Raw genomic sequence first — 44,047 nt, forward strand, 5'->3', positions numbered from 1 at the left:
GCTGGTCAAGTTGATCATCTCCCCGGGACTGGCCCTGCAGCGGCTCACCACCGGCGAGCCGGACGACAGCCAGATCGAGGTGGCGATCAAGTCGATGGAGGTGGCGCTGGAGCTGAACGGCGGCCACAAGGACGACCGGCTGGTGGTGTAGATCCCTTCCGCCGCGAGCAGGAGTGACGAAAATTCGGCCCTATGGGGCTTTTGAGGTTTTATAAAATGTCCATGTTTGAAAAGATAGCCGAGCTGGAAAGACGTTTCGAGGAGCTGGAATCGCTCCTGTCGGACCCCGAGGTGCTGGGGAACCAGACAGAGTTCAGAAAGCTCTCCAAGGAGCATTCCGGCCTTGCCGAGCTGGTTGCCGCCTACCGGGAATACAAGAAGATACTTTCCGACATCGACGACAACAAGGAACTCCTGAAGGAGCCGGACCAGGAGATGCGCGAGATGGCGCAGGCCGAGCTTTTGTCCCTGGAGGCGCGGCGCGAGGTACTCGAAGGCGAGATCAAGTTGCTGCTCCTTCCCAAGGACCCCAACGACGACAAGAACGTCGTGCTCGAGATCCGCGCCGGAACCGGCGGGGACGAGTCCGCCCTCTTCGCCGGGGACCTGTTCCGCATGTACTCCCGTTTCGCCGAGACCAACCGTTGGCGCGTCGAGATCATCTCCGCCTCCGAGTCGGAGAAGGGTGGCTTCAAGGAGGTGATCGCGCTGGTCGAGGGGACCGGGGTCTTCGCCAAGCTGAAGTACGAGTCGGGAACCCACCGCGTGCAGCGCGTCCCCGAGACCGAGGCGCAGGGGCGGATCCACACCAGTGCCTGCACCGTCGCGGTCATGCCCGAGGCGGAGGACGTCGACATCGACATCAACCCTGCCGACCTGAAGATCGACGTCTACCGTTCCTCCGGCGCCGGCGGGCAGCACGTCAACACCACCGACTCCGCGGTCAGGATCACCCATATCCCTACCGGGACAGTGGTCGCTTGCCAGGAAGAGCGCAGCCAGATCAAGAACCGTGCGAAAGCCATGAAAGTATTGAAGTCCAGGATCCTGGACAACATCCTCATGGAGCAGAACGCGAAGCTTGCCGCCGACCGCAAGAGCCAGGTGGGGAGTGGGGACCGCAGCGAGCGCATCAGGACCTACAACTTCCCTCAGGGGAGGATGACCGACCACAGGATCGGCCTGACCCTGTACCGTCTGGACGCCATCATGGCCGGCGACATCGCCGAGATCGCCGACTCCCTGCGCCAGCACTACCAGATGGAAGCGCTGCAGGCCCAGAGCGAGGGGATGTAACAGCGCCGTATCAGTTCCAGCGCGTCCACCAGGTCCACAAAGTCCACCAGGTCCATGAGGTCCACAAAACAAGCCATGACCGCCAACGCCGAAAAATGGGACGTCCTCAAGGTTCTTAACTGGACCAAGGGGTACCTCGCCGAAAAGGGTGTAGAGAACCCCCGCCTGGAGGCGGAGTGGATGCTCTGCGAGGCGCTTTCGCTGGACCGGGTGGGGCTCTATCTCAACTTCGACAAGCCTCTTTCCGACGCCGAGCTCGCCCTCTACCGCGGCATGGTGGCCCGGCGCGGCAGGCGCGAACCGCTGCAGTACATCCTCGGTAGCCAGGAGTTCATGGGGCTCGAATTCCGGGTCACCCCCGCCGTCCTCATCCCGCGCCACGACACCGAGGTGCTGGTGACCGAGGCGGTGAAGAGGGGGGAGGCGTGCCGCAGCATCCTCGACATCGGCACCGGGAGCGGCTGCGTCGCCGTTGCCGTCGCCAAGGCGCTCCCTGAGGCCGAGGTCTACACCGTGGACGTTTCCGCAGATGCTATCGAGGTGGCCCGGGGGAACGCGGAGCGAAACGGGGTCTCCGTGCAGTTTTTCCAGGGATCGCTGTTCGAGCCGTTTGCCGGGAAGCGCTTCGATATGTTAGTATCCAACCCGCCCTACATCATTTCGGCCGACCTCGCCACACTGCAGCAGGAGGTGCGCGACTTCGAGCCGGTGGGCGCCCTCGACGGGGGAGGCGACGGGCTCGATTTCTACCGGCGCATCACGGCCGACGCCCCGGCGTACCTCAATCCGGGAGGCTGGCTCTTGTTCGAAGTGGGGGCCGGGCAGGCGGGGGAGGTGCTGGAGCTCTTGACCTCCGGCGGCTTCAGCAACGAAAGGTTCAGCCAGACCGATCCCGCAGGTATTGAGCGGGTGGTAGGCGGCAGGCTCGCGTAACAGTTCCATAGATGCGGCGATCTCGCCCGGAGACGGGGAGACCAACAGAGAAAAGCAAAAGAGGTAACAGTGGAAAAACTGGTAATTAAAGGTGGCAACAAGCTCTCCGGAGAAGTGACCGTAAGCGGATCCAAGAACGCTGCCCTCCCCATATTCATCTCCACCATCCTGGCTCCGGGATGCCACACCATCAGCAACGTTCCCTTCCTGAGGGACATCAACACCACCATCAAAGTGCTGGAGAAGCTGGGGGCGACGGTCGACGGCAGGGGGAACGTGGTAAAGATCGACACCACCAACCTGAACAGCTTCGAGGCGACCTACGACCTCGTGCGCACCATGCGCGCTTCGGTCCTCGTGCTCGGCCCGCTCCTGGCGCGCTTCGGCCAGGCCCGCGTCTCGCTTCCCGGGGGATGCGCCATCGGCGCCCGCCCCATCAACCTGCACCTCAAAGGGCTCGCCGCGCTGGGCGCGGAGATCACCCTGGAGCACGGCTACGTCGAGGCGAAGGCGAAGAAGCTTAAAGGGGCGCGCATCAACTTCGACATCTCCACCGTCGGCGGCACCGAGCAGCTCCTGATGGCTGCGGCCACGGCGCAGGGTGAGACCATCCTGGAGAACGCGGCGCGCGAACCGGAGATCGTCGATCTCGCCGAAATCCTGATCAAGATGGGGGCCGACATCGACGGCGCCGGCACCGACACCATCCGCATCAAAGGGGTCGAGGCGCTCGTTGCCGCCGAGCACGCCGTGATGCCGGACCGCATCGAGGCCGGGACCTTCATGATCGCCTCCGCCATCACCGGCGGCGACATCAAGATCAAGAACATGCGCCTTGACCACCTAGACGCCCTCTCCTTCAAACTGCAGGACGCCGGCGTCGAGATCACCAACAAGGACAACATGGTCCGCGTCAAGGGTCCCAAGAAGATCCGCAACGTGAACATCAAGACGAGGCCCTACCCCGGTTTCCCCACCGACATGCAGGCCCAGTTCATGGCGCTCATGTGCATCGCCGAGGGGGCCAGCGTCATCTCGGAGAACATCTTCGAGAACCGCTTCATGCACGTTTCCGAGCTGCTTCGCTTCGGCGCAGACATCATCTGCGAGGGGAACAGCGCCACGGTGAAGGGGGTCAAGAAGCTCTCCGGGGCTCCGGTCATGGCCACCGACCTGCGCGCATCCGCGTCGCTGATCCTGGCCGCCCTCGCCGCCGACAACACCAGCGAGATCTCCAGGATCTACCATCTCGACCGGGGCTATGAGAGCATCGAGAAGAAGCTCGCCGGCCTCGGCGCCGACATAGCCCGCGTCCCGAACGAAGAAGGCCCCTAGCTGCAACGCTATCCCGGTGGAGCGCTCCCCGCGCCTCCACCGGGCCATTAAACCCATGGTCCACCAGTTCAACCTTGCCATGCTCCCACGGAGTTGTTAAATGCCCGATTTCATCACCATCGCCATCCCCAAAGGCCGCATCCTCCAGGATTCCGTCGCCCTCTTCCAGAAGATCGGTATCGACTGCGAAGAGCTCCTCTCCGACACCCGCAAGCTCGTTTTCGAAAACCAAGAGCAGAAGATGCGCTACATGATCGTGCGCGCGACCGACGTCCCGACCTACGTCGAGTACGGCTGCGCCGATCTCGGCATCGTCGGCAAGGACACCCTGATGGAGGCGGAGAAGGACCTTTACGAGCCGCTCGACCTGAAGTTCGGCTACTGCCGCCTCATGGTGGCCGAACCGGTGGAGCTTTCCAGCAAGGACGACCCGTCCGCCTGGAACAACATCAGGATCGCCACCAAGTACCCCAATGTGACGGAGAAATACTTCGCAGCCAAGGGGATTCAGGTCGAGCTGATCAAGCTCTACGGCTCCATTGAGCTGGCACCGCTGGTAGGGCTTTCCGAGCGCATCGTCGACCTGGTCTCCACCGGCGAGACCCTGAAGCAAAACGGCCTGGCGGAGATCGAAACCATCGCCGAGATCACCTGCCGCCTCATCGTGAACCGCGCCAGCATGAAGACCAAGCACGAGAGAATATCCAAGATCATCGAGGGGCTGGAACAGCACATCTAGCGAGGTGCCGGGTGGAAAAAGAGCTGACCGAGGCGTTGCAGGATCTACGCAAGCAGCTGCAGGAGGCGGGGGCGGACGTAGTCGAGGGTGACCCGGCGAACCGGGACCGGCGCCTGACGGAGATCACCGAGCAGTTGAAGGGGCTTGCCGCGGTCTTAGCCCGGCTGGAGGAATCGCTGGCGGCCGCGTCCCTGGCCGCGCGCGCCCAGAAGAGCCAGGAGCTAGACCCGGAGATCCGGGCGATGTTAGAGAAGAACGATTGAATTCAATGCCATGATTCGCGAGGTCTAAAAATGCAGTTCCTCGACATTAGGGAAGCAGGTTTTCAGGCTAAATTCGACGCCATAGTTGAGCGCGGCGAGGAGTCCGGGCGCGAGGTCGAGGAGGTCGTCCTCGGCATCATCGCCGACGTCAGAAGCCGCGGCGACGAGGCGCTCCTGGAATACACCAGGCGCTTCGACATGCTTTCGTGCGACGCCGCCGGGCTCGAGGTGACGCCGGAGGAATTGGACAAGGCCATCGCCCAGGTGGACCCGAAAGACCTGGGGGCGCTCAAGCTCGCGGTGGAGCGGGTGGCCCGCTTCCACGAGAAGCAGAAGCAGCAGAGCTGGATCTCCACCGAGGAGAGCGACATCATGGTGGGGCAGAAGGTGACTCCGCTCGCCAAGGTCGGCATCTACGTCCCCGGCGGCAAGGCCTGCTACCCCTCCAGCGTGGTGATGAACGCAGTCCCCGCCAAGGTCGCGGGAGTACGCGAGATCGTCATGGTGGTGCCGGCCCCGGGCGGCGAGATGAACCCGCACGTATTGGCTGCGGCGAAACTCTCCGGCGTGGACCGCGTCTTCCGCATCGGCGGCGCCCAGGCGATAGCGGCGCTGGCCTACGGCACGGCCACCGTCCCCAAAGTCGACAAGATCACCGGCCCCGGCAACATCTATGTAGCCACCGCCAAGAAGCTCGTCTTCGGCCAGGTCGGCATCGACATGATCGCGGGGCCGAGCGAGATCCTGGTCATCAACGACGGCAGCGGCAACCCCGTCCATGTGGCGGCGGACCTCCTCTCCCAGGCGGAGCACGACGAGCTTGCCTCCTCGGTGCTGATCACCACCGACCGCAGCTTCGGCGAGCAGGTGGCGGCCGAGGTGGAGCGCCAGCTGAACGAGCTTTCGCGCCAGCCCATCGCGCGCAAATCCTGGGAATCCTTCGGCGTCATCATCGTGGCCGGGAACCTGGAGGAGGCGATCGCCTTTTCCAACCGGATCGCTCCCGAGCACCTGGAGCTCGCCGTCGAGAACCCCTTCGAGATCCTGCCGCTCATCACCAATGCCGGCGCCATCTTCATGGGGCACTACACCCCGGAAGCGGCTGGCGACTACCTGGCCGGACCCAACCACACCCTGCCCACTGGCGGAACGGCGCGCTTCTTCTCGCCGCTCTCCGTGGACGACTTCGTCAAGAAAAGCTCCATCATCCACTTCACCCGCGGCGGCCTTGAGCGCGTCGGCGAGGATATCGTCAGGATCTCCCGCCTGGAAGGGCTCGACGCCCACGGCAGGTCGGTGAGCCTCAGGTTGAAGAAGTAGCCTGCACTTTGCGTTGATAATTCCAAGGAGGAGACGTCATGGCTAGATCGGCAGCTATCGAAAGGATCACCAAGGAGACGCAGATCAAGCTCTCCCTAGAAATAGACGGCAAGGGGGAGGCGCAGATCTGCACCTCGGTGCCGTTTCTGGATCACATGCTCGACCTTTTTGCCCGGCATGGCCTGTTCGACCTGAAGGTCGAGGCGCACGGCGACATAGACATCGACTTCCACCATACAGTCGAGGACATCGGCATCGTGCTCGGCACCGCCTTCAAGGAGGCCTTGGGTGACAAATGCGGCATCCGCCGCTACGGCAACGCCGTGGTGCCGATGGACGAGGTGCTGGCGAGCGTCGCCACCGACCTCTCCGGCCGTCCTTACCTGGTCTACAACGTCGAGCTCCCCAAGGTGAAGATCGGCGACTTCGACGTGGAACTGGTGCGCGAATTCTTCCAGGGGTTCGTGAACCACTGCGGCGCGAACCTCCACCTGAACCTGATGTATGGCGACAACGTCCACCACATCGTCGAGGCCTGCTTCAAGGCGGCGGCGCGTGCGCTGGACCAGGCGACCCAGCTGGATGCACGGATCGAAGGGGTGATGTCCACGAAGGGGAAGCTGTAGCCTTGGTTCGCCTCCCTCGCCCTCTGGGAGAGGATCGGGGTGAGGGCGGCTCCGTTGGGGAATTCCGTATCTGGGGATGGCCCGGACGGCACTGCCGGCGACATCTTTATAAATAGAGCGAGAACTTATTTGTCTGCGGCAGTGATGCCGGAAGGATTTTTCATATGATCGCGATTATTGACTACGGCATGGGGAACCTGCGCTCCGTGCAGAAGGGGTTCGAGAAGGTCGGCTTCGAGGCCGTCGTTACCGCCGATCCCAAGGTGCTCCTCGATGCCGAGCGGGTGGTCCTGCCGGGTGTGGGCGCTTTCCGTGACTGCATGAGGAACCTGGAAGAGGGTGGGTTCGTCGAGCCGATCCTCAAGGTGATCAAAGAGGGGAAGCCTTTTCTCGGCATCTGCCTCGGTCTGCAGCTTCTCTTCACCGAAAGCGAGGAGTTCGGTAGACACCAGGGGCTGAACGTCATCCCGGGCAAGGTGCTCCGCTTCCCGGAGGGGATGGAGGAGGCCGGCGAGGATCTCAAGGTCCCGCACATGGGGTGGAACCAGTTAAGCGTGAAGCGCCCGTCGCCGCTATTCCAGGGGATCGACGAGGGGACCAACGTCTACTTCGTCCACTCCTACTACGTGAAGCCCGACGACGAGTCGGTCGTGGCGGCGACCACCGGTTACGGCATCGATTTCTGCGCGGCCATCTGGCGCGACAACGTCGTTGCGGCGCAGTTCCACCCGGAGAAGTCCCAGGATAAGGGGCTCGCCATGCTGAAGAACTTCGCGCAGATGAAATAAGGGCGCCCTGCCGCGCTCCCTCACCTCGGCTCTTCCAGAGGGCGAGGGAGAGATCGTGTGGCGACGGCATATATATAAATACGGGCGCGCCGGGAAGGCACGTGCCATGAAATGGATTGGGAGAAGCAATGATCATCATTCCCGCGATAGATTTGAAAAACGGCTGCTGCGTCCGCCTGGAGCAGGGGCTGATGGAGAAGGACACGGTATTCAACGACGACCCCGGCGCGCAGGCCGCCGAATGGCAGCGCCAGGGTGGCGAGATCCTGCACATAGTGGATCTCGACGGCGCTTTCGCCGGCGAGCCCAAGAACTGCAAGGCCATCGAGGCGATCGTCAAATCGGTCACCATCCCGACCCAGTTGGGGGGCGGCATCAGGGACATCGCCACCATCGAGGCCTACCTCTCCTTGGGGATCGGGCGCGTCATCATCGGTACCGCCGCGCAGAGAAACCCCGCTTTCGTGAAGGAGGCGTGCGCCAAGTTCCCCGGCAAGATCGTGGTCGGCATCGATGCCAAAAACGGCATGGTCGCGGTCCAAGGTTGGGCCGAAGTGACCGGGATCACCGCGACGGAGCTGGCCAGGCAGTTCGAGGGTGACGGTGTCTCCGCCATCATCTACACCGACATCAGCCGCGACGGGATGATGCAGGGGCCTAACATTCAGGCGACCAAGGCCCTGGCCGAAGCCATTAAGATCCCGGTGATCGCCTCGGGCGGGCTCTCCTCCTTGCAGGACATCGAGAACCTGATCGCCATCGAGTCTTCGGGTGTCACCGGCGTCATCACCGGTAAGGCCATCTATTCCGGCGCCATCAACCTCGCCGAGGCCATAGCGCTCACTAAAAAACCGAGATAAAGATAAAGATAGAGATTAAGAAGAGCGCGAAGCTTTTATTCGCGGTTTTCCTTCTTTTCCAACTCTTTATCTGTATCTTTATCTGTATCTGGGGTTTCATATGCTGACCAAAAGAATCATCCCCTGCCTCGACGTGAAGGGGGGGCGGGTAGTTAAAGGAGTCCAGTTCCTCGGACTGCGTGACGCCGGTGACCCGGTGGAGATCGCCGAGCTCTACGACCAGCAGGGCGCGGACGAACTGACCTTCCTCGACATCACCGCGTCCTCCGACGACCGCGACATCATCATCGACGTGGTGCGCCGCACCGCCGAGCGCGTCTTCATGCCCCTGACGGTGGGCGGCGGGGTGCGGGTGGTCGAGGATATCAGACGCCTTCTGAACGCCGGCGCGGATAAGGTTTCCATCAACACGGCCGCCGTGCATCGCCCGGAGTTCGTGAGCGAGGCCGCCGAGAAGTTCGGCTCTCAATGCACCGTGGTCGCCATCGACGCACGCAGCAGGGCCGGCGGCGGCTGGGAGGTCTACACCCACGGCGGCAGGAATCCGACCGGTATCGACGCGGTGGAGTGGGCCCAGCGGATGGAGAGCATGGGTGCGGGGGAGATCCTTCTCACCTCCATGGATCGTGACGGCACCAAGGACGGCTACGACCTGCCGCTCACCCGCGCGGTGGTCGACGCGGTGAGCATCCCGGTCATCGCCTCCGGCGGAGTCGGCGGTCTGTCCCATCTCTACGACGGCTTCACCCAGGCCGGCGCCAGCGCCTGTCTTGCCGCCTCCATTTTCCACTACCGCGAGTACACCATCGAAGAGGCGAAGAGCTACCTCCGCGAACGGGGCGTGCCGGTACGACTATAGATCTTTCCAGCAACAGGGAGCAATGCCATGGAAAAGCCCAAGGACGACATCATAGCCGCGGTTTACCGCGTGATCCAGGAACGCAAGGCCAACCCCGACGAATCCTCCTACACCGCGAGCCTCATGGCCAAAGGGGTGGACAAGATCCTGAAGAAGGTGGGCGAGGAGGCGACGGAGGTCGTCATCGCCGGTAAAGGGGGGAAGCGCGAGGAGATCATCTACGAGACGGCCGACCTCATCTTCCACAACCTCGTGCTCCTCGGTTTCTACGATATCGACCCCGAAGAGGTCTATGCCGAACTAAGGCGCCGCTTCGGTATTTCGGGCATCGAAGAGAAGGAATCCAGGGTAGGTTAGCGAATTCTGAAAAACTTAGAAAATTCTTGACAAAAACTGGACGAGTGCTATATTGCTGATTCCTTGAATAGTGTCTGCCGGCCCGTACCCACTAAGTTAGTAAATCCAGAAGAGAAGGGGGGGGAATATGAATGCCGGGAGTAAAGGTAAAAGAAGCTGAACCGTTTGAGCTGGCGCTCAAGAAGTTCAAGAAGCAGTGCGAGAAAGCTGGGATCCTTTCAGAGGTTCGCAAAAGAGAGCACTACGAGAAGCCGAGCATCAAGAAGAAGAAAAAGGCCATTGCAGCGCGCAAGCGTGCTCTGAAAAAACAGCGGAAGATGGTTGACTAGAGGGATTCATGCAACTGCAGGAGAGATTAAACGCGGATCTTAAGGAAGCGATGAAAAGTCGCGATGCATTGCGCCTTTCCACCGTCCGCATGCTGCTCTCCTCGGTGAAGAACCGCGCCATCGAACTCAGACGCGATCTGAGCGATGCGGAAGTCACCGAAACCATAGTTACCCTCTGCAAGCAGCGCAGGGAATCCATACGGCTCTTTAAGGAAGCAGGCAGACAGGAGCTAGTGGATAAAGAGGAGGCGGAGCTTACGCTCCTGACCGGTTACCTCCCCCAGCAGCTGACACGGGAAGAGCTGGTATCCCTTGTGGAGAAAGTCATAGCGGAAACCTCCGCCACGAGCGGAAAGGACATGGGCAGGGTGATGAAAGCCCTGCAACCCCTGGTTTCCGGCCGCGCAGACGGTAAATTGGTGAGCGAAGTTGTAAAGGAAAAACTCGCATGACTGTTGCCCCCGGGAGAGATCCCGGGGGGGATTGCGGGCTTTACGGTGTCATGAGTAGGGGCGAATCTACCGATTCCCCCTTCTTTTGCTTTTTGGCTGCTGACCAGGTGCGTGCATGATCCTTCTCGACATCCTTATCTGGGTGGTATTGCTCTTCTTTGTGGCAAAAGGGTTCTCGAAGGGGCTGGTGCGGGAGGCTTGCTCCCTGCTGGGCCTTGTCACGGGCGGCTGGGCCGCTTTCAGATATTATTCATTTCTCAGCCTCGGGCTCAGGCAGTTCATAAACCTTCCCCCGCAGGTGGCGCAGCCGCTGTCGTTTCTCCTTATCTTCCTGTTGTTGAGCGTCCTCTTCTATTTCCTCGGTCATCTGCTCACCGTCATCTTCAAGGTCATGCTCCTGGGAGGGATCAACCGGATCGGCGGCATCGTATTCGGCTTTCTGCAGGGAGGGTTCGTCCTTTGCGTCGTCCTTTACCTCGCGACCACAAAACCCATGCCAGACAAGTTCAAGGGATGGGTCTCCCGATCCAAGACCGCAAACGCTTTCGCCTCGACCGGGGGCAGCATCGCCGCCGGATGGGAAGGGGCAGTACGCAGGAAATAAGGAATTACAGCAGTGTCGATGATTCCGGATGAAAAGGTCAGGGAGGTGCGCGAGCGGGCTCCCATTCTCCAGGTCATCTCCGATTACATGAGCCTCAGGAAATCGGGGGCGAACTACCAGGGCATCTGCCCTTTCCACGGCGAGAAGACCCCCAGTTTCAACGTGAATCCCGCACGCGGGATCTTTCACTGCTTCGGCTGCGGTGCAGGCGGCAACTCCTTCGATTTCGTGATGCGCATGGAGGGGCTGAGTTTCCCCCAGGCGGTGAAGTTCCTCGCCAAGAAGGTCGGCGTAGAGATCCCCGAGCGCCCCCTTTCGCGCGACGAGAAGCGCAAGATGGACGAGCAGGAGCAGGCCTTTCACATCAACGACATGGCCTGCGAGTACTACCGTCGGGTACTGGAGTCGGACGAGGCGGGTGCTGCCGGGAGAGCATACCTGCAGCAGCGCGGCGTGGACCAGGAAACCGCGGCCACCTACCGCATGGGCTTTGCTCCGGCGGGATGGGACAACCTGGCAAAATTCTTCCAGAGAAAAGGGGTGCCGCTGGAGCAGGCCGAGAAGCTGGGACTTTTGAGGAAAAGGGAGGGAAGGGACGGCTATTACGATACCTTCCGCAACCGGCTTCTCTTCACCATCTCGGACCTCCACGGCCGCGCCATTGGTTTCGGCGGGCGGGTCATGGACGATTCGCTCCCCAAATACATCAACTCCCCGGAGTCGGTGGTGTACCACAAGAGCGAGGTCCTCTTCGGAGTCGATCTCGCCAAGAAAGGGATGCGCGAGCAGGGCAGCGCCATCGTCGTCGAAGGGTACTTCGACCATCTTGCCCTTTACCGGGCCGGTTACACCAACGTGGTCGCCACCTGCGGCACGGCGCTGACGCCGCCGCACGTGAAGCTTCTCAGGCGCTACGCTGAGCGCGCCTACATGCTCTTTGACGGAGACGAGGCAGGACGCAAGGCGACGGTCCGTTCCATGGAACTCTTCCTGGAGGAGGGGTTTCCGGCGCGCGTTGTGGAAGTCCCGTCCGGGGACGACCCGGACACCTTCATCCGGCGCGAGGGAGGTGCGGCTTTTGCGCCCCTGCTGGAGCAGTCTCTTCCCATCTTCGAGTCGTTTTACCTGGGCGTGTTGAAGAGTCTCGACATTCGCGGCGTCGAGGGGAAGGTTGCCTTCGTGAACGAGGTCTCGCCGCGGCTCTCCAAGATATCGGACCCGGTCGAGCGCGGGCTTTACGAGAAGGAGATCTGCCGGGCGGTCGGGATCGACCAGGCGATGCTGCACAAGAAGGTGGGGATACCCGCCGTAGCACCGCGCCCCCAGCAGTCGAAGGCAGCGCCACCGCGCACCGCAGCCACCGAGGAGGTGCTCCTGACGCTGATGGCGAAGTATCCCGAAGTCGTGCTAAGGGTTCGCGACCACGGCGCCGATAAGCTTTTCAACGGCGCACATCTGAGGCTCGCCGAGGCCATGATCGCTGAGGCGGGGCAGGGGGACCTGGACCTCTCCCGCGTGCTGGAGCAGATAGAATCGCCCGAGGAGCGCAGCCGCCTGTTCTCGCTTTTCGTGGAGGATGCGCACCTGGAGGACATGAACGCCGTCAAGGCGTTCGAACAGTGCTGCCAAGCCCTGGAGCGGCATGCTCTGAAGGGGGGCGGCAAGGCCCTGGCGCGAGAGCTTGCCACGGTCGACCCGGATTCTCCCAGATACCTGGAGATACTGGCGGAACTTGAGCGGTTGCGTAATAAAAAATCGAAATTACTATAGTAGGATTCAAAAGCTGTAGTGGAGCGTGGTAAATGGCCAAGAAAAGCATGGACGAAGTGAAGCAGCTCATCGACCTGGGCAAGGAAAAGGGGTTTCTCACCTACGAAGAGGTGAACGACCTGCTTCCCCCCGACATCGTCTCCTCCGATCAGATAGACGACGTCATGAGCATGTTTGGCGATATGGACATCGAGATAGTCGACTCCGCCCAGAAGGTAAAGATCCCGAAGATCAAGATGGATCTGGAAGAAGAGGAAGAGCACGAAGGGAGCGAGGAAGAAGTCGAGTTCGAGCCCGGCACCCTTGGCCGTACCAGCGACCCTGTCCGCATGTACCTGCGCGAGATGGGTTCCGTCTCGCTTCTCACCCGTGAGGGAGAGGTCGAGATCGCCAAGAGGATCGAGGTGGGCGAGCGCGACGTCGCCAGCGTCATCCTGAACACTCCGATCACGGTGAGAGAGGTCGTCTCCCTTGGCGAGCGTCTCAGGAAGCAGCAGATCGGCGCCATCGAGATCTCGAAAGACGTCGAGGAAGAGGTGCTGGAGGAGGGGGAAGAGGATCTTCAGGCCCTTAAAGTGCTCACCATCATCGACGAGATCAAGGAAATCGACCAGCGGATGAGCGAGATCCAGGCTGTTCTCGACAACGAGAAGGCTGCCGCAAAGGAGCGCGATGCCCTGGGCGCCGAGCACGCCGAACTCAAGGTGAAGATGGCGGAGACCCTCAAGTCGCTGCGCCTGAAGGACCGCCACATCGAGAAGATCGCCCAGCGCCTGAAGGAGCTTTCCTGCAAGGTCGACACGGTCATGCAGGAGATCGCCGAGCTGGAGAAGGAAAGCGGCGCCGAGAGAGAGCCTTTCCTTGCTGCCTTCGAAGGTGCTAAGGGCGGTTCCGAGGCGGAGTTCCAGAAGAAGCTGAACATGACGCTGGAGGAAGGTCAGAAGCTCGAGAAGCGCTTCCGCTCCAGCGAAGCGAAGTTGAAGAAGATCGAGCAGGAGTCCGGCTTCAAGGCGAGCGAGCTCGCCAACGCCCTCCTTGCCATCGAAGAAGGGGAGCACAAGGCGAAGCTGGCCAAAAGCGAGCTGGTCGAGGCCAACCTCCGCCTGGTCGTCTCCATCGCCAAGAAGTACACCAACCGCGGCCTGCAGTTCCTGGACCTGATCCAGGAAGGGAACATCGGCCTCATGAAGGCTGTGGACAAATTCGAGTACCAGCGCGGTTACAAGTTCTCGACTTACGCCACTTGGTGGATCCGCCAGGCCATCACCCGCGCCATCGCGGACCAGGCCCGTACCATCAGGATCCCGGTGCACATGATCGAGACCATCAACAAGCTGATCCGTACCAGCCGCCAACTGGTGCAGGAGATCGGCCGCGAGCCTTCCCCCGAAGAGATCGCCGAGCGCATGGCGCTGCCGTTGGACAAGGTGCGCAAGGTTCTCAAAATCGCCAAGGAGCCGATCTCCCTGGAGACCCCGATCGGCGAGGAAGAAGATTCCCATCTTGGGGATTTCATCGAGGACAAGGGTGTGGTCTCCCCCCTGGAAGCGGTGATCAAGGCGAACCTTTCCGAGCAGACCTCCCGGGTGCTCTCCACCCTCACCCCCCGCGAGGAGAAGGTGCTCCGGATGCGCTTCGGCATCGGCGAGAAGAGCGACCATACCCTCGAAGAGGTGGGCCAGGACTTCGAGGTCACGCGTGAAAGGATCCGGCAGATCGAGGCGAAGGCGCTCAGGAAGCTGCGCCACCCCAGCCGGGCTAAGAAGCTGAAAAGCTTCGTAGAGTAAGCATCCAGGGCCGCACCGGATCATCGGCGCGGCCCTTTGTTTTTGTAAAATCAGAGAACGGAACACAGAGGGTGCAGGGGAAACCTCATCCTTCAACGAGGTGAAAAGATGCAGAAAAAGGCGGTAATCCTTTACAGCGGCGGGCTCGATTCGACCACCTGCCTGGCGATAGCGAAGGAGCAGGGTTTCGCACCCTACGCCCTCAGCTTCAGCTACGGGCAACGGCACCAGCAGGAACTGGAGGTGGCGAAGCTGAACGCGCGCCCGATGGGGGCCGTGGATCACCTGCTGGTCGAGTTCGACCTGAGGAAGATGGGGGGGAGTGCGCTTACTTCCGACATCGAGGTCCCCAAGGAGGGAGTCGGGGAGGAGATACCGGTAACCTACGTGCCGGCCCGCAACACGATCTTCCTCTCCTTCGCGCTCGGCTGGGCGGAGACGCTCGACTGCTTCGACATCTTCATCGGCGTCAACGCGCTCGATTACTCGGGCTACCCCGACTGCCGGCCCGAGTTCGTCGCTGCCTATGAGGCCATGGCGAACCTCGCCACCAAGGCCGGGGTCGAGGGTAAAAGGTTGAAGATCCACACCCCGCTGATCAGTCTGACCAAGGCCGAGATCATCCAGAAGGGGCTCTCGCTGGGGGTCGACTACTCCAAGACCCATTCCTGCTACGACCCTGCCGAAGACGGCGCGGCCTGCGGCCGGTGCGATTCCTGCCGTTTGCGGCTCAAAGGGTTTGCAGAAGCCGGGGTGGCCGACCCGGTAAGGTACCAGAAGCTTTAGCGGCACGCCCTCATCCTCTGCCTCCTCCGTGGGCGAGCGGTAACAACCGAGGAAAAAAATGATCAAAGAATATCTGAAGAAGCCATCCCTGAGCGACGTGCAACTCACCCGCGATACCAGGAACATACCGATCGGAAAGGTGGGGGTGAAGGACATCTCCTACCCCATAGTAGTGATGGACAAGAACAAGTCCTTTCAGAACACCATCGCCCGGATCAACATGTACGTGGATCTCCCCCATCACTTCAAGGGGACCCACATGAGCCGGTTCGTGGAGATCCTCAATGAGTATCGCGAGGAGATCGCGCTCGACAAACTGGAGCTCATCCTCTCCACCATGAAGGAGAAACTGGGGGCATCCAACGCGCACCTTGAGATGGAATTCCCCTACTTCGTGGAGAAGACCGCGCCGGTGTCGCGGGCGAAGAGCCTGATGGAATACACCTGCACCTTCAGCGCCTCGCTTTCGGACCGCTTCGACTTCGTGCTTGGGATCAAGGTGCCGGTCACCTCGCTTTGCCCTTGCAGCAAGGAATTGTCCAGCTACGGCGCCCACAACCAGCGCTCCATCATGACAGTCCAGGTTCGCTACAGCGAATTCATCTGGATCGAAGACCTGATCGAAATCATCGAGCAGTGCGGTTCCTCCCCTGTGTATTCTCTGCTAAAACGCGAGGACGAGAAATTCGTCACCGAGCGCGCATACGAGAACCCGCGGTTCGTTGAGGATATGGTGCGCGAGGCGACGGTCCGGCTGCTAAGTATGCATAACGTTACGTGGTTTTCCGTGGAAGCGGAGAACTTCGAGTCCATCCACAAACACTCGGCCTACGCCGCAATCGAGAGAAGCAGGGAGTCATAAAGTTGTCTCAGTCAACCGCTTGACTGTGGAAAACTCTGTTGATAAGCGGCAAAATTGTGGACAAGTCTAGACTTTTCTACTCATTTATCCCTTCTAAGGCCAGAACCTCTAATGAAACGCGCGCTCGCCATCTTCGCCAAAACACCACTTCCCGGTCTGGTCAAGACCCGGTTGTCTCCCCCACTGTCGCTCCAGCAGGGGGCCGAACTCTACCGCTGCATGTTCCTCGATACCATTGCGCGCGTGCGGCCCCTGAACGCCGATACGGTTCTCTTCTACGAAGGTGAGAGCGACTTTTTCCATAAAAGTGCTCCCCACGCCACCCTGATGCGGCAGCATGACGGGGGGCTGGGAACGAGGCTGGAGCAGGCCTTCGATCAGTTGGCGGAACTGGGATACGATTCCCGCGTGGTGATCGGCTCCGACGCGCCGGATCTGCCGTTTGCTTATCTGGAGGATGCTTTCGCCCGGCTGGAGGGAGGAAGCGACACAGTGTTCGGCCCCGCTTCAGACGGGGGGTATTACCTGGTTGGGGTGCGGAGAGGAGCGGGGAGCATCTTTCAAGGGATACCCTGGTCCACAGCGAAGGTCCTTGAGACGAGCTTGAAGCAGGCTCAGGCGTCAGGATTATCCTCCACGCTCCTTGCTCCCTGGTATGACGTGGACTGCTACCAGGACCTGCTGCGTCCTGGGCTCTCAGACCCGCTAAACGGTGCGCCGCTGACAAGAAGTTTCCTCGCCCACCTTTGTCCGGAAACACTGGCGCCGACGGCCGATGCGGTATAATCTCCCGCGTCGACGCGCCCCCTTCCGGCAGCAATTGACGCAGTAACAAAGGCCAGCCATGCCTGCATCCCCCATACAGATTCTCAACGACGTTTTCGGCTTCAAGTCGTTCCGGTCGCCGCAGCAGGAGATCGTGGAAACGGTCCTCTCCGGCAGGGACGCCTTCGTCCTCATGCCGACCGGCGGCGGCAAATCGCTCTGCTACCAGGTACCGGCCCTTTGCTTTCCCGGCACCGCCTTAGTGATCTCCCCCCTCATCTCGCTGATGAAGGACCAGGTCGACGCCCTGCGCGAGAACGGCATCTCCGCCGCGTGCTACAACTCGGCGCTGGGCGAAGCGGAGGCGCGCCGGGTGCTGGCCCAACTGCACGCAGGCGAGCTGAAGCTCCTCTACGTCGCGCCCGAGCGGCTATTGAGCGACGGCTTCCTGGAAAGGATCAAGCCGCTTTCCATCTCCCTCTTCGCCATCGACGAGGCGCACTGCGTCTCGCAGTGGGGGCACGACTTCCGCCCCGAGTACGCCCAGCTTGGCGTCCTGCGCGAGATATTCCCCGAGATACCGATGATCGCGCTTACCGCGACGGCCGACGCCCAGACCAGGGGAGACATACTTTCCCGGCTAGGGCTTCAGGGGGCGACCTGCTACTGCGCCGGTTTCGATCGCCCCAACATCCGTTACAGCGTCATCGACAAGAATAAGCCATTCAGCCAGCTCACCGGCTTTTTGTCCAGCCGCAAGGACGAGGCGGGGATAGTGTATGCCCTGTCCCGGAAACGGGTGGAGGAGGTGGCCAAAAAGCTTTGCGCCGCCGGGATCAAGGCGGCCGCCTATCACGCCGGGCTTCCGGACAAGGAGCGGCACCGGGTCCAGGAGGCCTTCCTCAAGGACGACATCAAGATCGTCGTGGCCACGGTCGCCTTCGGCATGGGGATAGACAAGTCCAACGTGCGCTTCGTGGTGCACTACGACATGCCCAAGAGCATCGAGAGTTACTACCAGGAGACGGGGCGTGCCGGCCGGGACGGGCTCCCTGCCGACGCGCTGCTTTTGTTCGGTTACGGCGACGTCGCCGTGGCCCGCGGGCTCATCGGCAACGGCGGCAACGCGGAGCAAAACCGGATCGAGCTGCACAAGCTCAACTGCATGATCGGGTTCGCCGAGGCCCAGACCTGCCGGCGCCGGGTGCTGCTCGGCTATTTCGGGGACCGGCTGGAGCAGGAGTGCGGCAACTGCGACATCTGTGAGAGCCCGCCGGAGCGCTTCGACGCCACCGAGGATGCCCAGAAGGCGCTCTCCTGCGTCTACCGCGTCGGCCAGCGCTTCGGGATGGGGCACGTCATCGATGTGCTGCGCGGTTCGCAGAACCACCGGATCCAGGAACTGAAACACGACCAGCTTTCCACCTTCGGCATCGGCAAGCAACACTCCCAGGAGTTCTGGGGCAACCTGCTACGCCAATTGATCCACCTGGGGTACCTGGAGCAGGATCTGGCGAATTTCTCGGTGCTGAAACTGACCGAGGGGGCGCGCCCGCTTTTGAGGGGGGAGGTGCGGCTGGAGCTTGCCAAGCCGCGCGATACCAAGGTGGTGGAGAAGAAGTCGGCCGCCAGGAAGCCGAGCTACGACGGCGCGCTGTTCCAGGAGTTGCGGGAGCTCAGGAAGGGGATCGCGGACGAGCAGCAAGTGCCGCCTTTCGTGGTCTTCGCCGACGCGACGCTCGCCGAGATGGCGGCGCAGATGCCCAAGGACAAGTGGGAGTTGCTGAAGATAACCGGGGTGGGGCAGCACAAGATGGCCCGCTACGGCGACGCCTTCCTGCGGGTGATCGGGGAACATCTGGAAAAGCCGGAGGATTAAGCCTAAAACCGTAGGCCACGGAGAACATCAGATTTTCTTCGTGGCCAATGGCGTTTGTTTTTTTATTTGATGACTTCCAGCAGGTACTCTCGTTTGCTCAGGTGCCTGATGACGTCCTGGATGTGCTCGGCACCCCTGGTCTCCAACTCGACCAGCACCTCGGTCTTCCCGATGGGAAGGGACTCGGAGCGGCGGTCATGGGTGATGATGGATATGTTGGCCCGCGCCTCGGCGATCTCGGTGGCGAGCCGTGCCAGCGCGCCGGGGACGTCGTCCAGCTCGATCTTCAGCTTCAAGTAGCGCCCCGCGGCCAAAAGTCCCCGCTCCACGACCACCGCTATCGTCTTCACGTCTATGTTCCCGCCTGATAACAGCGCCACCGTCTTTCCGGAAATCCGCTTTACCTTGCCGTTCAAAAGCGCCGCGAGCCCCACCGCGCCGGCGCCCTCCACCATCAGCTTGTTCCGTTCCATCAGCGAGACGATGGCGAGGGCGATCTCCTCCTCATCCACCAGGACGATTTCGTCCACGTATTCCTTTGCCACGGGAAAGGTGTTGGTTCCGGCGGTCTTGACGGCGATGCCGTCGGCGAGGCTCGCCCGTATCGGCACGGTGACTACCTCTCCTTTGTGCAGCGCCTGGCGCATCGAAGGGGCAGCGGCGGCTTCGACGCCGATGATCCTCACCTGCGGGTGCGTCTCCTTGATGGCGCGGGCTATGCCGGCTATCAGTCCTCCTCCTCCCACGGGGATCAGCACGTTGGCGAGATCCGGGAGATCCTCCAGCAGTTCGAGCCCGATGGTCCCTTGCCCCGCCATCACCAGGGGGTCGTCGAAGGGGTGCACGAAAAGCGCGCCGCTGGCCTCGGCCTGCCTCAGGGCGGCGGCGCACGCCTCGTCGAAATTTTTCCCCTCCAGGACGACTTCAGCCCCGTAGTCCCGGGTGGCGAACACCTTCTGCGGCGGGGTGCTCTCCGGCATGTAGACCATCGCTTTAACCCCGAGGAGGTCGGCGGAGAAGGCGACCCCCTGGGCGTGGTTTCCTGCGGAGGCGGTAATGACGCCGCCGGCCAGTGCCTGGCGCGGCTGCGCGGTCATGAAATTGAGTGCGCCGCGGATCTTGAAGGCGCCGGTGCGCTGCAGGTTCTCGCATTTGAAGTAAAGGGGGAGACCGAGCCGCTCGCTGAAATGTTGAGCGTGGATCAGTTCCGTCCGGCGCACCCTTTTCTTGAGTCTCTGGGCTGCGTCGACGATCAGGTTGTAATCAAGCATTATCTACCGTCCGAGGGGTTAAGGTGTGTGGTCGTGCTGGTGGTGATGCCCCCCCTGGCAAGTGCCGTGGGGGTGGTGGTGCGGATGGGCATGGGCATGAGCCAAAGACGCCGCGCGCGGGCGGTGGCGGAACTGCTTCGCTCCCTCCATGTCGGTGCAACGGCTGGTTTCCAACTGGAGCGTGGTGTGGGAGATGTGGAAGCGCTCGAAAAGCCGCTCCTCGATCCTCCTGAGGATTGGGCCATGCTCGCCTTTGAACGTGGGAATAACCACGATGTGCCCGGACAACGCAAGGATATGGGAGCAGATGGTCCAGATGTTGACGTGATGGACCTCTTCCACCCCTTCGACCTCCAGGATAGCGGCCGAAACCTGTTCCACCTCGATGCCGCGGGGAACCCCTTCCAAAAGGATATGCACTGACTCGCGCATCACCCGCCACGAGCCCCAGAAGATGATGAAGCCAATGCCGATGGAGATGACTGCATCGAGAAGATACCAGTTGGTGAAGTACATGATGATGCCGCCGATGATCACGCCGACAGAGGCGGCTGCATCGCCGATCACGTGCAGAAAGGCGCTGTGCACGTTCAGGTCGTCGTGTGAATGCGAGTGGAGCGCGCCCGCAGAGATCAGGTTCATCACCAGGCCGATAAAGGCGATGATCAGCATCTCCAGGCTCTTCACCTCTTCGGGATGGATGAAGCGCACTACCGCCTCATAGGTGATGATCCCGGCGATGAGAAACACGGTGCTGCCGTTTATGAAAGAGGCGAAAACCTCCATGCGATGCCAGCCAAAGGTGCGGGTGTCGCTGACCGGGTAGGAGGCGAGCTTGATGGCGCCCAGCGAAAGAAGCAGCGCGAAGAGGTCGAGGAAGACGTGTGCCGCGTCGGAGAGTAGTGCCAGGGAGTTGGTCCAAAGCCCCCCCGCCAGTTCGGCGACGAGCGTGATAGCGGTAAGGATTATGGCGTACTTGAAGCGACCCGTTATGCTCTGGTCCAGATGTGTGTCGGCGTGGGCATGCATGGTGTACCCCGGCGGGAGGGGGCAAAAGCCCCCTCCCGACTGACGGTTGTTAGAAACCTATGGCAGCCTTCAAGGAGTAGATCGGGCGCTCCTGGTATTCCACCTCGCCTGTGAAGTGGAACAGGGGAAATGGAGAGACCTGCAACCCGGCGAAGACGCGCGGCTGGAAGACGTCTTCTGATTTGAGATTGGGCGAGAGGGTTTTCAGATTCCCTTTTGCCTCGCTGCTCACCCACACCCCGCCTGCTCCGGCATAAGGGGTCAGAATGAGGAAGCCCTTGCTGATCGAGGCATCGATGCCCGCGGTCTGCAGGTCGAGATCGTTCACGCCGGAAAGCCTGCTGTAGGTACCGCGAACGCCCAAGGCCGGAGTGGCGGCGGTCCCTTCCAGGATCGCCTTGCTGACCTCGATGCCCCAGAGCTTCATGTTGGAGTCGGGCACGTAAGAGTACATGGCGCCGACGTCTATTCCCAGCGGGAGCCCTTTCCTGGCGCGCAGCTTGGGGAGCACCGCATAGGAGGGGGCGTTGCCTCCGAAGGCCTTGTTCATATAGTCGTTGCTGCTGATATCGACCGCGGAAACCTCGAGGCCAGCTTCAAACCCGGTGATTCCGAGAGGTTCAGCTGGTGCGGTGTTCTTGAAGGAGATGGCGGCGCCAGCCTCCCTGGTGAAGTCTTTGAACTGCCCCTGGGTAAGTCCGCTGCTGAATCTGATATCTTTCGCCATTGCTTGCCCTCCCCCGACTAACGCCAGGGATAGTGCCAGTGATACCGCGATTTTCTTCATGCTTCCCCCCTTCTCATTATATGACAACGGCATGAATAGTAGCAGAGGTACCTATTTCGGTCAATAACTTAGCCCTCTGGCGCCTTGCAATTCTGGGGAGATACTGATATCTTTCCGGCTAAATTTCAGCTGGAGGTCGTTTTAATGGAAGTGACTCACCACCGTCTCATTATTCTTGGCTCGGGCCCTGCCGGTTACACGGCTGCGGTCTATGCCGCGCGTGCCAACCTGAACCCGGTTCTGATCACCGGGCTGCAGCCGGGGGGGCAGCTGATGACGACGACCGAGGTGGACAACTGGCCTGGCGACCCGGAAGGGATCATGGGTCCGGATCTGATGGAGCGTATGCGCCTGCACGCCGAGCGTTTCGGCACCCAGTTCATTTACGACCATATCAGCAAGGCTCAGGTCACCAAACCCCCGTTCGTACTGGAAGGTGACAACGGCAGCTATAGCTGCGACGCCCTCATCATAGCTACGGGCGCGTCCGCTAAATACCTGGGGCTTCCCTCTGAGCACGCGTTCAAGGGGAAAGGCGTTTCCGCCTGCGCCACCTGCGACGGGTTTTTCTACCGCGGCAAGCCGGTCGTCGTCATCGGCGGCGGCAGCACCGCCGTGGAAGAGGCGCTTTACCTCTCCAACATAGCGAGCCACGTTACCGTGGTGCATCGCAGGGACAAGTTCCGGGCCGAGAAGATCCTGGCCGACAAGCTGATCGAGAAGACCAAGAACGGCAACGTCACCATCGAGTGGAACCACCACCTGGAAGAGGTGCTGGGGGACGAGTCGGGGGTCACCGGCGTGAGGCTGCGGCACACCAGCGGCTCGGACAAGTTGATCAGTGCGCACGGCTGCTTCATCGCCATCGGGCACCAGCCCAACACGTACATCTTCGATGGTCAGCTGGAGATGGACGAAGGGTACATCCGTACCAACTGCGGCTATGAAGGGAACTCCACTTCCACCAACATCCCCGGCGTATTCGCTGCGGGAGATGTGCAGGACAGAAACTACAAGCAGGCGATTACCTCCGCCGGGACCGGCTGCATGGCCGCCCTCGATGCGGACCGTTACCTGGAAATGCTCAAGGCCTGAATCCCCGTTCTGCGGTAGCTCCCTCTTCCCAAGGACGGGAGCTGCCGCAGATAACCCACCGCGCCGCCGCGAAGTACAACCCCTTCCTTTCTCATCTGTCCCACCCCGGCAACGACACAACGCGGGCTTTATTGCCCCCGAGGCAGGCGAAGATGCAGCTAGACCGGGCTTCCTCGTGCTGTGGTTTACCTCCATGGTCTGGCTGACTGCTGCCGGTCCCGCGCTTGACCAATCCTTGGTAGCTGTTAATCTGGCTGTCGTCGTTTCAATCCGCTCCTGAAGTCAGCAGCCGTTTACCCCTCATGCACTCACGTCAGACCAGCCAGAACTCAACCCGGGTGCTTCATCGATAGTTGGGGGTCTCATGCTTGCCAAGGTTCTCTCCAGCGCTCTGGTCGGAATTGATGCCATCCTCATCGACGTGGAGGTGGACATCGCCCAGGGGCTCCCTCAGCTGGCCACCGTGGGGCTTCCCGACAACGCGGTCAAGGAGAGCAAGGACCGGGTCAAGGCGGCACTGAAGAACTCCGGCTACGACTTTCCCAACCGCAAGATCACTGTCAACCTCGCCCCCGCCGACGTCAAGAAGGAAGGGGCCTCCTTCGACCTCCCCATCTCCATCGGGATACTGGCGGCAACGGGCGCCATCAGGGAAGATCTGCTTCAGCGCTACATTCTCTTGGGAGAGCTCTCGCTAGACGGGGGGGTGAAACCGGTACGTGGCTGCCTCTCCGTAGCTGTCGCCGCCCGCGACGCGGGGCTCGCCGGCGTCATCATCCCGGCAGAGAACGTCGCCGAGGGGGGAGTGGTCGAGGGGGTCGAGGTTATAGGGGTCACCGACCTCTCGCAGGTCGTCGATTTTCTCAACGGCGCAGTGGAGATCGCCCCTTACCGCGCAGACATCGCCGCCTTGTTTTGCCAAGGGGGCGAGGCAGGCGACGATTTTTGCGAGGTGAAGGGACAGGAGCACGCGAAGCGCGCCCTAGAAGTAGCCGCAGCCGGAAGCCACAACCTGCTTATGATCGGTCCGCCTGGATCGGGCAAGACCATGCTGGCGCGGCGCATCCCCTCCATCCTCCCTCCCATGCTCTTCGAAGAGGCGATCGAAACGACCAAGGTCTACAGCGTCATGGGGCTCCTGGAGCGGGACCACGCGCTCATTTCCTGCCGTCCGTTTCGATCCCCGCATCACACCATCTCCGACGTGGGGCTCATCGGCGGCAGCAACTGTCGTTTCCAGTAGTTAATGCTACTTTTCGATAGTTAATGCTACAGCCGCCGATACCCACGTCTGGTAAGGAGTTTTTATGCCAGATAGTATCAGCGAAATTTCTGTTCTGCCCAGAATGCGAGAACCTGGGGAGAAAGGCCGTACTTTTAGGCTGCGCTGGATTTTGGACCTCGTTTCAGACTCCTCCCGTTGTTACGTTAACCTTCTCTTTGAGAACGTTTCGAGTGGTTTTACCATAGTTGACTCGATCCCGCCCGAGCTCCTTTCATATTTCACGGTAGGATCACTGTGTACCGAAGGCAGAATGCTAGAACGTTCTCCAGGTGGCACTCCCCTGCCAATCTCTATCACCTCAGGTGAGAACAACATCTTCCAAGAGGCGCAATATGCGATCTCCGATGAGGACTTTGATCTCTCTTTGGGTGGCTCGACGTACTCAGACATTAGTCGCAAGCAGCTCTGTTTTGTTCAAGAAGTTGCGGGTATGAAGGTGGTGATACCCTCTTTCGTGATTGCTGGGAGATACTACTTCATGTCCACCTCGTTGCGCGAGGTTATCCTATCTCGACACTTGGACTCTCTATACCATTCATGCAGCCTTGATGAGACCCGAAGGCATGCGACAATTCATCTGAAGAGAGCAGGCAACCAGGGCGATGCCAAAGCTATCGCTCGATTTGCCCTCGACCCGTTTGCAAAAGCAAGACTGGACCTCTGCAAGAATGTCCATTACGGATACCGTCGCCGCGGCTTTCAGCGTATGAAGGTTGACTTTCCTGTAAAGCAGGAACTCACCCTCCGCTGCTGTGGTGAACTATTGGACCGCGGTGAATCTGGGAAGACTTTCCTCGTCCTCCACATCGCTGGAGATAACAGTCAATTCCCTTTTGATTCACTGGATGTTTTGTACCAGCCACAAGATTCCATGTCTGATACCCAGTCACAGCAAGATGCGGGTGCATTCCCCGTCTCAGCTGCTAAACACACAGGAAATATGGTGCTTGGAGCCCCGTCGCGAGGGCAAGTGCGTCACTTTTTAGAGAGTACGCCTCCATTGGAGAACGAGAATGAGAACTTGATACGAGTCACGAAGATTCCTGTGGACAGCGCCGTGTCATCGGAATCGAACTCGCACCTTCATTTTGAAAAAGAGCGAGTAGACCTTAGCGCGCAGATGGCCGATGGCTACGACCAACTCGTTTCAAAAGTCGAGATCCGGGAGAAGACTGAGGAGGCTCTCAAAAGCGATTTTACGCTTGAGATGTTTGTGCAAATGGTGACCCATCTACGGGATGACCCAGTTTCTGTAAGATCGCCCAATGGTGAACAAGTGGTGACAATAGGAGATTTCGAACTTGTACAGTCGGTAGCTCCCGGGAGCAAACTGACGCTGAAGGAAAGTTATGATCGTTCCGCGGAGAATCGCCGGCGATATGCCACAGTAAGGTTTACCTGTGAGAGGCTTTTTGTCTGCCTGGTGGAGATCGACCAGAGGCAGATCCCAGGCGGCGGGTGCTCCACCAGGGTTATGGTTTCACGGAAGGCGATTGGGGAGGGATTTGCTAACATCTGCATCGATGACTATCTGGAAGGGAACCTTCTCGCTAGCACCATTGAGAGGTTAAAAGACGAAGGCATTGCTTTGTTGACCAAAAAACACCCCAAGCCCGATGATCTAGGTGCTCAGGATCTTTGGAGGGCAAAGCTGATAGAGAAAATCCTTCAAAATGCTGGAGGGTAAACGAAGAGCGGCATGGGGGCTAACCCAAGCCGCTCTTCTGTTTTATCACGGTGGTGTGATCTTAGGCTTTTCAGTTTACTAAAATTCCGGCAGGTTTTCGAGGTTGTCAGCCTCTTTCCCATTGTCGACCGTTTTTATGTACTTCACTCCTTTTACGGTAATGACGTAGACGGTTTGGCCCTTTACCCACTTCCCCTCAGCATTCTTTAGAATCGTGACGAACGTGTTGCCTTTTTCCAGCGCCTTGACGACGTCAGCCCGCAGCCAGATTGAGGCGCTGTTGATGACTTCACCAGTATCAACGTGGACCTTGACCTGGTCGATATGCGTATGTTGCTGGTTGTACCTGACTGCAGAAATGCCATAGTCTGCCCACTTTGTCATAAACTTATCTCCTTAAAAAGATGTGATAAAGTAAATCTAGTCATCGGGGAGGAGAAAATCAAGGGCGGCCGGTGCCAGGCTAACAAAAACATTAATTTGTAATAAAATTTTAGTTCACCTCAAGCAAAGGAGGTTGCCATGGTGTCTAGCCCATTCCCTTATGGCAGAAAGATTTTGCTCGACCTTCTTCCACTCCTCTTCTGAAAGCTGTTGTTGAAAGACAATTGTGACTGTCCATTGAGTTTTGCCGCGGCTATTGACAGTGTTCTGGCCGTTTGCCACAATGCCGTCATTTAATTACATCCTCAATCTCGATCGAGCCATGGACATAAAACTCCCTATTGCCCTCAATACAATTGATGAACGCCTTCTCTATGTAGCCGACCGGTTGCCAGCAGGTGCAGTCTTGGTATGCCCATTCTGCCGTTACCCAGTGAAAAAGAACGCTGGTAACATACGGCGCCACCACTTCGTTCACATGCCGGGTGCCACCTGTTCCGTCAGCTATGAGACTCTGCTCCATGAAGGGGCTAAGGTTTACCTTCACCGGTGCCTTGAAAGGGGGGAGCCGGTCGATATCTTCATCGATACCATTACACTTCGGCCAAGCAAGACTCGGCGGCTGTTGGAGAGTCTGGGCGTTCGCCGCTTTTCAACCTCCTCGAAATCGGTCTTCAAAAACGACGGGGCAACACATCTTCTGGAGCGGGTGATCGCAGGTAAGGTAAAACCAGATGTCGTCTCCTACGGGGAATACGTCGCCGGGGGAGAACGGGACATATTTGCCTGGGAGATTTTTGTTACCCACGAGGTCGAGGAGGAAAAGGCCGAACTACTTAGGATTAATCGTGTCCCGTATATCGAGTTGTCGCCGATTGAGGAGGGGCCGAACTCCTACATCTACACCATGAAGTCGCATGACGGCATCAGCTTCATTGACGATGACGCCATCTTTGACGAGACAGTGTACCGGGACAACAAGGCCGACCTACTTGCCACCTTTGAGAAGGAAATGACCCAGGAAGTGCTTAAGCCTAAGCTGGAAGATGCAAGAAAATCCTGGGAAGCTGCGGCGGATAAGAGCACCGAGCAAGAGCTTGAGCGGCGCATCGTGTTGAAGGTTGGAGAAATCACCATCAAAGATGCCATGGCCATGGCTCAGGCCGTCTCGGCGTCTCCGGTGGTTATCTTTCCGGTGACCAACATCCCCACAGGAAGCGGCCTGATTGATGACCGGTGGGTAAAGGTCGAAACTGTAGGCTGCGAGAAATATAACGGAAAGTACCTTGTGAAACTGAATGAGAGACTCTACTTCAGCTCTGGCCTAGGGATGCTAAGAGGCATCTACGACGAACTTGCAAAGATGGGGGTTTTGAAGGGTGTCACGGCGAAGGAGGAGGGGCGGGACAAAATAATTTTTGTTGGGGTTAAGCTCGCTTTGCCGCTTGTGGAAAGAAGAGGGATCGTCGAATGCTCTAGCATTCTGTATAAATACACGGATCACCCCACAGAAGAGGTCATCATGTGGGAGACAAGGAACAAAAAAAGCAAGACCAGCGGAAAGTATTACATGCTGGTCAACGACGACATCTTCGTTGATTCTTACGAGTGGCAACTAAAAAACATTCTTTATAACCTGCTGCGTTTTACCACCATTGAGGCGCATCTGGGGCTTAACGCGGACAAAAAGTATCGTGTGGATGCCCTGAAGATTTCGGGGCTGGTTCAGGTGGAAAAGGTGAAGGATACCCTTCTTGCTGCCATGACCAGGCCCTCTGTCGTTCCCTAATCGGACAGTATCGCTTCCATGGCCTCTTCAACACGCTGAAATCTTCCGGCGTAATTCGTTCTCAGTGACACGCAAACGGCAACCTCCTTTCCTGGCAAGGAATCACCTCCCTATCTGAGTCTCACACGGTTCCAGAATGTAAGCCTGGTCTCCCTGCTGCATATTCCAGTCGCAATCGACGGGAATACGCACGAAGCGGATCTTGTTTGGCAACTGCCATACTGTCAGGTCCTGCCGATGGCAAATAGTTCCCCCCCCCGATAATCCGAGTGCTGCATCCTTCCCATTGGCGACACCTAGTTACATGCGTGTAGATTATTTTTTTATAACTTTAAATTTATTGACTTTGGAGCATATCTTGTGTTTATTTGCGGCCAATGCACTAGATAATGTGATAAAGCCAAACCATTTGCGAGAATGGGGCGGAAAGCCCAATGGGTCTCACTGAGAAAGCCGGGTTGCCAACACTCACCACAGCACTGTGGGTGAACGGCAACCCGGCTTTCTTCGTTTCGATCAAATGCCGAAATAAAGGCGGGGATTGGCGTAGTGACGTAATCTGTCACAGCCTCCGGTTATAGTCCCACAGCAAAGAAGGAACCATGGCTGCTGATGATCCTCGAAAGTGCTGCCAAGCAAGGAGGCTTGCTGAGAACAGCATACTCAACTTCACTTAAATAGCTTCTAGGAGAAAGTGCTATGAAAAGAAGAGCAGTACAACTCTACTGGTGTCTCATCGTTGCTGTTTACCTTGGCGGGTGTGGGCTCACTTCGGCACAACGCAAGGATCTTGAGTCGTTCGGAAATGCGGCATCGACACTTGGCGCTACCTGCAAGGAGCAACTGATCGCCAGCCGTGCGAGTGTCATAGACATGAAGCGGTACCGCTTAGCCATTGACAAAATGAAACTCCCGCCTTCTCCACCCGACGATGTACCGCAGGCGGGAGCGAGAGAATACTACTTTTCCAGAGCCCTCAACCTCGACGCCGGTCTCGACAAAAGCAACATAGATACCCGCGTGGCGGCTGTAGATGTCCTACAGCGATACGGGAAGCTGCTGGTGGCATTTACGACTGAGAGCCATGAGAAGGAGATAACGGAGGCGGCCGGCGAATTTGCTAAGAGTGTTGGCAAGTTTCCGGGTAATCCGATGACGGGAGAAGAAATTGATGGCCTTGGTCGGATCGTGACCTCTGCCGGAGGGATCCTCGTCGAACACCACAAAAAAGAGGTGCTCGAAAATGTGGTGCCTAAAGTGGCCCCGCTGATTGAAAAAATATGCGACAGCCTGGAACAGGACTTCGACCCTAAGAACGGGAAGGTGTACGCAAATGTCTTGACCGTTCAAAATAGGTTAGCAGACGCAGCCATAGAGGGATTGAAGATTCCGGGGGAATCCATGTCCGACCGGCTCCTGCTGATCGATGGGTTCGCTTTGGCTGAAAAGAGCAAAAAGACCGTAGAGACCACATCACCCCAGATTCTAAAATCGATTTCTTCTTTAAGAAAAGCAAATCGCGAACTTGCCGACGTAATCAGAAGCCATAAGGTGGGGCTGAAGGATATTAAAGAGTTCGGGAAGGATGTCAGCGACTTATCCAAAGGGGTGAAACCGTACCTTGATCGATTCTGACAAAAAGGAGAGCTGTCATGGCAGACGTCAGCATTACCAGTGATTTACAAACCTTGGTAGAGAGGCTCAGCGCACAGAAAGCTGCGACTCCCCACGACCATTCAGAGTATGCAGCTCTCAAGGCATGTTACGTTGCTGCCTCAGACCTGCTGGAACAGTCTCAGGATAAATCAATAGATGACGGGGACTCTGCTTATCTTGATTTCTCCGCGGGAATGAAGGACGTTATGGCGATAATCGATGAGGCTGAAAAAGACATCGCAAAGGTTTCAAAGGTGGTCAAGGCGGTAGCCAAGGTTGTCGAGGCCGCGGGAAAGCTGATCGGCAAGCTGTGCTAAAAAGGAGGAAATCATGCCCGGAGCTTATGCGCACATTACGCTAGTGAACGAATTCAGAAACATGGATCGGCTGTTCTCCATCCCAAATTTTCCTCCCGAGGCATCAAAGGCCTACCTTAAATGGTTTAAATTTGTGGAACTCGGGGCGGTCGGGCCTGATTATCCTTATCTTGCGCTAGGCGATGGAGATGCAGCAGAGTGGGCGGACCTGATGCATTATGTCCATACTGGGCGCATGGTTCAGGAGGGGGCCAAGCTCCTTAGGGCTGCTGCCGGCGAAACTAAACAGAAATGTTTGGCGTGGCTTCTTGGTTATGCTTCGCACATTACCGCAGATGTCACTATTCATCCTGTGGTCGAATTGAAGGTTGGTCCCTATGCACAAAATCAAAACGACCACAGAACCTGCGAGATGCATCAGGATGCCTTCATATTTCAAAGGCTTCAACTTGGGGAAGTGGGGGTGTCCGACCACCTTAAGTCCGGAATTGGAGCCTGTTCTTCAACGGATGACGAAGATTTGCTAGACCAGGATATTCTGGAATTCTGGAGAGCACTTCTGAAGGCAGTTTATCCAGCAGAGTTTGCTGCGAATCCTCCGGATATCCACAAGTGGCACGAGAAATTCAACGAAATAGTAGATGCCGTATCCTCTATAGGAGACCATCTGTTCCCGTTTGCCAGACATGTCGCTGCAAATTCGGGACTTCTCTACCCGAGTACATCCGAGATAGACCAGCAGTACATTGACGCTCTCACGGTTCCTGGGGGAGTAATGGCGTACCAGGATGTGTTTGAAATGGCTGCGCAAAATGTGGCCGCAGTTTGGTCTGAGATCGCAGTCGCGACCTTCACAACTAATGATGCTGTTCTTGCCAGGTTTGGGGATTGGAACCTGGACACAGGGAAAGATCAGACCGATAGGCTGGTATTCTGGGGGTGAACATGAGGAAGATAGAATTCAGTTTTAGAATTATTTTGCTTTCCGTGCTGCTGTTCAACAGTGGATGCGCTCACTGTATTGCGTCGGAGCAGGAGGACATGTATACGCTAGCTTCGGCTCTCACAAAGCTGACCTCCGCAGTGGAGGAAAAAGTCCTGTTCAAGGAAGCCCCGCCGGAGATGAAGGACATGGCCCTGATTGACCTGTCGGTCATGCACGATCCCCGGTTGAAAGAGGCCTTTACGGAGTATGTACTGAAGGCAAGGTCTGTTAATGGGCATGCCGTGGTGCTGGTTTGCGACGAACGGGGCAGAAGCGGTCTTTTAGAGGATGGCGGCTGCTCATCTGTCATGGACCACCACTGGTGGCGCGATCAGCCTGGACATCCTTGTGAAGTGTCCAATGCGATTTGCTTGAAAAAGTAAGGAGGGAGGAATGGCCAAGTTCCTTGTTAGATGCGGAGTTGCTTTTTTGCTCACGGCCCGGGTCGTGTTTGCCGGCCCTCTTGAAGATTGCCAAGAGTACGTGAAGTACGGGGTGCCGTCGACAACTGGTGACATTCTCTGCCGCAAAGGCTACCTGCTCGCACATGACCCCATCCGGAAGACGCCCACATGGGTGGTAGAACACCTGACCGTGGACAGGGTGAATGGAGCGCTGTCTCGGAAGGATCAATTCAAGGCCGATCCGGATCTGCCAAAAGGGCGCCGGGCGGAACTGAGCGACTACCGGAAAAGCGGATACGACCAGGGGCATATGGCTCCTTCAGCTGATATGGCCTGGGACGAACTGGCTATGTCGGAAAGCTTCTATTTGAGCAATATGGTCCCACAGGTAGGAACAGGCATGAACAGGGGCATCTGGAAGGATTTAGAAGAAAAGGTTCGAAAGTGGGCGCTGGAGCGAGAATCGGTTTACATTTTCACCGGCCCAATATACTCAGGCAAGGAAGCGACCATTGGCAAAAACCGGGTTGCAGTTCCGGATCACCTCTACAAGATAGTCTTTGACCCGCAAGAAAAAAAGGCCATCGCTTTCATTATGCCCAACCGCAAACTGAAGTCATCCGAGATGTCTAAATACATCGTCTCTGTTCGGGATGTTGAAACTACGACTGGCCTCGACTTTCTCAGCGCTTTGCCAGTTGATGAACAGGAATTGATAGAGACGGTTAAATCCAGCGATTTATGGCCAGGTGCTGATGCACAATGATGCAGCTAAAGTGCAACTGACCTGAAGAGGAGAGAGAAGCATGAGCGGTGGCGTCTTCAGGATATTGGCAATTGATGGTGGGGGGATACGAGGTGCGTTCCCTGCCCATGTTCTTAATTGCATTAAACAGCGCCTCGGCATTGATATTCACAACCACTTCGATATGGTCGCCGGCACAAGCACAGGCTCAATCGTAGCAGCAGCCGTCGTGCGAAGAATCGACCCAGCTAAGGTGGTCGCTTTTTATCGCGAGCATGGCCCCGTTATTTTTGAGAGAAAAAAGTCATTGTGGCCTGACAGATGCCAGCCAGGTGTGCAAAGCATATACGAAAGCGGAACTCTAAAACAAATTCTCAGAAAAACCTTCGGCGACGTCAAGCTAGGAGAGATATCTTCCCCCCTCTTGATACCGGCAACAGACATTGGAAACGGTGGAGTCCATGTATTCAAATCAGCGTATCAGGCGGAGGAGGACTACCAACGCGATGGAAATGTGCCGCTCTATGAGGCGATTCTGGCCTCATGTTCCGCTCCGACATACTTTGACCCGACAAAAGTTGGAGAATACCTCTTAGCCGATGGCGGGCTCTGGGCGAACAATCCGTCGTTAGCGGCAGTCATTGATGCCAAAAGACGGCTAGGCGTCAGCCTCTCTGACATCCGTATTCTGTCCTTGGGTACTGGACATGCGAAGACCTGCTACGGAACCAGATACGCCAAAGGTTGGGGCCTCCTAAGTGGCTGGAAGGGAAAGGAATTTATAAACTTCTTGATGTCTCTTCAGGGTCAGACGACAAATAACTACCTGCAGCTAATGTTGAAGCCTGATCAGATTCTAAGACTCGACTTCGATTCCGACTGCGCCCTCCCTCTTGATGACTGCTCGGCGCTTGATGATTTGGTTTCAAATGCCGATCGCATGTTCACCCACAACAGTTCACGTATCAAAAATTTTCTTACTAATTAAAGGGCGAAGGGAACGAAGATGATGACCAACGAACAGAGGAACCTACTTCTAGAACAGATGACATCCTTGCTCGAGCTGCCAGACTCCGCGTATGATAAGGCAAAAGACCGTTACGAGGACATCGGAGAATGGCTTGGGAGGGACGATTCAGCCTGTGGCGTCTATGACCCGCACATATATCCTCAGGGATCTTTTAGGCTTGGAACAGCCATTCGGCCACTAATCGAAGGCGAGGCTTACGATCTTGATCTTGGGTGTAAACTCCGCGAAGGCTTGACAAAGTCGACCATTTCCCAAGAAGAACTCAAGGTGCTTGTCGGTGGCGAGATAGAACTCTATAGGAAGGCAAGAGGGATAACCGCACCATTAGAAGCGAAACATCGCTGTTGGCGCTTAGAGTACCAGGACCACCTCAACTTCCACATGGATATCGTCCCTTGCATATCTGCTGATGATACTAGGCGAGGGATGATCTTCGAGTCACTTCGCAAATCGTGGCAAGATGGTGCACTAGCAGAATTAGTCGCCCATCTTACTGTCTCAATTACGGACGACCGGCATCCGCAGTACCGGGCAATCTGTGACGACTGGAAGGTCAGTAATCCAGAAGGGTATGCTAAGTGGTTTGAATCGCGGATGAATGAACGCTTGGGGATTTTTGAAAAAGCTCAGGTGGACGAAATTCCGGTGTACAGGCGAAAGACGCCGCTTCAGCGGAGCGTTCAACTCTTAAAACGTCATCGTGACCACATGTTCAAAGACGACTGCGATATTAAGCCCATCTCGATTATCATTACTACGTTGGCAGCTAAGGCCTATGGAGGGGAAGACGATCTCTATGCAGCGCTGACTACGATTTTACGTCGAATGGGTGACTTGGTGAATACGACTAGACCTAGAGTCCCAAACCCAGTGAATCCGGAAGAGGATTTTGCTGACCGGTGGTCGATGCCAGAGTGTAAGGATCTTAACTTAGAAGGCAATTTCTGGGCTTGGCTAAGGCAGGCTAACGCTGATTTCGACACTCTGTTGAAATCGGGGGATGCGGGATTCATCGTTGAGCATGCAAAAAGAAGATTTGGCACAGGCATGGATGCGATTGATCTGCGACGTAAGCTCGGCCTTGCTCACGGTGTCTCGCTCGTTATCCCAAAATCCCACTCTATAGAGGTAGAGCCGCCCAGGCCTTGGAAGCAGGGATAGAGCCGTGAGAATAAAAGATAAACATGGTGTTCAACAATTCCTGTCTGATTACCCCGGTATGGCTTTACGGCCATGCCGGGATGATCGGACCTTAATGCGGGGTATATTCGAATTCCGTGCAGTTCCAGTGAACGGTTCAGAAATATGTGACCAGTATGAGTTAGAGCTAGAGATCCCATCTTCGTTTCCCAAGGCGCTCCCGAAGGTAAAGGAGGTAGGTGGGAAGATACCAAGGGACGGTGATTTTCATGTCAATTATGACAACACCCTTTGTCTAGGATCCCCCCTAAAGCTCTTCAAAAAAGTTTCGGAATGCCCAACCATAGCCGGCTATGCAGCTAAGTGCATTGTCCCTTACTTGTACGCGGTGTCCTATAAGCTTAGACATGGTGGCAGCTTCGTGTTCAGTGAACTTGCCCACGGGAAGCAGGGGGTACTTGATGACTATCTGAGATTACTAGATCTGAGGAGTCCTGGTGAGGTACTTGATGCACTTGAACTCCTGGGAATTAAGCGTCGAATAGCAAATAAGCTTGCCTGTCCCTGTAAGTGCGGGGAACGTTTAGGCTCTTGTAACTACCACAACAAGTTGAACCAGTTCCGAAAGTTGACTTCCAGGTCTTGGTTTAAGTCACACCACCGGATGTTAGGTGCTGGAGAGCTTTTATGAGCCAGTCGCTGGCAACCCGACGTCCAGGAGGCAAGTGGATGGCCTGTATTGGGCAAGAATAAGGCCGTTCCGTGCACGCATTTCACTCCTCCTTCTGTTCAGAGTCTGGGCTGACACATTCTCCCGTTTTCAGTTCAGCTATTAACCTCGCCATAAAATCTCGAGTTAGTTCGCACTCCCACAGCAAGATCACCCTCCAGCCAGCGGATTCCAGCGCGACATAATTCAGCTTATCTCTTACTACGTTCTTCCCCAACTTTGTTTCCCAATATTCACGCCTGCTTGCTGGCAATTTGGCTTTCCTGCATCCGTGGTGTTGATGCCAAAAGCAGCCATTTACGAAAATCGCTATTCGACGTGAAGGAAAGATGATGTCGGGGTTGCCAGGCAGGTCTTTTCGATGAATGCGAAACCGTAGTCCGGCTTTATGGAGGGAGGAACGAACGAAAATTTCGGGCGTAGTATCTTTGGATCTCACTCGGGCCATAATCTCAGATCTAGAGAGAGTGGGGCCCGAGGATTTTTGTTTATTCTTTCTTTCCAGTATTTATCCCTTTGATGGGTCGCTGAGAGAGCTTATAGTGCAGAATGGATTTTGAGGCTCAGGCTCTACTTCTTCTTTGTCTTTTTTGCTTTCTCCTCAAGGCCCCGAAGCCGTCTCTCTGCTAAAGCACGTAACCGAATGGCTTGGGTCAGGAGAGTATTTCTCAATCCTTTCTGGACCTGGCGCTCGCTGATAATTTGAGCAAGCCGTGATAATGTAGCGGCACGACGAGCAATCCGAACGTCAGGATGGTTTCTGATTGCAAAGACCTCGTCCGAAACGACGGTTCCTTTATACGAACGGGGAATTTCGACCAGTTTGTCGGGTTTTCCAGGTTCCTTCTCGTTCAATACTGCCTTGAAGCTGGATTCATCCCTCAGTTTGATAAAGATCTGGTATTCCAATGCGTTGAGAATTTTTTTCGCTGCCGCATCTTTTGAAGTCTTCCCCTCAAGTTCAGGCAATGGCCAAACCTCGATCTGGTAAACTTCAAATGGGTCTAAAACGTTCATGGCAACTGCATCGGTTCGCTGATTGGTCAAATGCCGTCTGATGCGAGTCCGAATTTTTTCATTCGTCTGTCCTACGTAAATAGGCTCTTTGTCGTAATCATAGAAGGCGTAAATCCCGAACTGAAAGTTTCCGATCTTCTGTTTCACCTTTGACGCCGGGACTTCGATTTCAGAATCCAAAAACTCTGTAAGTTTTTGGCGGAGCTCTTCAGTTTCAAAAGGAGGCTTGTGAGTGGCATCAGATTTAGGCGGTCCAGGCATAACGTACCTTCGCTTTACTTACTAGGAGATGTTTGCTTGAACCGCCTATTTATCACTTTTTGTTAATTTCAGCAACTTAAAGTTGATCTGATTATCCTCTCCGCAGCAGGCGGGCAGGTTAATCAGGGAATTCATTCCCCTACAGCAATATCCACCATTCTTTGATTAGCTCTTAAAACGGGTTCAAAAATGTTAGCTGCAAGATGCCTCACTACAGGTACAGCTACTCCGTCACCGGCAAGGTGATATGCGTCGTTGTATTTTGTCGGGAGGATATAGCTTTCAGGGAGTCCCATCAACCTGGCCGCTTCACGCGGCGACAGAAGACGGGTCCGAATTTGCTCACCATCAACAATGATTAAGGTCTGTCTTGATGACCCGCCGGTCGGGGTGCGTAGGCATCCTGCTAGGTCATCAAATCTGACCTCCGCTCTCTGCCGTTTCATGCCGTGAGCGTCTTCGCGAGTCCTGCGGTAAATCCCCCCCACCATACGCCTGCCAGCGACTCTGGCCTGCTCTACTTTTGCTAGGTTCACTTCGTTCATAAGGGAAAGGAGATAGCGGGTTTCGGATGGGGTATTCCATGCAACGCCTTCTGGGTTCTCTTCAATGATGTCTGCAAACCTAACGCCATGGTGTGTGGGAATCGGTAGGTTCCACCAAATCCAACGCTTCTTTGCCTCAACTGAAAGCTGATCTTGGCCATTGACAAGGGCTTCGGGATGCCAGGGCATTACAGGCCCTTCTGCAATCAAATCCATGGGAATACCAAGGTCACTTCTGACGCCAACAACGAAAAGGCGCGGTCGCGAATGAGGTAAAAAATGTTTGGCATCGATGACCATAGCTCCGAATCTATATTCCGAACCGGAAAATGCTGAACATATCGCAGAGAAGTCACGCCCTTCATTTGACGTGATTGCCCCATACACATTTTCGAGAATGATCAATTTGGGACCGCGCTCTTCTTCAAGCATCGAGCGCATAAGTTTCCAAAAGGGCCAAAAGGTGCCCGATCTCGTTTGGTCTTTGGAGGCCCAATGGCCAATACCGATATAGTTGCCGGCAAGAGAAAGGTCCTGGCAAGGGAAGGATGCCCAGGCGAGGTCGGCTTCACCAGGCAAAAGATTGGTTGTTATCTTGTTGATGTCTTCGACGAAGAGGTCGGAATCACCCCAATTCTGCCGATAACATTTCGCTTTTTTGTCGCTGAAATCATTGGCGAATAGACAGTGCCAATTCGACCCCAGACCTGCCCTTGCCATCCCTCCGCCCGCAAAAAATTCGTAAAAACTTGGCATAATACACCCCTAGTGAACATTTGTATAATATAGAATGTTAGGTCCAGCAACAACTATTAACGTTTTACATAAAAATGGACGTACATACCGCTGCACCCACATCACTCGTCATCATCAACTTCTGACTCTGGGTAGCACTTTTCACAGAGCCAGACACTTGTGCAGTAGGGCTCTTCAAATATGGCCACCATCTCAGGGTAAATCTTCAGGGTGCCGCACTTGTGACACTTTTCACCACTTGCTCCTAGCTTTGCTCGCTCAAAAGCTGTTTCCTGACGAAAATCGCTCACACACCCTCCAGCTTCCCGATACTGTTTATTTCGATTTTTTCGCATCCAATAACCCTAAGGCATTGGAGGAAAAACCCGGCACCGAAGCTGCCGCGGCTCAATTTGCAGTCGACGCTGGCTTTGGTCGTTTCAAGTCCAGAAGAGGACAGCCGGTCAGCGAGTTCCTGGTGACCTATCCCTCGTAGTGCAAGCTCTGCCTTCAAGATGCCCTTTGCTTTGGCGTTGAATTCCGCTTCTGGGGTTAATTTATTCGATCGGTCAGTAGCCAAAACGCACCCACCAATTATTATATTTGCAAATATAATATCACATTTGATAGTTATACTCCAGATATTTATCCAAAATTGCAGTGTAGGGGAGGACGAGACGCACTACGCGTACCAGGATCAAGCTGGATGTGAACTGAACTGAACGGGCAAGTACGCTTGGGGTTCGAAGTGGCCGCCCCACCTAGCCACGCACTCCTAGGCAGAACACTTGGCCGAGTACCGTCTGGTCAGGCAGCTGTCTTTGGCGGAAAGCACAGAAGATCCAGGGGAGACAGGCTCGGATCCATGAGAAGCGGGGTAGTGTCAGCAAAGGGAAACGGTAGGGTTGAAGTTGTTGTTAAGCGCCACTCAAAACTGCTAACGTTTTAAAGTAAACACACAGTAATCAACCGGTGCGACAGGATATGTCATGGTGTGTGGCGCTGAAGTCTGTATTTTTCAGGTAAAATTTATGAGGAAGAAGGGAAGAGAAAAGGGAGGCGGGGACGTCTTCATTATCGTTGACAGGGCCGTTTTACCTTATATACCCCCCACTCCTGCCAGTGGAGTGGGGGGAACTACTCTTTGCGACGATTTCGTTTAGCTATCTAATCTGTTGCAACTTTTGTTGCGAAAATACACGGCTCGACAGTCCCTGGTGCAGCTAGTATGGGCCACCAAAATTTGTATCCAGACCAACCCAAAGCAGCCGTGCCTTCTTGCTGGAGAAGGATCAGCGCTGGTTTCGACCTGTTTGGGTCCTGCACTAATCGGCGAATTTCTCCGCCACCGAGAATGGAAAGGCCAGATTTGTCGCCCGATCGCTCTCTGGAAAGTTTACGTCCTGTCTCCGCCAATAACAGCACTTTCCCATCGCCACCGTCTCTCACATCCGAGTAATAGTCCAATAATCCACGCATGGCATCCCACTCGAATTCAGCGTCAGGAAAAACAAGGGTGCCGGTTATAACGTCTATAATATCGAGTGCTGTTTGGCGTTCTATTTCTATAAAAGCCTTGGCATCTAAGGCCGCACTCGGAACGAGATCATTCAATCTAGTTTGAGCAGCCTTCATATTGCGGCCTGAAATGGTCTGAAACCCGGTAGGTAAATATAAGCCGCTCGGCCTTACCGCCACGACGTTGCTTAGAAGAACCTTATTGGGTGCGCAAGGGCGCACCCGGTGATTGGAATCAGCTTGAATAAAGACGACCCCTTGTTCGTTAGCTCCGCTAGCGAATGCTTCACGCAAGGCATTCTCAAATTCATTGATTGAGTATAGTCGATCATAAACATCGCGAGATGTATAAAACCGCGTCACGGCAAGATCGCGGCGATCACGGTTGCCATACATACGTGAATGCTGTAAGACGGTGTCAGCCTGCATTGTTTGAGGGTTCCGACCATAATAAAAAGTCAACAAATTTGGGATAGTGATACCTCGGTCGAGGATGCTACCCCCCACAAATATGTTGAAAGGAGTTCTTAATTTGAGCTCGGCTTTATCGTCCAGGAGCGCCAATACATCTTTATCAGAATTCACGGTTTCTTTTACCACGTCATCTGCTTCAAGGGCCTCTATAAAACTCTCGAACGCCTCGGATTTGCATGGCAACCGTCCTCGGTCGGCTTCGATCGATGCGCTGAGGTCCGCAAACGCTGCGTCGAAGAGCGGGTTAAGGGTATCTGGCTGATTGACGGCTGCGCTGTTGATCGCCGCGAAAACCCACTCTATTACCTGATTTTGCCATGCATGAGCTGCTTTTTGAGTGTCGTTGTGAATTATCATGGCGTACTTGCGCTTTCTCTCGCCAGCCTCTGCTTGTTGCCAGCGGCGTATTACTACTCCAAGAACAAAAGTAATGATTGCACGGACCAAGCCTCTAGTGTTCGGAGAAGTAAGCACCCGGTCCGGGTGGATTCGGCGTTGATCTGGTCTTCGGAGAGCATTCTGCTCATCGCGCGTAACTTCGCTAACAAGATAAGCTCGCGGGTCTTCTAGATCCCGTCCAATGAAATAGTCATCTCCTCCAACGTAGCCACCATGGATCGGCAACAACTCCGTGAATGCCGGTCTTTTTGGCTTAAAAACATAACCCGTCTCATAGCCTTCAGGCTGAAGGTATAAAGAATATGGCGTTGCGGTGACCTGAAGAAATGCAATATTGTTTACAAGGCGACGAAGATCGTCCATTTGTTCTGCTATCTTGCCTTGTTCGACATCCACAGATCCCTTAGTTCGAACAAAACGTACACTTGCGAGATCCGCTTCGTCATCTACCAAGAGAACTTTCCGATTTTTGAGATCGGGGTAATCTTCTCGAAAGAATTCCGTGAGCCGGCGTAAATTATCCACTTGTTTTTTTGCCACAATTACGAGCTTTCGCTGTAGTTCACTTCTGGTCAATCTCCCAGGCTGCTTCATAATGTCAAAAACAAGAAAATGGTCATCTTCGATGAGCGTCTGGAAGTCGTTATTCAGCCGGGCCACTGTCTGTGCTGAAAGGGTCTTAGTCCCCTTGGTCAACACAACACTAATATCAAAACCGCGGTCAAAAGCTCGGGCTATTACGCCCACAAAAGCGCGGGTCTTTCCAGACTGTATTTTTCCAAGAAGCATACCAGGACGATCACCGGTAGTGGCGGTGTCTTCCAGTTGATTTACAACACGCTCAATGCATGCAGCTAACTCATCATCATCTCTACGGCTGTCTCGAAGTTGCGAGTAAAACATGTACTCCTCCTAGTGGAAACGATGGCTTGGGTTCAGTCTTCGCGGAACGCATCACCTTTTGTCGCGCGTAACAACGCAAGTTCAACGATTCGATCGACGACGCGGTTAGTGTCCTTCCATTTCATCACGAGCTTGCCGGGGTCCATGCCATATTGCGCGACAATATCGCGCAGTTGGTCAAGAGTGAGCGTGCAGATTTTTGATCGAAGTGTACCCTCTCCCTGACGGGCCAGCTCCACTGGATCAAGCACAGCGGCGGTACGCCTTCCGCCTCGTTGGGTTGTCTTCATGCCTACGCTCGGTCGTCGTACATCCTGCGAAGCATCGATGCCAAGTGCTCGCTCAACGTTTGCACGAAAAGCTAAGTTTTTGTCGGACTCCTCTATGATGACAGAAACGAGAGCGGAAAGTCTTTGTTTGAGAGTCATTCGTCTATCTCCAGTTTCTTAAGGAGTTCCCTCGCTAGATCGACGTATCGATCTGCCAGATCTCCATATCCATATTTCTGTTTAAGTGTCCGCCTTCCACTTTGAAATTCAGCGGCGGCTGCAATCTGATCTGCCTGACGAATCACGGTATCAAAAACGTGCGGGTCGTTTTCCTTACGAAGATTGCCGGAAACGTTCAGATGGGTTGTTGAATTCGCCTGGAACTTTGTGATAACGATGCCGAGTGGTGTGATTTCCTCTGCAATCTCACGGGAGAAGTTACGCACCCGCTTGACGATCTGTGGGATACCGTAGGTAGACAGGACGTCAGGCACGGTTGGGATAAGATATCCTTCAGAGATACGAAGCCCGTTGAGCGTGATGATGCCCAGGTTTGGAGGGCAATCCACCAGCACCAGATCGTACTCGTCCAGCTTTGTTTTAACAGCGAGACGTAGCAAATCAATCGGTGTTACTGAATAGAATTGACCGGTAGGGGCGCTGGCGAGTTTGTCCTGAACGTCTATCAGGTCGAGGCTGGACGGCAGAAGATCAACTTTTTCAGCTCCCTGCACATCAGACACCTCCCGTTGTAAGGTTTTCTCCAAATTGAACCTTTTGTCATGTGGCTCTAGAGCGTCCTGGAACAATGTTGCGAGAGTGTAACCGTTTTCATTGAGCTTTTTCCAGCGGGCTTCCCCGAGCAGCATGACAGTGGCATTGGTCTGAGGGTCCAGATCGATTACTAAAACGCGTTTGCCGAACCGAGCGGCGAGCGTTTCAGCCAGAGCAACTGTGGTCGTCGTCTTTGCGACGCCACCCTTTAGATTGATGAGGGAAACGACACGAGCCATTGGAAAATTCCTCCTTCTAAGCCAGCCTTGGATTTGTCTAAGCCGAAAGACCGGCCCCGCACGGAGATCTGCAACAGGCTTCGGGAAATCAGGGAAACGTGCGCGCCAATTGGCCACTGCTTGCCGAGATACTCCTGCCAGTTCAGCAATCTCATTAATACCAACTAAATCGTCGTCAAGAAGAGCCACTTGCTTTATCCTTGTGATCAAAGTTAACAGTATCTGTGTACCACGTTCACAGGTCTAGGGCAAGGTATAATTTTTAAGCCAGCCCTGCTTTAGCATTGCCGCGTTGGTGACGGGGCAAACCCTTGGCCAATACGTATCAAACATATTATAGAGACATAGTCTGTCGCTGCTGGATGCAATCTTTAGATAACGAGGCGGGGTAACCGCTGCGAAGCGTTCTTGGCAGAGTCGCTTGCGTGAGGTGGCGCAGAAGTGCAAATAGCTATAAGTGTGGTATATATCACGACTGTATGGTAGAATATGTGTTGACAGGTTAGTGAATCGAATGTATTCTGCGCCGTCCTCCTGCAAGTCGAGTTCTCTGGTTTTGAATGGGGAGGCGGAAACGGGGCCAAAATGGCGACAATAGCACTAGTTAAGGCTGTAATCCTTTTAGTTGGTGGTGTAATGGCAATCTACTGTTTTTCACTAGCACGTATGGTGAGAAAAGCAGATCCAAATGAATACCGCAACGCCAAAAATCTCAGCGGCAGCCTATCGCAAGTACTCCGTGGCAAGGTCACCCTTTACCACGATGGCGTTAGAGATTCTCGTGTTAAAGCAGGCCTGGCTATAGACAAAAGGAGAAACAAGTGGGTTCCACATGGCGCCCTTTCTAGAGAGTCTATAGAATCAGTATTTAAATAAATATTACACTAATTGGAGATTGGCCCATGCTTATGCAGGGCCTTTTTTTTATGGGGCAAATGAAACGAATTTATAAGGGCTGGGTTCCTACTGTTTCTGGTCGGCTATCGTTTGATGTTATTGGGACCGGAAGCCATCCGAATCCCCCAGTTTGCGCGAATATAGAAGATCGATCAACTCGATATGTCTTGTGCAGGCAGCCCAGAATATTGTTAGACAACGCTATTATCTTTAGAGAAAAAGCAGCTCTTCATTTATATAAGGAGGTAGGCAAGTTTCAATTTATCTGTGTCGGAAAGTCTTCTAATGATCCTAAAGATATGGAAGCTGATTTGACAGGTTTTGTTTATATCTATGATGAAGACGTGTGGAATGCCGCTATTCATAGGGAGTTCGAGAAAAGTCAGAAGATTCTACTTTCGTATCTGCAAGTATCATCTTCGAAATCTATTACAAGCTATTTTATAAAAGAATATGAAACCATTAGGGAATTGCTTGCAAAGCACTGTTACTTCTATGTTCCTTTTGTCTTAAACAGAAATGGTGTCACTCAACTGACGGTGACAGATGACTGTGCCAGCAACCCTAGTGCTCCATCAATTACAGAAGATCCGGATGATCATGTTGAACATAGCGTATGCTCCCAGAGTTTCTTTTTTTTAAAAGACATCCTTCATAACCATCAGCATCACGACCCTTATACCGATACTTTGTCAGACATATATCTTGTGAAAAATGACGAAGATGAGTACCGTTGGAGATGCCCGCCGTGTCAAAATAGTTGTCGCCTCAATAGCTCACCTGTAAACTGCGGGCGGAGGAGGCAATCACATGGCTCGATACTCACAAGAATTCAAACAACGGGCAGTTGCCCGGCTACTGCCGCCGGAGAGTTCTCCAATCGAAGCGGTGTCACGCGAGATTGGAGTTTCGGTGGACACCCTGGAGCGCTGGAGGTCGGCAGCTCTTGCGATGCCTGAGAGGGATCGCACTTGGACGGCAGCAGCGCGCTTTGAAGCGGTAATTACTACGGCTGCAATGGATGAAGCTGCCAAGAGCGCATGGTGCCGTGAGCATTCCATCTTCCCGGCTG

The 44,047-nt window shown here is 55.9% G+C and carries 47 protein-coding genes, 1 pseudogene and 1 riboswitch (1 of these 49 running past the window's edge); of the genes and pseudogenes, 36 read left to right on the forward strand and 12 right to left on the reverse strand.

What is annotated here, in order from left to right:
- The 21 genes from K419_RS0108390 to recQ form a co-directional block, all read left to right on the forward strand.
- Positions 1–151, forward strand: the end of a protein-coding gene (locus K419_RS0108390) for a DUF1385 domain-containing protein (protein ID WP_026841191.1). 755 nt of this gene lie to the left of the window's left edge; 151 of the gene's 906 nt are visible here — the last part of the coding sequence; the start codon falls outside the window, past its left edge; its stop codon occupies positions 149–151.
- A 71-nt stretch (positions 152–222) separates the two neighbouring features.
- Positions 223–1,296, forward strand: a complete 1,074-nt coding sequence (gene prfA / locus K419_RS0108395) for a peptide chain release factor 1 (protein WP_026841192.1) — start codon at positions 223–225, stop codon at positions 1,294–1,296.
- Positions 1,297–1,371: 75 nt separating this feature from the next.
- Positions 1,372–2,229: a peptide chain release factor N(5)-glutamine methyltransferase gene (prmC, locus tag K419_RS0108400; RefSeq protein WP_026841193.1), complete on the forward strand. Its 858-nt coding sequence runs from the start codon at positions 1,372–1,374 to the stop codon at positions 2,227–2,229.
- A gap of 69 nt (positions 2,230–2,298) precedes the next feature.
- On the forward strand, positions 2,299–3,564 hold the full coding sequence (murA, locus tag K419_RS0108405) for a UDP-N-acetylglucosamine 1-carboxyvinyltransferase (protein ID WP_026841194.1): 1,266 nt from the start codon (positions 2,299–2,301) through the stop codon (positions 3,562–3,564).
- 100 nt (positions 3,565–3,664) lie between these two features.
- Complete coding sequence (gene hisG / locus K419_RS0108410) at positions 3,665–4,303, forward strand: ATP phosphoribosyltransferase (protein ID WP_026841195.1); 639 nt, start codon at positions 3,665–3,667, stop codon at positions 4,301–4,303.
- Positions 4,304–4,314: 11 nt separating this feature from the next.
- Positions 4,315–4,566 (forward strand): hypothetical protein, encoded by a 252-nt coding sequence (locus K419_RS0108415; protein ID WP_026841196.1) that lies wholly within the window; start codon positions 4,315–4,317, stop codon positions 4,564–4,566.
- Between the two features lie 30 nt (positions 4,567–4,596).
- On the forward strand, positions 4,597–5,886 hold the full coding sequence (gene hisD / locus K419_RS0108420; RefSeq protein ID WP_026841197.1) for a histidinol dehydrogenase: 1,290 nt from the start codon (positions 4,597–4,599) through the stop codon (positions 5,884–5,886).
- A gap of 38 nt (positions 5,887–5,924) precedes the next feature.
- Positions 5,925–6,512 (forward strand): imidazoleglycerol-phosphate dehydratase HisB, encoded by a 588-nt coding sequence (gene hisB, locus K419_RS0108425; protein ID WP_012532132.1) that lies wholly within the window; start codon positions 5,925–5,927, stop codon positions 6,510–6,512.
- A 164-nt stretch (positions 6,513–6,676) separates the two neighbouring features.
- On the forward strand, positions 6,677–7,300 hold the full coding sequence (hisH, locus tag K419_RS0108430) for an imidazole glycerol phosphate synthase subunit HisH (RefSeq protein ID WP_026841198.1): 624 nt from the start codon (positions 6,677–6,679) through the stop codon (positions 7,298–7,300).
- Positions 7,301–7,428: 128 nt separating this feature from the next.
- The gene (hisA, locus tag K419_RS0108435) at positions 7,429–8,160 is read left to right on the forward strand and encodes a 1-(5-phosphoribosyl)-5-[(5-phosphoribosylamino)methylideneamino]imidazole-4-carboxamide isomerase (protein ID WP_026841199.1); all 732 of its coding nucleotides are present in this window, start codon (positions 7,429–7,431) and stop codon (positions 8,158–8,160) included.
- 100 nt (positions 8,161–8,260) lie between these two features.
- The gene (gene hisF, locus K419_RS0108440) at positions 8,261–9,019 is read left to right on the forward strand and encodes an imidazole glycerol phosphate synthase subunit HisF (RefSeq protein WP_015838996.1); all 759 of its coding nucleotides are present in this window, start codon (positions 8,261–8,263) and stop codon (positions 9,017–9,019) included.
- A gap of 27 nt (positions 9,020–9,046) precedes the next feature.
- A complete protein-coding gene (locus tag K419_RS0108445) occupies positions 9,047–9,376 on the forward strand; it encodes a phosphoribosyl-ATP diphosphatase (protein WP_026841200.1) in 330 nt (109 codons plus the stop codon).
- 131 nt (positions 9,377–9,507) lie between these two features.
- The gene (rpsU, locus tag K419_RS0108450) at positions 9,508–9,705 is read left to right on the forward strand and encodes a 30S ribosomal protein S21 (protein WP_011940832.1); all 198 of its coding nucleotides are present in this window, start codon (positions 9,508–9,510) and stop codon (positions 9,703–9,705) included.
- Positions 9,706–9,713: 8 nt separating this feature from the next.
- Positions 9,714–10,157, forward strand: coding sequence for a GatB/YqeY domain-containing protein (locus K419_RS0108455; protein ID WP_015838994.1), 444 nt, complete (start codon positions 9,714–9,716; stop codon positions 10,155–10,157).
- 115 nt (positions 10,158–10,272) lie between these two features.
- Complete coding sequence (locus tag K419_RS0108460) at positions 10,273–10,761, forward strand: CvpA family protein (RefSeq protein WP_026841201.1); 489 nt, start codon at positions 10,273–10,275, stop codon at positions 10,759–10,761.
- 12 nt (positions 10,762–10,773) lie between these two features.
- A complete protein-coding gene (gene dnaG / locus K419_RS0108465) occupies positions 10,774–12,531 on the forward strand; it encodes a DNA primase (protein ID WP_026841202.1) in 1,758 nt (585 codons plus the stop codon).
- Between the two features lie 32 nt (positions 12,532–12,563).
- The gene (gene rpoD / locus K419_RS0108470) at positions 12,564–14,318 is read left to right on the forward strand and encodes an RNA polymerase sigma factor RpoD (protein ID WP_026841203.1); all 1,755 of its coding nucleotides are present in this window, start codon (positions 12,564–12,566) and stop codon (positions 14,316–14,318) included.
- 108 nt (positions 14,319–14,426) lie between these two features.
- Positions 14,427–15,104, forward strand: coding sequence for a 7-cyano-7-deazaguanine synthase QueC (gene queC / locus K419_RS0108475; RefSeq protein WP_026841204.1), 678 nt, complete (start codon positions 14,427–14,429; stop codon positions 15,102–15,104).
- Between the two features lie 58 nt (positions 15,105–15,162).
- Positions 15,163–15,966, forward strand: coding sequence for a GTP cyclohydrolase FolE2 (gene folE2 / locus K419_RS0108480; RefSeq protein WP_026841205.1), 804 nt, complete (start codon positions 15,163–15,165; stop codon positions 15,964–15,966).
- Between the two features lie 111 nt (positions 15,967–16,077).
- Positions 16,078–16,752, forward strand: coding sequence for a TIGR04282 family arsenosugar biosynthesis glycosyltransferase (locus tag K419_RS0108485; protein WP_026841206.1), 675 nt, complete (start codon positions 16,078–16,080; stop codon positions 16,750–16,752).
- Between the two features lie 58 nt (positions 16,753–16,810).
- The gene (gene recQ, locus K419_RS0108490; protein WP_026841207.1) at positions 16,811–18,610 is read left to right on the forward strand and encodes a DNA helicase RecQ; all 1,800 of its coding nucleotides are present in this window, start codon (positions 16,811–16,813) and stop codon (positions 18,608–18,610) included.
- Positions 18,611–18,672: 62 nt separating this feature from the next.
- On the opposite strand, the gene ilvA is transcribed toward recQ, so the two are convergent.
- Genes ilvA through K419_RS0108505 form a run of 3 tightly spaced genes read right to left on the reverse strand, consistent with a single transcriptional unit; the run spans position 18,673 to position 21,637 of the window.
- Positions 18,673–19,881, reverse strand: coding sequence for a threonine ammonia-lyase (ilvA, locus tag K419_RS0108495; RefSeq protein ID WP_026841208.1), 1,209 nt, complete (start codon positions 19,879–19,881; stop codon positions 18,673–18,675).
- A gap of 18 nt (positions 19,882–19,899) precedes the next feature.
- Entirely contained in the window at positions 19,900–20,910 is a 1,011-nt protein-coding gene (locus K419_RS0108500) for a cation diffusion facilitator family transporter (RefSeq protein WP_026841209.1), read from the reverse strand.
- 49 nt (positions 20,911–20,959) lie between these two features.
- Positions 20,960–21,637: a hypothetical protein gene (locus tag K419_RS0108505; protein ID WP_226377654.1), complete on the reverse strand. Its 678-nt coding sequence runs from the start codon at positions 21,635–21,637 to the stop codon at positions 20,960–20,962.
- A gap of 204 nt (positions 21,638–21,841) precedes the next feature.
- Between K419_RS0108505 and trxB the strand changes: the two genes are divergently transcribed.
- From trxB to K419_RS0108520, 3 genes are all read left to right on the forward strand, one after another.
- The gene (gene trxB, locus K419_RS0108510; RefSeq protein WP_026841211.1) at positions 21,842–22,792 is read left to right on the forward strand and encodes a thioredoxin-disulfide reductase; all 951 of its coding nucleotides are present in this window, start codon (positions 21,842–21,844) and stop codon (positions 22,790–22,792) included.
- A gap of 364 nt (positions 22,793–23,156) precedes the next feature.
- Positions 23,157–24,035, forward strand: coding sequence for a YifB family Mg chelatase-like AAA ATPase (locus tag K419_RS21815; RefSeq protein WP_084154160.1), 879 nt, complete (start codon positions 23,157–23,159; stop codon positions 24,033–24,035).
- 64 nt (positions 24,036–24,099) lie between these two features.
- Positions 24,100–25,764 (forward strand): hypothetical protein, encoded by a 1,665-nt coding sequence (locus K419_RS0108520; RefSeq protein WP_026841212.1) that lies wholly within the window; start codon positions 24,100–24,102, stop codon positions 25,762–25,764.
- Between the two features lie 78 nt (positions 25,765–25,842).
- Here K419_RS0108520 and K419_RS0108525 read toward each other — a convergent pair whose 3' ends face one another.
- Positions 25,843–26,148, reverse strand: coding sequence for a DUF3892 domain-containing protein (locus tag K419_RS0108525; protein ID WP_026841213.1), 306 nt, complete (start codon positions 26,146–26,148; stop codon positions 25,843–25,845).
- 322 nt (positions 26,149–26,470) lie between these two features.
- Between K419_RS0108525 and K419_RS0108535 the strand changes: the two genes are divergently transcribed.
- The 9 genes from K419_RS0108535 to K419_RS23500 all read left to right on the forward strand — a co-directional run bounded on the left by K419_RS0108535 (position 26,471) and on the right by K419_RS23500 (position 34,905).
- A complete protein-coding gene (locus tag K419_RS0108535) occupies positions 26,471–27,937 on the forward strand; it encodes a competence protein CoiA family protein (RefSeq protein ID WP_156912188.1) in 1,467 nt (488 codons plus the stop codon).
- Positions 27,938–28,326: 389 nt separating this feature from the next.
- Positions 28,327–28,403: riboswitch (cyclic di-GMP riboswitch) on the forward strand.
- 233 nt (positions 28,404–28,636) lie between these two features.
- Positions 28,637–29,572 carry a hypothetical protein gene (locus K419_RS0108540; protein WP_026841216.1) on the forward strand — a complete coding sequence of 312 codons (936 nt, stop codon included), beginning with the start codon at positions 28,637–28,639 and terminating at the stop codon, positions 29,570–29,572.
- A gap of 17 nt (positions 29,573–29,589) precedes the next feature.
- Positions 29,590–29,910 carry a hypothetical protein gene (locus tag K419_RS0108545; RefSeq protein ID WP_026841217.1) on the forward strand — a complete coding sequence of 107 codons (321 nt, stop codon included), beginning with the start codon at positions 29,590–29,592 and terminating at the stop codon, positions 29,908–29,910.
- 13 nt (positions 29,911–29,923) lie between these two features.
- The gene (locus K419_RS0108550; RefSeq protein ID WP_026841218.1) at positions 29,924–30,853 is read left to right on the forward strand and encodes a zinc dependent phospholipase C family protein; all 930 of its coding nucleotides are present in this window, start codon (positions 29,924–29,926) and stop codon (positions 30,851–30,853) included.
- A gap of 2 nt (positions 30,854–30,855) precedes the next feature.
- Positions 30,856–31,278 carry a hypothetical protein gene (locus tag K419_RS0108555; protein WP_051292931.1) on the forward strand — a complete coding sequence of 141 codons (423 nt, stop codon included), beginning with the start codon at positions 30,856–30,858 and terminating at the stop codon, positions 31,276–31,278.
- A gap of 10 nt (positions 31,279–31,288) precedes the next feature.
- Complete coding sequence (locus K419_RS0108560) at positions 31,289–32,065, forward strand: DNA/RNA non-specific endonuclease (protein WP_026841220.1); 777 nt, start codon at positions 31,289–31,291, stop codon at positions 32,063–32,065.
- A gap of 40 nt (positions 32,066–32,105) precedes the next feature.
- Complete coding sequence (locus K419_RS0108565; RefSeq protein ID WP_026841221.1) at positions 32,106–33,032, forward strand: CBASS cGAMP-activated phospholipase; 927 nt, start codon at positions 32,106–32,108, stop codon at positions 33,030–33,032.
- Between the two features lie 18 nt (positions 33,033–33,050).
- On the forward strand, positions 33,051–34,235 hold the full coding sequence (locus K419_RS0108570) for a nucleotidyltransferase domain-containing protein (protein ID WP_198013099.1): 1,185 nt from the start codon (positions 33,051–33,053) through the stop codon (positions 34,233–34,235).
- Between the two features lie 4 nt (positions 34,236–34,239).
- Positions 34,240–34,905, forward strand: a complete 666-nt coding sequence (locus K419_RS23500; RefSeq protein ID WP_156912189.1) for a ubiquitin-conjugating enzyme family protein — start codon at positions 34,240–34,242, stop codon at positions 34,903–34,905.
- Between the two features lie 82 nt (positions 34,906–34,987).
- Here K419_RS23500 and K419_RS0108575 read toward each other — a convergent pair whose 3' ends face one another.
- The 8 genes from K419_RS0108575 to K419_RS0108605 all read right to left on the reverse strand — a co-directional run bounded on the left by K419_RS0108575 (position 34,988) and on the right by K419_RS0108605 (position 42,267).
- Positions 34,988–35,452: a very short patch repair endonuclease gene (locus K419_RS0108575; protein ID WP_318842531.1), complete on the reverse strand. Its 465-nt coding sequence runs from the start codon at positions 35,450–35,452 to the stop codon at positions 34,988–34,990.
- A 62-nt stretch (positions 35,453–35,514) separates the two neighbouring features.
- Positions 35,515–36,222 carry a GIY-YIG nuclease family protein gene (locus tag K419_RS0108580; protein ID WP_026841224.1) on the reverse strand — a complete coding sequence of 236 codons (708 nt, stop codon included), beginning with the start codon at positions 36,220–36,222 and terminating at the stop codon, positions 35,515–35,517.
- 131 nt (positions 36,223–36,353) lie between these two features.
- Positions 36,354–37,523, reverse strand: a complete 1,170-nt coding sequence (locus tag K419_RS0108585; protein WP_026841225.1) for a DNA cytosine methyltransferase — start codon at positions 37,521–37,523, stop codon at positions 36,354–36,356.
- Positions 37,524–37,624: 101 nt separating this feature from the next.
- A complete protein-coding gene (locus K419_RS23505; protein ID WP_156912190.1) occupies positions 37,625–37,813 on the reverse strand; it encodes a hypothetical protein in 189 nt (62 codons plus the stop codon).
- Positions 37,810–38,082, reverse strand: a complete 273-nt coding sequence (locus tag K419_RS0108590) for a DUF6471 domain-containing protein (RefSeq protein ID WP_026841226.1) — start codon at positions 38,080–38,082, stop codon at positions 37,810–37,812. The genes K419_RS23505 and K419_RS0108590 overlap by 4 nt, the downstream gene beginning before the upstream one ends.
- Before the next feature lie 587 nt (positions 38,083–38,669).
- A complete protein-coding gene (locus K419_RS21820) occupies positions 38,670–40,796 on the reverse strand; it encodes a Z1 domain-containing protein (protein WP_035497041.1) in 2,127 nt (708 codons plus the stop codon).
- Between the two features lie 32 nt (positions 40,797–40,828).
- The gene (locus K419_RS0108600; RefSeq protein ID WP_026841227.1) at positions 40,829–41,224 is read right to left on the reverse strand and encodes a hypothetical protein; all 396 of its coding nucleotides are present in this window, start codon (positions 41,222–41,224) and stop codon (positions 40,829–40,831) included.
- Positions 41,221–42,267, reverse strand: coding sequence for a ParA family protein (locus tag K419_RS0108605; RefSeq protein WP_051292936.1), 1,047 nt, complete (start codon positions 42,265–42,267; stop codon positions 41,221–41,223). The genes K419_RS0108600 and K419_RS0108605 overlap by 4 nt, the downstream gene beginning before the upstream one ends.
- Positions 42,268–42,663: 396 nt before the next feature.
- Between K419_RS0108605 and K419_RS23510 the strand changes: the two genes are divergently transcribed.
- The 3 genes and pseudogenes from K419_RS23510 to K419_RS23080 all read left to right on the forward strand — a co-directional run.
- On the forward strand, positions 42,664–42,954 hold the full coding sequence (locus K419_RS23510; protein ID WP_156912191.1) for a hypothetical protein: 291 nt from the start codon (positions 42,664–42,666) through the stop codon (positions 42,952–42,954).
- 26 nt (positions 42,955–42,980) lie between these two features.
- Positions 42,981–43,934, forward strand: coding sequence for a hypothetical protein (locus K419_RS24080; protein ID WP_226377655.1), 954 nt, complete (start codon positions 42,981–42,983; stop codon positions 43,932–43,934).
- Positions 43,834–44,047, forward strand: a pseudogene (locus tag K419_RS23080) (IS3-like element ISAzo10 family transposase); the annotation flags it as partial. The gene K419_RS24080 and the pseudogene K419_RS23080, both read left to right, overlap by 101 nt.

Source organism: Citrifermentans bremense R1, assembly GCF_000426865.1.
Taxonomy (GTDB): domain Bacteria; phylum Desulfobacterota; class Desulfuromonadia; order Geobacterales; family Geobacteraceae; genus Geomonas; species Geomonas bremensis.

What these genes read in the sequence shown, in the direction of transcription:
- hisH (WP_026841198.1), top strand. Translation starts at nt 6,677, where the DNA reads ATGATCGCGATTATTGACTACGGCATGGGGAACCTGCGCTCCGTGCAG.
- K419_RS0108580 (WP_026841224.1), bottom strand. Translation starts at nt 36,222, where the DNA reads ATGCCTGGACCGCCTAAATCTGATGCCACTCACAAGCCTCCTTTTGAA.
- K419_RS0108550 (WP_026841218.1), top strand. Translation starts at nt 29,924, where the DNA reads ATGCCCGGAGCTTATGCGCACATTACGCTAGTGAACGAATTCAGAAAC.
- hisG (WP_026841195.1), top strand. Translation starts at nt 3,665, where the DNA reads ATGCCCGATTTCATCACCATCGCCATCCCCAAAGGCCGCATCCTCCAG.
- ilvA (WP_026841208.1), bottom strand. Translation starts at nt 19,881, where the DNA reads ATGCTTGATTACAACCTGATCGTCGACGCAGCCCAGAGACTCAAGAAA.
- K419_RS0108535 (WP_156912188.1), top strand. Translation starts at nt 26,471, where the DNA reads ATGGACATAAAACTCCCTATTGCCCTCAATACAATTGATGAACGCCTT.
- trxB (WP_026841211.1), top strand. Translation starts at nt 21,842, where the DNA reads ATGGAAGTGACTCACCACCGTCTCATTATTCTTGGCTCGGGCCCTGCC.
- recQ (WP_026841207.1), top strand. Translation starts at nt 16,811, where the DNA reads ATGCCTGCATCCCCCATACAGATTCTCAACGACGTTTTCGGCTTCAAG.
- K419_RS0108555 (WP_051292931.1), top strand. Translation starts at nt 30,856, where the DNA reads ATGAGGAAGATAGAATTCAGTTTTAGAATTATTTTGCTTTCCGTGCTG.
- K419_RS0108570 (WP_198013099.1), top strand. Translation starts at nt 33,051, where the DNA reads ATGATGACCAACGAACAGAGGAACCTACTTCTAGAACAGATGACATCC.
- hisB (WP_012532132.1), top strand. Translation starts at nt 5,925, where the DNA reads ATGGCTAGATCGGCAGCTATCGAAAGGATCACCAAGGAGACGCAGATC.
- K419_RS0108500 (WP_026841209.1), bottom strand. Translation starts at nt 20,910, where the DNA reads ATGCATGCCCACGCCGACACACATCTGGACCAGAGCATAACGGGTCGC.
- K419_RS21815 (WP_084154160.1), top strand. Translation starts at nt 23,157, where the DNA reads ATGCTTGCCAAGGTTCTCTCCAGCGCTCTGGTCGGAATTGATGCCATC.
- prfA (WP_026841192.1), top strand. Translation starts at nt 223, where the DNA reads ATGTTTGAAAAGATAGCCGAGCTGGAAAGACGTTTCGAGGAGCTGGAA.
- hisD (WP_026841197.1), top strand. Translation starts at nt 4,597, where the DNA reads ATGCAGTTCCTCGACATTAGGGAAGCAGGTTTTCAGGCTAAATTCGAC.
- hisF (WP_015838996.1), top strand. Translation starts at nt 8,261, where the DNA reads ATGCTGACCAAAAGAATCATCCCCTGCCTCGACGTGAAGGGGGGGCGG.
- rpoD (WP_026841203.1), top strand. Translation starts at nt 12,564, where the DNA reads ATGGCCAAGAAAAGCATGGACGAAGTGAAGCAGCTCATCGACCTGGGC.
- K419_RS0108455 (WP_015838994.1), top strand. Translation starts at nt 9,714, where the DNA reads ATGCAACTGCAGGAGAGATTAAACGCGGATCTTAAGGAAGCGATGAAA.
- hisA (WP_026841199.1), top strand. Translation starts at nt 7,429, where the DNA reads ATGATCATCATTCCCGCGATAGATTTGAAAAACGGCTGCTGCGTCCGC.
- K419_RS24080 (WP_226377655.1), top strand. Translation starts at nt 42,981, where the DNA reads ATGCTTATGCAGGGCCTTTTTTTTATGGGGCAAATGAAACGAATTTAT.
- K419_RS0108525 (WP_026841213.1), bottom strand. Translation starts at nt 26,148, where the DNA reads ATGACAAAGTGGGCAGACTATGGCATTTCTGCAGTCAGGTACAACCAG.
- K419_RS0108460 (WP_026841201.1), top strand. Translation starts at nt 10,273, where the DNA reads ATGATCCTTCTCGACATCCTTATCTGGGTGGTATTGCTCTTCTTTGTG.
- K419_RS21820 (WP_035497041.1), bottom strand. Translation starts at nt 40,796, where the DNA reads ATGTTTTACTCGCAACTTCGAGACAGCCGTAGAGATGATGATGAGTTA.
- K419_RS0108540 (WP_026841216.1), top strand. Translation starts at nt 28,637, where the DNA reads ATGAAAAGAAGAGCAGTACAACTCTACTGGTGTCTCATCGTTGCTGTT.
- K419_RS0108585 (WP_026841225.1), bottom strand. Translation starts at nt 37,523, where the DNA reads ATGCCAAGTTTTTACGAATTTTTTGCGGGCGGAGGGATGGCAAGGGCA.
- K419_RS0108565 (WP_026841221.1), top strand. Translation starts at nt 32,106, where the DNA reads ATGAGCGGTGGCGTCTTCAGGATATTGGCAATTGATGGTGGGGGGATA.
- K419_RS0108485 (WP_026841206.1), top strand. Translation starts at nt 16,078, where the DNA reads ATGAAACGCGCGCTCGCCATCTTCGCCAAAACACCACTTCCCGGTCTG.
- K419_RS0108545 (WP_026841217.1), top strand. Translation starts at nt 29,590, where the DNA reads ATGGCAGACGTCAGCATTACCAGTGATTTACAAACCTTGGTAGAGAGG.
- K419_RS23510 (WP_156912191.1), top strand. Translation starts at nt 42,664, where the DNA reads ATGGCGACAATAGCACTAGTTAAGGCTGTAATCCTTTTAGTTGGTGGT.
- rpsU (WP_011940832.1), top strand. Translation starts at nt 9,508, where the DNA reads ATGCCGGGAGTAAAGGTAAAAGAAGCTGAACCGTTTGAGCTGGCGCTC.
- K419_RS0108505 (WP_226377654.1), bottom strand. Translation starts at nt 21,637, where the DNA reads ATGGCGAAAGATATCAGATTCAGCAGCGGACTTACCCAGGGGCAGTTC.
- K419_RS0108445 (WP_026841200.1), top strand. Translation starts at nt 9,047, where the DNA reads ATGGAAAAGCCCAAGGACGACATCATAGCCGCGGTTTACCGCGTGATC.
- queC (WP_026841204.1), top strand. Translation starts at nt 14,427, where the DNA reads ATGCAGAAAAAGGCGGTAATCCTTTACAGCGGCGGGCTCGATTCGACC.
- K419_RS0108600 (WP_026841227.1), bottom strand. Translation starts at nt 41,224, where the DNA reads ATGACTCTCAAACAAAGACTTTCCGCTCTCGTTTCTGTCATCATAGAG.
- K419_RS0108560 (WP_026841220.1), top strand. Translation starts at nt 31,289, where the DNA reads ATGGCCAAGTTCCTTGTTAGATGCGGAGTTGCTTTTTTGCTCACGGCC.
- prmC (WP_026841193.1), top strand. Translation starts at nt 1,372, where the DNA reads ATGACCGCCAACGCCGAAAAATGGGACGTCCTCAAGGTTCTTAACTGG.
- K419_RS0108520 (WP_026841212.1), top strand. Translation starts at nt 24,100, where the DNA reads ATGCCAGATAGTATCAGCGAAATTTCTGTTCTGCCCAGAATGCGAGAA.
- folE2 (WP_026841205.1), top strand. Translation starts at nt 15,163, where the DNA reads ATGATCAAAGAATATCTGAAGAAGCCATCCCTGAGCGACGTGCAACTC.